This is a genomic window from Paeniglutamicibacter quisquiliarum, from assembly GCF_019084045.1.
GTDB lineage: Bacteria > Actinomycetota > Actinomycetes > Actinomycetales > Micrococcaceae > Paeniglutamicibacter > Paeniglutamicibacter quisquiliarum.
On record NZ_JAHRED010000010.1, the window covers coordinates 1 to 57,671 of the forward strand.

General features: G+C 55.2%; 40 protein-coding genes and 2 pseudogenes (1 of these 42 running past the window's edge). 28 read left to right on the forward strand and 14 right to left on the reverse strand.

What is annotated here, in order from left to right:
- The coding region (locus tag KRR55_RS16415) for an SH3 domain-containing protein (protein ID WP_217390370.1) at window positions 1-1,226 on the forward strand (1,226 nt) is incomplete at its 5' end.
- A gap of 41 nt (window positions 1,227-1,267) precedes the next feature.
- Here KRR55_RS16415 and KRR55_RS16420 read toward each other — a convergent pair.
- Window positions 1,268-1,504 carry a hypothetical protein gene (locus tag KRR55_RS16420; RefSeq protein ID WP_217390373.1) on the reverse strand — a complete coding sequence of 79 codons (237 nt, stop codon included), beginning with the start codon at window positions 1,502-1,504 and terminating at the stop codon, window positions 1,268-1,270.
- Window positions 1,505-1,719: 215 nt separating this feature from the next.
- On the opposite strand from KRR55_RS16420, the gene KRR55_RS16425 reads away from it, so the two are divergent.
- From KRR55_RS16425 to KRR55_RS16480, 13 genes and pseudogenes are all read left to right on the forward strand, one after another.
- Complete coding sequence (locus tag KRR55_RS16425) at window positions 1,720-3,312, forward strand: ABC-F family ATP-binding cassette domain-containing protein (RefSeq protein ID WP_217390375.1); 1,593 nt, start codon at window positions 1,720-1,722, stop codon at window positions 3,310-3,312.
- 376 nt (window positions 3,313-3,688) lie between these two features.
- Window positions 3,689-5,284, forward strand: a complete 1,596-nt coding sequence (serA, locus tag KRR55_RS16430) for a phosphoglycerate dehydrogenase (RefSeq protein ID WP_217390377.1) — start codon at window positions 3,689-3,691, stop codon at window positions 5,282-5,284.
- A gap of 288 nt (window positions 5,285-5,572) precedes the next feature.
- Window positions 5,573-6,619: an NYN domain-containing protein gene (locus KRR55_RS16435; RefSeq protein WP_217390380.1), complete on the forward strand. Its 1,047-nt coding sequence runs from the start codon at window positions 5,573-5,575 to the stop codon at window positions 6,617-6,619.
- 44 nt (window positions 6,620-6,663) lie between these two features.
- The gene (gene metG, locus KRR55_RS16440) at window positions 6,664-8,220 is read left to right on the forward strand and encodes a methionine--tRNA ligase (RefSeq protein ID WP_217390382.1); all 1,557 of its coding nucleotides are present in this window, start codon (window positions 6,664-6,666) and stop codon (window positions 8,218-8,220) included.
- Between the two features lie 231 nt (window positions 8,221-8,451).
- Window positions 8,452-8,880, forward strand: a complete 429-nt coding sequence (locus tag KRR55_RS16445; protein ID WP_217390385.1) for a hypothetical protein — start codon at window positions 8,452-8,454, stop codon at window positions 8,878-8,880.
- Window positions 8,881-8,895: 15 nt separating this feature from the next.
- Window positions 8,896-10,266, forward strand: coding sequence for a glycosyltransferase family 2 protein (locus tag KRR55_RS16450; protein ID WP_217390386.1), 1,371 nt, complete (start codon window positions 8,896-8,898; stop codon window positions 10,264-10,266).
- Between the two features lie 14 nt (window positions 10,267-10,280).
- Window positions 10,281-10,919 (forward strand): hypothetical protein, encoded by a 639-nt coding sequence (locus KRR55_RS16455; protein WP_217390389.1) that lies wholly within the window; start codon window positions 10,281-10,283, stop codon window positions 10,917-10,919.
- A complete protein-coding gene (locus tag KRR55_RS16460) occupies window positions 10,916-12,733 on the forward strand; it encodes a glycosyltransferase family protein (protein WP_217390392.1) in 1,818 nt (605 codons plus the stop codon). Before KRR55_RS16455 ends, KRR55_RS16460 begins: the two co-directional genes overlap by 4 nt.
- Window positions 12,734-12,779: 46 nt before the next feature.
- The gene (locus KRR55_RS20410) at window positions 12,780-13,397 is read left to right on the forward strand and encodes an acyltransferase (protein ID WP_254456324.1); all 618 of its coding nucleotides are present in this window, start codon (window positions 12,780-12,782) and stop codon (window positions 13,395-13,397) included.
- A 420-nt stretch (window positions 13,398-13,817) separates the two neighbouring features.
- Window positions 13,818-14,168 (forward strand): annotated as a pseudogene (locus KRR55_RS20755) (glycosyltransferase family 2 protein); the annotation flags it as partial.
- A gap of 123 nt (window positions 14,169-14,291) precedes the next feature.
- Complete coding sequence (locus KRR55_RS16470) at window positions 14,292-15,719, forward strand: galactosyltransferase-related protein (protein ID WP_418888848.1); 1,428 nt, start codon at window positions 14,292-14,294, stop codon at window positions 15,717-15,719.
- Window positions 15,716-16,336: a hypothetical protein gene (locus KRR55_RS16475; RefSeq protein ID WP_217390396.1), complete on the forward strand. Its 621-nt coding sequence runs from the start codon at window positions 15,716-15,718 to the stop codon at window positions 16,334-16,336. Before KRR55_RS16470 ends, KRR55_RS16475 begins: the two co-directional genes overlap by 4 nt.
- Window positions 16,337-16,437: 101 nt before the next feature.
- Window positions 16,438-17,751 carry a UDP-glucose dehydrogenase family protein gene (locus KRR55_RS16480; RefSeq protein ID WP_217390502.1) on the forward strand — a complete coding sequence of 438 codons (1,314 nt, stop codon included), beginning with the start codon at window positions 16,438-16,440 and terminating at the stop codon, window positions 17,749-17,751.
- A gap of 908 nt (window positions 17,752-18,659) precedes the next feature.
- Here the strand turns inward: KRR55_RS16480 and KRR55_RS16485 are convergent.
- Window positions 18,660-19,364 (reverse strand): hypothetical protein, encoded by a 705-nt coding sequence (locus KRR55_RS16485; protein WP_217390399.1) that lies wholly within the window; start codon window positions 19,362-19,364, stop codon window positions 18,660-18,662.
- 1,341 nt (window positions 19,365-20,705) lie between these two features.
- On the opposite strand from KRR55_RS16485, the gene KRR55_RS16490 reads away from it, so the two are divergent.
- Together KRR55_RS16490 and KRR55_RS16495 are read left to right on the forward strand one after the other, a co-directional pair.
- A complete protein-coding gene (locus KRR55_RS16490; protein ID WP_217390401.1) occupies window positions 20,706-21,269 on the forward strand; it encodes a CatB-related O-acetyltransferase in 564 nt (187 codons plus the stop codon).
- 530 nt (window positions 21,270-21,799) lie between these two features.
- Window positions 21,800-21,955, forward strand: a complete 156-nt coding sequence (locus KRR55_RS16495; protein ID WP_217390403.1) for a hypothetical protein — start codon at window positions 21,800-21,802, stop codon at window positions 21,953-21,955.
- Between the two features lie 789 nt (window positions 21,956-22,744).
- On the opposite strand, the gene KRR55_RS16500 is transcribed toward KRR55_RS16495, so the two are convergent.
- The 3 genes from KRR55_RS16500 to rfbB form a co-directional block, all read right to left on the reverse strand.
- Window positions 22,745-23,710, reverse strand: a complete 966-nt coding sequence (locus tag KRR55_RS16500; RefSeq protein ID WP_217390405.1) for a glycosyltransferase family 61 protein — start codon at window positions 23,708-23,710, stop codon at window positions 22,745-22,747.
- A gap of 99 nt (window positions 23,711-23,809) precedes the next feature.
- A complete protein-coding gene (locus KRR55_RS16505; protein ID WP_217390407.1) occupies window positions 23,810-25,264 on the reverse strand; it encodes a sugar nucleotide-binding protein in 1,455 nt (484 codons plus the stop codon).
- A 2-nt stretch (window positions 25,265-25,266) separates the two neighbouring features.
- Complete coding sequence (rfbB, locus tag KRR55_RS16510) at window positions 25,267-26,265, reverse strand: dTDP-glucose 4,6-dehydratase (RefSeq protein ID WP_217390409.1); 999 nt, start codon at window positions 26,263-26,265, stop codon at window positions 25,267-25,269.
- A 542-nt stretch (window positions 26,266-26,807) separates the two neighbouring features.
- Between rfbB and rfbA the strand changes: the two genes are divergently transcribed.
- The 4 genes from rfbA to KRR55_RS16530 all read left to right on the forward strand — a co-directional run bounded on the left by rfbA (window position 26,808) and on the right by KRR55_RS16530 (window position 33,646).
- Window positions 26,808-27,683, forward strand: coding sequence for a glucose-1-phosphate thymidylyltransferase RfbA (gene rfbA, locus KRR55_RS16515; protein ID WP_217390410.1), 876 nt, complete (start codon window positions 26,808-26,810; stop codon window positions 27,681-27,683).
- 2 nt (window positions 27,684-27,685) lie between these two features.
- Window positions 27,686-28,999: a BNR repeat-containing protein gene (locus KRR55_RS16520; RefSeq protein ID WP_217390411.1), complete on the forward strand. Its 1,314-nt coding sequence runs from the start codon at window positions 27,686-27,688 to the stop codon at window positions 28,997-28,999.
- Window positions 29,000-29,065: 66 nt separating this feature from the next.
- Window positions 29,066-32,146 carry a glycosyltransferase gene (locus KRR55_RS16525; protein WP_217390412.1) on the forward strand — a complete coding sequence of 1,027 codons (3,081 nt, stop codon included), beginning with the start codon at window positions 29,066-29,068 and terminating at the stop codon, window positions 32,144-32,146.
- Window positions 32,147-32,287: 141 nt separating this feature from the next.
- Entirely contained in the window at window positions 32,288-33,646 is a 1,359-nt protein-coding gene (locus tag KRR55_RS16530) for an alginate O-acetyltransferase AlgX-related protein (RefSeq protein ID WP_217390413.1), read from the forward strand.
- A gap of 101 nt (window positions 33,647-33,747) precedes the next feature.
- Here the strand turns inward: KRR55_RS16530 and KRR55_RS20415 are convergent.
- A pseudogene (locus KRR55_RS20415) lies at window positions 33,748-34,685 on the reverse strand (IS110 family transposase); the annotation flags it as partial.
- A gap of 496 nt (window positions 34,686-35,181) precedes the next feature.
- Window positions 35,182-39,594 carry a glycosyltransferase gene (locus KRR55_RS16540; protein ID WP_217390415.1) on the reverse strand — a complete coding sequence of 1,471 codons (4,413 nt, stop codon included), beginning with the start codon at window positions 39,592-39,594 and terminating at the stop codon, window positions 35,182-35,184.
- A 717-nt stretch (window positions 39,595-40,311) separates the two neighbouring features.
- On the opposite strand from KRR55_RS16540, the gene KRR55_RS16545 reads away from it, so the two are divergent.
- The 4 genes from KRR55_RS16545 (at window position 40,312) to KRR55_RS16560 (ending at window position 43,861) form a co-directional block, all read left to right on the forward strand.
- Window positions 40,312-40,560, forward strand: a complete 249-nt coding sequence (locus KRR55_RS16545) for a hypothetical protein (protein WP_217390416.1) — start codon at window positions 40,312-40,314, stop codon at window positions 40,558-40,560.
- Between the two features lie 142 nt (window positions 40,561-40,702).
- On the forward strand, window positions 40,703-42,286 hold the full coding sequence (gene istA, locus KRR55_RS16550) for an IS21 family transposase (protein ID WP_217390417.1): 1,584 nt from the start codon (window positions 40,703-40,705) through the stop codon (window positions 42,284-42,286).
- Window positions 42,279-43,046, forward strand: a complete 768-nt coding sequence (locus KRR55_RS16555) for an ATP-binding protein (protein WP_217390418.1) — start codon at window positions 42,279-42,281, stop codon at window positions 43,044-43,046. The genes istA and KRR55_RS16555 overlap by 8 nt, the downstream gene beginning before the upstream one ends.
- A 77-nt stretch (window positions 43,047-43,123) precedes the next feature.
- Entirely contained in the window at window positions 43,124-43,861 is a 738-nt protein-coding gene (locus KRR55_RS16560) for a hypothetical protein (protein WP_217390419.1), read from the forward strand.
- Between the two features lie 559 nt (window positions 43,862-44,420).
- On the opposite strand, the gene KRR55_RS16565 is transcribed toward KRR55_RS16560, so the two are convergent.
- Window positions 44,421-46,241 (reverse strand): hypothetical protein, encoded by a 1,821-nt coding sequence (locus KRR55_RS16565; protein WP_217390420.1) that lies wholly within the window; start codon window positions 46,239-46,241, stop codon window positions 44,421-44,423.
- A 692-nt stretch (window positions 46,242-46,933) separates the two neighbouring features.
- The gene (locus tag KRR55_RS16570) at window positions 46,934-47,095 is read right to left on the reverse strand and encodes a hypothetical protein (protein WP_217390421.1); all 162 of its coding nucleotides are present in this window, start codon (window positions 47,093-47,095) and stop codon (window positions 46,934-46,936) included.
- Between the two features lie 934 nt (window positions 47,096-48,029).
- On the opposite strand from KRR55_RS16570, the gene KRR55_RS16575 reads away from it, so the two are divergent.
- Window positions 48,030-48,752, forward strand: coding sequence for a DUF6270 domain-containing protein (locus tag KRR55_RS16575; protein ID WP_254456325.1), 723 nt, complete (start codon window positions 48,030-48,032; stop codon window positions 48,750-48,752).
- Window positions 48,753-49,549: 797 nt separating this feature from the next.
- Here KRR55_RS16575 and KRR55_RS16580 read toward each other — a convergent pair.
- The 5 genes from KRR55_RS16580 to KRR55_RS16600 form a co-directional block, all read right to left on the reverse strand.
- Window positions 49,550-49,753, reverse strand: a complete 204-nt coding sequence (locus KRR55_RS16580; RefSeq protein WP_217390423.1) for a hypothetical protein — start codon at window positions 49,751-49,753, stop codon at window positions 49,550-49,552.
- Window positions 49,754-49,758: 5 nt separating this feature from the next.
- The gene (locus tag KRR55_RS16585) at window positions 49,759-50,031 is read right to left on the reverse strand and encodes a hypothetical protein (protein WP_217390424.1); all 273 of its coding nucleotides are present in this window, start codon (window positions 50,029-50,031) and stop codon (window positions 49,759-49,761) included.
- 382 nt (window positions 50,032-50,413) lie between these two features.
- The gene (locus KRR55_RS16590) at window positions 50,414-51,403 is read right to left on the reverse strand and encodes a tyrosine-type recombinase/integrase (protein WP_217390425.1); all 990 of its coding nucleotides are present in this window, start codon (window positions 51,401-51,403) and stop codon (window positions 50,414-50,416) included.
- Window positions 51,400-52,356 carry a tyrosine-type recombinase/integrase gene (locus tag KRR55_RS16595; protein WP_217390426.1) on the reverse strand — a complete coding sequence of 319 codons (957 nt, stop codon included), beginning with the start codon at window positions 52,354-52,356 and terminating at the stop codon, window positions 51,400-51,402. The genes KRR55_RS16590 and KRR55_RS16595 overlap by 4 nt, the downstream gene beginning before the upstream one ends.
- Window positions 52,335-53,432 (reverse strand): tyrosine-type recombinase/integrase, encoded by a 1,098-nt coding sequence (locus tag KRR55_RS16600; RefSeq protein ID WP_254456326.1) that lies wholly within the window; start codon window positions 53,430-53,432, stop codon window positions 52,335-52,337. Before KRR55_RS16600 ends, KRR55_RS16595 begins: the two co-directional genes overlap by 22 nt.
- Window positions 53,433-54,150: 718 nt before the next feature.
- Between KRR55_RS16600 and KRR55_RS16605 the strand changes: the two genes are divergently transcribed.
- From KRR55_RS16605 to KRR55_RS16615, 3 genes are all read left to right on the forward strand, one after another.
- The gene (locus KRR55_RS16605; protein WP_336245148.1) at window positions 54,151-55,848 is read left to right on the forward strand and encodes a glycosyltransferase family protein; all 1,698 of its coding nucleotides are present in this window, start codon (window positions 54,151-54,153) and stop codon (window positions 55,846-55,848) included.
- A 130-nt stretch (window positions 55,849-55,978) separates the two neighbouring features.
- Window positions 55,979-57,193 carry a glycosyltransferase family 4 protein gene (locus tag KRR55_RS16610; RefSeq protein WP_217390428.1) on the forward strand — a complete coding sequence of 405 codons (1,215 nt, stop codon included), beginning with the start codon at window positions 55,979-55,981 and terminating at the stop codon, window positions 57,191-57,193.
- Window positions 57,180-57,671 carry the 5' end (the start) of a glycosyltransferase family 4 protein gene (locus KRR55_RS16615; protein ID WP_217390429.1) on the forward strand. Its footprint extends 1,299 nt past the window's final position, so only the first 492 of its 1,791 coding nucleotides appear in the window; it begins with the start codon at window positions 57,180-57,182; its stop codon lies beyond the right edge, outside the window. The genes KRR55_RS16610 and KRR55_RS16615 overlap by 14 nt, the downstream gene beginning before the upstream one ends.

The window sequence follows — 57,671 nt, forward strand, 5'->3', positions numbered from 1 at the left end:
TCGTCTTCCAGAGCACAAGAACCACCAGCAAGAGGATTGCCACCCTTTCGAACAACACGAGGATCCAGTGGTTGCGGACCTCGGGTTCGTGGCAGCAGGTGCGCACGAGCGCAGGCATCGGCTGGATCCAGTCCAGCAAGCTTTCCACCAAGATGGTGCAGTCTTTACCGCCCAAGCCCACTGTGACATTCAGCGCCCCGCGCTGGACCACGGCGAATCTGAACCTCCGCTCGGGTCCCGGCACCAGCAACGGCTCCATTGGTGTCGTTCCGGAGGGCGAGCGGGTCCTGCTCGGACGATCCTCCGGTGGCTGGGCCAACGTCAAGACCAGCAAGGGCACGGGCTGGGTGAGCGACGACTATCTTTCTACCGTGGCTCCAAAGCCGCCGGTTGTGAAGCCGACCCCATCGAAGCCCAATGAAATCGTGTTCAGTGCCCCGCGCTGGACGACGGCGCATCTAAACCTCCGCTCGGGTCCCGGAACCAGCCATGGCTCAATTGGCGTTGTTCCGCAGGGCGAGCGAATCCTGCTCGGGCGTACCTCGGGTGGCTGGGCCAACGTCAAGACCAGCAAGGGGACCGGCTGGGTGAGCGTTGTTTACCTCTCCACCGTGGCGCCACCGCCGCCGGTAACCACCCAGTACCGTTGGGCAAAGGGCAACGTAAACCTCCGCACGGGAAATTCGATTGTGCACCCGATCTTGGGCGTGGTCCAGGCCGGCGACCGAGTCACTTACCTGCAATCAAGCAACGGATGGGCCCGCGTGGTCACCAGCCTTGGCATCGGATGGATGAGCGAGGACTACCTCTCCAAGGATGTCGTTGCCACGCTCCAACCCGACACCGTGGCAGTCAATAATGCAGTGAGAGCAAGGTATGCGGGCTACGTTTCAGCCTATGGCGGCGTTCGGCCGGGCTCGGTGGGACACAGTAGCGGCCGGGCGACGGACCTCATGATCAAGAACTACAAGAGCGCCCAGGGAATCAGCAATGGCAACGAAATTGCACGGTTCCTGATTGCCAACCGCAAGTCGCTGGGGGTCAACTACTTGATTTGGGATGACAAAATCTGGTTGGGACCTACAAAGGGATGGGAAGAGTATTCTAAATCCGGCAAGTATGGCCAACAGTTCGTCAACATGTGGAACGATACGACGCTGCACCTGGACCATATCCATGTGGAGACGTACGGAGATTCAGGGACCGGCGCGCCGCTGGTCAAGTAGGCCCCATGTTGGGTTCCCCGAAGCAGGGGAATCCACTGGTGTCAACCTGCGCGGATGTTCAGTTCACGCTGGATCGCAGACTGGATCAGCCGTTTACGGATCTTAAGGTCAAGGGGCCGTCCGGCCATCAGCATGCCGTAGGCGATTTTCTCCACCTTGCGCTCGGCGCGACCGATGATGTTGTCGATCTCACTCGTTGGCAGTGATTCGATGTAGTCCCAGACAAGTTGTTCGTGGGCAGAACTGTCGCGTGAACCGGTGAATTCATTTGCAGACACGGCACGCCTCCTCCCACCAGTCTGGCATTCGAACAGGAATCGCGCCACCATGCTCGGCCGTGCTGGCCGATCCGGCGGGAGGGTTTGTACCCGGCCTTGTAGAATCAGTGATGGTGCTTCGCGGTATTGGCTCGTGTCCATTTCACCGAGCGGACCCCTTAGGCGGAACGTGCCCGACTTTCCACCACCAACACTCTTGATAGGACCACACCACCATGAGCTTGATCCGGCTAAACGACGTCAGCGTGCGATTCGAAAACAACCAGATCCTGCGCGAGGCATTCTTCAAGCTTGAAGCGGGGGACCGGGTCGGTCTTATTGGAAGGAACGGTTCGGGCAAGTCAACCTTGCTGAAACTGATCCTCGATCAAGTTGAACCGGACGCCGGCACGGTCGCGGTTGAGCTGGGAACCAAGATTGGCTACTTCTCCCAGTTCTCAGAACTCAACGGGGCCTCCACCATCACCGAGGTGCTTGATGCACTTTTTGTGGAGGTCAAGACCATCGAAGCGGAGTTAGCCGAGATTGATTCGGCCATCGCCGCTGATCCCCAGGCCGATGAAATGGATCGGTTGATTCACCGCCAGTCCGAGCTCTTTGAATCCATGGATCGGCTGGATGGCTGGGATTACCCCCGTTCCATTGACACTGTTCTCACTAAATTGGGCTTTGACGAAGCCCATAGGATTTGCCCCATTGATTCTCTCTCCGGTGGCTGGCGCAACCGTGCAGCGCTGGCGAAGATCCTGCTCGAGGACCCGGATGTGCTCTTGCTGGATGAGCCGACCAACTTCCTTGATATTGCAGGTGTTGAATGGCTGGAAAACTGGTTCAAGTCATTCAAGGGTGCGGCGATCATTGTTTCGCACGACCGCAAGTTCCTGGACTCGGTGGTTACACGAATCATCGAGGTGGAGAATTTCCACCTTCACGAATACCCGGGAAACTTCGCCGAGTACGTGGTGGCGAAGCAGTTCAAGCTCAAGTCCCTCGAATCGCAGTTCCTCCACGAGTCCGAACTCCTGGCCTTTGAAGCCGAAGGAATCTCTGACCGAAGAGAAGCAGCCAAGGCCGCTAGCAAGGGCCTGGATAACAAGCTTTCCAAGATCAAGAAGTCGCGTGCCCCTCGCCCCGTGGACAAGATCATCACGGAAATCTACGGCGGCCTGCACATCAAGGACACCCTCTGCCGGGTCGAGGGCCTGTCGAAGGCCTATGGCGAGAAAACACTCTTCACCGAGCTCAGCTTCGAGGTGCGCCGCGGGAACCGCATGGTGATTCTCGGTGCCAACGGCAGCGGCAAGTCCACACTGCTTCGTGTTCTGACCGAACAGGAAAAGCAGGATTCGGGATACGTGACCTGGACCAAGGGCGCGGCGGTGGTCTCCTACAACGAGATCCTTGAGGAGCTGGATCCGGACGACACCGTGACCCACGCGGTCAATGCCATGCCGAATTCATTGGCCTTTAATGCAACGAAGAAGTCGGTAAATCGGTTCCTGGCCATGTTCCAGTTCTCCGAGGCCGACTTGAAGAACCGCATTGGAAACCTATCCGGCGGCCAGCGTGCCAGGGTGGCAATGGCCATGTGCCTTCTCTCGGGTGCCTCGGTACTGATCCTGGATGAGCCCACGAATCACTTGGACATGTCCAGTACGCAGGTGATGGAGCGCGCGCTTCTTCACTTCCCCGGGGCCGTGGTGGTGGTCAGCCACGACCGGTTCTTCACCGAGAAGATCGCCAACCGCTACCTGGTGTTCGGGACGGAGCACGCCAAGGTGGGCGAGGTTGTTGTCCGCGGGGCCTGAACACAATCCGAAGGTCATTGGGAGCAAGATAGGTGGGCGGTTTTCTGGCGGCAGCCGAAAAATACGTTCCACCCTTTCACCCCACATTCCGGTTATGGATCTTGCCGCTCATGGACAATGCACCCGGTTGGTCTGCCACCTGCGATTCCACAATCGGCAGCTAAGTGGGCGGCCCGACACCCACACTCGGCGATGCGCCATACTTTTTTGGCGAATCCAACCGCATGTGAAGATGCTCACAATATGGCGGCGTGATCCCGTAACATCCCGCCGTGGAACCGGGCATATGACGGGGCGGGCGATATTCTGGCCTTTCTGGTCCGGACGATCCCGAACCATGCATCCAGCCCACTGAAATAGCAAAGGTGCCACCCCCGTGTCTGTAAACAAGCCAGTCGTCCTATTGGCCGAAGAACTCTCGCCCGCAACCATTGCGGCCTTGGGTCCCGATTTCGAGATTCGCCAGACCGACGGTGCGGACCGCTCCCAGCTGCTGGCTGCCATTGCCGACGTTGATGCCATCCTCGTGCGTTCCGCCACCCAGGTCGATGCCGAAGCCATCGCCGCAGCCAAGAACCTGAAGGTTATTGCCCGCGCGGGCGTTGGCCTGGACAACGTGGACATCAAGGCCGCCACCCAGGCCGGCGTCATGGTCGTGAACGCCCCGACCTCCAACATCATTTCGGCCGCCGAATTGACCGTGGGCCACATTGTTTCCCTGGCCCGCCGTATCCCGGCCGCCAACGCCTCGCTCAAGGGCGGCGCCTGGAAGCGCAGCTCCTACACCGGAGTTGAGCTGTTCGAAAAGAAGGCAGGCATCATCGGCCTGGGACGTATCGGTGCGCTCGTGGCAGCGCGCCTGCAGGGCTTCGGCATGGAAATCCTTGCCTACGACCCGTACATCACCCCGGCCCGCGCACAGCAGCTCGGCGTCAACCTCGTGGACCTGGACGAATTGTTGGCACAGTCCGACTTCGTCACCATCCACATGCCCAAGACCCCGGAGACCGTGGGCATGCTTGGCAAGGACGCCTTTGCCAAGATGAAAAACTCCGCATACGTCATCAACGTGGCCCGCGGCGGTCTGGTTGACCAGGACGCTCTCTACACGGCGCTGAAGAACGAGGAAATCGCCGGGGCCGGCATCGACGTCTTCGTCCAGGAACCGAGCACCGACCTGCCCTTCTTTGAATTCGAAAACGTCACTGTCACCCCGCACCTGGGTGCCTCAACCGACGAAGCCCAGGAAAAGGCCGGCGTCTCCGTGGCAAAATCCGTTCGCCTAGCACTGGCCGGGGAACTTGTCCCGGACGCGGTCAATGTTGCCGGCGGTGTCATCGATGAAAACGTTCGCCCGGGTATCCCGCTGATCGAGAAGTTGGGGCGCATCTTCAACGCTTTGACCGTTGGTTCCTTGACGAGCATCGACGTGGTCGTTGCCGGCGAGATCGCTTCCCTGGACGTGAAGGCGCTGGAGCTTTCCGCCCTCAAGGGTGTCTTCATGGACGTTGTCTCCGACCAGGTTTCCTACGTCAACGCCCCGGTGCTCGCCGAACAGCGTGGCGTGGCCACTCGTTTGGTCACCACCCCGGATTCGCCGGAATACCGCAACCTGCTCACGGTCAAGGGCGCTTCCACCGAGGGCACGCAGCTTTCGGTTGCCGGCACACTGACCGGTCCGAAGCAGATCGAAAAGCTCGTTGGCATCAACGGTTACGAAATCGAAATCCCGATCACCGATCACATGATCGTTCTTCGCTATGCCGACCGCCCGGGCGTCATTGGCACCTTGGGCAACGTGCTGGGAGAGCAAGGCGTGAACATTGGCGGCATGCAGGTGGCCCGCAAGGAAGAGCGCGGCGAGGCAGTTGCTGTGCTGGCCATTGACTCTGCCCTGCCGGCCGGAGTGCTGGACATCGTTCGTGCCGCCATTGGCGCCACCGTCGCCCGAGAGATCAACCTCGAGGACTAAATACCCGCCAGATCGGAATAGTTAGCGTGCTCCGCACGCCTCCGGTGTACTTCTTAGATCTTTGCTGAAGAGGACACGGGATGGCGTGCGGGCACGCTTCAATATTTTTAGACCCGCTATGCCTGACGTTCTGGGATATTGAATGCCACAGCGGGTGTTGGGCACTCATCCAGTGATCTTGCCTTCTGTAACTTCTCCGGGCCGTGCCGGTCTGGGAAGTCACTAGAAATAGCTCAGGTGCTCAGCGCGTTTCTCAAACGCTTGCTTTGAACGGCATAGGATTGAGTGATGATGTCTCAGAGCGCTATTTTCGTGGATGCCAGTTTTTTGCTAGCCGTTGGAGGACATCGTGCCTCCGGAACTACGTTGCGTGCAGCCTTTACCGTCAACTATGAAGCTCTGATCGAAGGGATCCTCAATACTGCCAAGGACTTCAGCGGCTTGGAAAACCTAAGGATCTACTGGTACGACGCAGCCAAGGATGCAATCTTTACAGATCAGCATAAGCGCATTGGCCTAATTCCCGGTGTGAAGGTAAGACTGGGTCGAATTTCCTTCAACGGTGAGCAAAAGGGCGTTGACCTGAAGCTAGGCCTTGACCTAGTCGGCATCGCCCGTAACCGCGCTGCCTCGGTTGCCTTCCTCGTTTCTGGTGATGATGATCTCGCCGAGGCCGTCGAAGAGGCACAGGATCTGGGCATGAAAGTCGTTCTTATCGGTGTGGAGAAGGCTGACCACCGACTTGGTGTAGCCTCCGTTGCCGAGCACCTTGCCTTGCGCGTGGATAGCATCATTACATTGCCTGAGGAGCTCATAAAGTCGTCCTTTGTGAAGGCGGTATCGTGGGATGCCGAACATGCGACTCAAACTGCCAATATCGCTAGCGCGGGCGCCACAGCCAAGGAAGTAGTGGCGCTGTCGGTGCCGGATCCGACGATACCGAAGCCCGGTGCACCGAAGCCTCCTACTCCCGCGTTGCTGAACCAGCGCACCAAGTTTCAATCGCCTGTGCAAGCGCCGGCACCTGCTGACTACCAACTGGTCTATAGCTCGACCCACCACTCATCCGGATTTACGGGAGGAGCAACCAAGGACCCAAGCGCCATGGAAGTGGCCACGGAAGTGGGTAGCAGCGTGGCAACAAATTGGTACGCAAGCACGACTGAAACCGAACTGAAAGAACTACTCGCCGACCGCCCACTTCTACCGCCGGAGATCGATCGGGTGCTACTTAAAGATTGCGCCCAACGACTTGGTGAATGGAAGACCGATCTGCAAGATATTCGCCGCGCACTTCGCGTTGCTTTTTGGGACGAGCTCGATCAGCTCACATAACTGTCTCCGATGGGCATATTGGAGCCAATCTACGATAGATTTCTATGGTGACTTCTGAGCAGACTCCGTTTTACATCACCACGGCCATCTCCTACCCGAACGGCGTTCCCCACATTGGGCACGCCTATGAGGTGATCGCTACCGACGCCATGGCGCGCTTCAAACGCCTAGATGGCTACGACGTATTCTTCATGACCGGTACGGATGAACACGGGCAGAAAATGCTGCAGACGGCAGAAAGCGAGGGCATCACCCCGCGCCAGCTCGCGCAACGAAATTCGGATGCCTTCCAGGCCATGAACGACGAGCTGGGCATTAGCTATGACCGATTCATCCGCACCACGGATTCGGACCACTATGCAGCCGCCCAGGCCATCTGGAAGCGCATGGAGGCCAACGGTGACATCTACCTCGATAAGTATGCCGGTTGGTATTCGGTCCGTGATGAGGCCTTCCACGCCGAGGTAGACACGGAGGTCCGAGCAGACGGTCTTCGCTATTCCAAGGAAACTGACACCGAAGTTACCTGGACCGAAGAAGAGTCTTACTTCTTCCGCCTCTCGGCGTATCAGGACAGGCTGCTCGAGCTTTATAAGTCCGTGCCTGACTTTGGCGCACCCCATACCCGGTTCAACGAGGTGATTCGCTTCGTTGAGCGAGGGCTGGAGGACCTGTCAATTTCACGCACCACCTTCGACTGGGGGGTTCCGGTACCGGGCAACAAGGACCACGTCATGTACGTGTGGGTCGATGCGTTGACCAACTACCTGACGGGCACTGGCTTCCCTGATGTTGAATCAGAGTCTTTCAAGAGGTATTGGCCGGCTGACGTCCACGTCATTGGCAAGGATATCTCGCGCTTCCACGCGATCTACTGGCCGGCCTTCCTGATGTCTGCGAAATTGCCGTTGCCAAAGCGCGTCATGATCCATGGTTTCCTTCACAATAACGGCGTGAAGATGTCCAAGTCCTTGGGCAACGTTGTAGCTCCTACAGATTTCGTGTCACAGTACGGTCTGGACCAGGTCCGCTACTTCTTCCTGCGAGAGGTACCTTTTGGTGCCGATGGCAGTTACAGCCACGACACCATCGTCGGCCGTATGAACTCGGACCTTGCTAACAACCTAGGCAACCTTGCGCAACGTTCTCTATCCATGGTGGCCAATAACTGTGGGGGTTTGGTTCCCACTCCTGGAGAATTCACCGTAGCTGATCAAGAAATCTTGGCCTATGCGAGCAAGTTGCTCGAGATCTGTCGCGACGCATTCTCGCGTCAAGAATTCAGCAAGGCTTTGGAAGCGATCTGGACGGTCTTGGGAGATACCAACGCCTACTTCGCAGATCAGGCGCCGTGGGTGCTGCGGAAAACCGACGTTGCAAGGATGGAAACCGTTCTTTACGTAACCCTTGAGGTACTTCGCCGTGTCGCGCTCTTGATTCAGCCTGTCATGCCAACTGCCGCCGCTCAGCTTCTTACCCTTTTGGGACAGGCCGACGGCTCGGCACGCGAACTGACAGAGTTCGATGTCTCATTGGCGCCTACCGCCGTTCTTCCGGCGCCTTTCCCCATCTTTCCGAAATATTACGAAAATGTAAACTAACAAAAATATTAGTTATTTAATTCTGATAGCAAAGAATTGAGGCGAAGATGTGTTCATTTGGGCGCAAACAATATTAAGTGCAGTGCAGTGCACTTCACTGATCTCGAGGCGCCGACGGATGCCACGATCAAGATAACTTATTCGCCATGGAGTTCTTACGATTCATTGTCAAGATTTGATGAACATATTAAATGTTGATAAAAACTAATGCAATAGGACTAGGAGATTAAAATGGTGTCTGATTTTGGAGCAATTTCCGGTTATGAAGCCAGAAAATATTCATTTAAGGTTCCTTCCGGCGCCTCGCCGCAGCGACTAATTGTCGCTGCTCCGGGAAGTGGAGAGAGGGATTTCGTTCTGCTCCCTGCGAAGGGATTGGTCCCCCTCTATCCGAGCCTGGCGACGATGAGTTTCTCTGCGGGCCTCGATGCCAGATTTTCCTATGTCGGTGGCGACTTAGCCTACGTTGAACTGAATCAAGAATTCAACAATCGAGGTATCGCATCGACGATGGATTTCGTCATCGTTCGCTGGGCGCGTAAGAGTGTTGTTAACTTTCCTAATAATATTAAATGTCTCGCAAAAGTCCGTGCTTCAACTCACGGTCCTGCTAGGCATTTTAATGAAATTCTAACGGCCTCAGCCGTGTCGACGCACTAAGGACGCCACTTGCCAATGGATCAGGAACAACTACCGCTAATCAGTGTTGTCATGGCCACTCGAAATCGAGCCGGCTTACTTAAACAAAGCATGCATTCAGTTCTCAACCAGACATTTCGGAATCTCGAACTCGTTGTCGTCGATGACGGATCAACCGATGACACCCGTGACGTGGTTGAGTCGGTGATCGACTCTCGCGTCAAGTACGTTCGGGGGCATGGCCGCGGAATTTCCGCGGCACGTAATACGGGAGCGGACCACTCCAGGGGACTATGGACGGCAGTTCACGACGACGACGACATTATGTTGCCAACGCGCCTTGAAGAACAATTGAAGTACGCCGATGACTCAGTCGATTTCATTTACGGCGCCTTCATCAATTTTGACGACGCATCAGGCAAGCTTCAGTTACACCATGGGCGAAACTACGGTTTTGGCCCTGCGCTGATGACTGGCTTCGCCCCTGGACACTCAACCTGGTTAGTTCGTACCGATTTGATCAGGAAGTTCCGTTATGACGAGGGCATCGAGAGCGCGGTCGATAACAACTTGACATTCAGGATGTTGCGATCAGGGGTTCGATTCAAGCATAGTGGGGTTATATGCCTTCTGCGGAGAGTTCATAGCGGCCGTATCACTGACCAAGGCGGAAAAGGGCAGAAATACGTCGCTCAGATGAACCTTGCCTTTATCAAACGCGGATTCAGCGAAGATGAAATCGATACTTTGAGTAAAGAAGCTCGTCGTGATTGGGGTGCCGTGGACAAAAAGAAGTGGGAAACTAAATTCTTAGGATTCATTCCGGATCATCTTGTAAAGCGATCGGGCTTCCTATTATCAACGAACTATGTTGAGGATCAACTCGGCACCCTTCAAAGGCTGGCCCTTGACGATGCAAGCGCGATGGATTGGTTTGACTTCGTTCAGCGATGTGGCAGTGGTGCATCTCAGGACAACGTTACTGTCCGGGTCCGCGAGCGTCCAGAAATCGAATCCTTGCTTCAAGGTATCGAGCTTGAACCGAAGATCAGAAGGAAGGACAACCGGACACTGCTCACCGAATTTGCTCTTGGTTGGCTCGACAGTAATCCGGAAGATAATTTTGGCACCTCGCCATATATTGCGTTGGTAATCGGTGAATCACGTATGTGGACGGATCAGCAGAAAAAGCTAGCGGTGAACCGTTTTGTTACAGGTCGTGGCAGAGATGAGTTTATGGCCGGAATAATCGAGTTTAACTCTCTTGAAGCTGCAGTGAGGCTCAATGCCGTTATCTTCACAGCTTCTGATTTCGATTATCGGATCCTTGCAAGCGGTGGAATCGACGCAGTGCAAGACAGGGTCTCGATGGAATTGGTGCCTGGCACCGACAGCAAGTCTGTCTGAAAGGTAGCGTAAGAATGCATATCATTTTCCAGCAGGCAGATGGTGCCGCACGAACAGCACTGTCTGTTGAAGTTGAGACGGGTGAAGTAAACCCGGAACTTGCAAGTTTGTTGTTTGACGTTTCACCCTCAAGCGTGAGCGCGACACAAACGGCCGTGGCCGGTGCCTTACTTTATGGCTCGGGGTCTCTGAAGCGTCTTAAAGTTAATGGTGAGATGCCTGATACGGCAGTAGCGGAAATTTCTCAGGTAATCGGATTTCCTGTTGAATCTGATTCCGTCGAGTTAATTGAAAACTCATCTGTGGGCCAGCTGGATTCGCTCTTAAAGGTAACGTCGTTACGGGTGTCGTTGGGGCTGGATTTGGCTCGTGAAACTCCTGGGCGCGACGAGACTCGCCTTACACTATTTCCTAGTGAACGTTATTACGGCGGTCTACTTGGCATAAAAGAAGCGGTAGTTGCCTCTAACGCGTGGCTGCATGCGACTTACGTTGATCCAGCACGAGTATTGGCCGCTGCTGGAGTCTTGTTTGCAAATGATTTTTTGGCCGAAGGTCTAACCTTACCTGACGTTTCGGGCGAGGAGAGAGATATCATCTCTCGTCTCTGTCGTATTGCTGGGCTTGAAACAACATTCGAGGCCATTGGATGATTGAAAATGACCAATTGCCAACGGCCGTTATTGTTAGCGACGTTAAGCAGGGTCAGCGATCTGGCCTGCTCGGGATGAGATATGCCCTTGTACGAGCGCTCAGCGATAATAGTGTTCCAACTGTGTTGACACACACCCATGCTCTGCAAAACATCACTGAATCTCTAAAAGACAACACTCGCATTGTTGTTTTTTGCGAGAGCATCAGGGCACTAAAATCTGGGAGAAAGATATTTGATGGGCAAATGGGTTGCTCATTCGTGCTTATCGTAATTCCGACTTCCTACGCTGGATGGCGTGAAAAGACGTTGGCTTGGTCCGACGGTCTAAGCGAGGAATGCGATAGAGATACTGTTATCTTCACGGATAGTTCGCTGTCGCAAAGAATAATTGAGCAGGAACTCGCAAGCTATCGAGCTGATGTCAGGATCTTAGTTCCAGAGTGGCACATCATCGATCCTGATCAGCTTGATTTGACCGACGAGTGGGATAACGATCTATTCAATGCCCAAAAGGGTGTCAGCGGCGGCCTCGAAACCAATCATTGGAGTTTTGGTTCTGCTAAGACAGTCGAAAGAGACAAAGGCCTGCACTTTTCTGGTACGGATTGGGGTTTTGAGCCACGAAGGGAGCCAAGCCCAGCATCTACAGTTGTAACAACGCCAGATCACTGTCTCGATGATCCGGCCCGAACAAGCCAAGTTGCTAACGCGGGACTTGTAGGCCAAATTATGCAGGGGACTTCACTCGTTGGTAAGGCGCTAAATATCCTTGTCCAAGGTACCAAACTAACTTTCATCGATGAGTTGGGTCGGGATCTGGCGCGTCATTCTGGATCGAATGTAACCTTTGACGAGTGGATACACCTCGGCGCACCATCTGACTCGAACCGATCTCAAGCACTGCTTGATAGATCGGAAGTCGTCATTGGAGAGTGGGCGCGACCAAATAACGTGTGGATACAAGAGCGTGCCAGGAAGAACCAAAAGCTGATTGTTAGGGCTCATCGATACGAAGTTACAACTGATTTTCCACACAAAATCGATATGCAACGATACTATGCTGGTGTGGTGATTGTTCCTTGGGTAGGTAGGGCCCTAGTTCAACAATTTGACTGGCCCGCTGACAAGATGGTCTATATCCCGAACTACGTTAACTCGCGATACTTTCACAGGGAAAAACTCGTCGGCGCGGAGTTCACATTGGGCATTGTTGGGATCACACCGGATCTGAAACGACTGGATTTGGCTTTAGATTTGTTGGAAGAATTGCGATCTGAGGACCTGCGCTACACTCTACGGGTCCGTGGAGACCTGCCCCCCGCGCATATCAACTGGGAAAAGCAGCCTCTACAGGCCGAACAATGGGGCAGTGTACTTCGCCGCTTGGAGTTGAATCCGCTCCTTCGCAATTCAGTTCACTTCGATGCGCCGGGCCGCGACATGGCTACGTGGTATCAGCAAATCGGTGTAATTCTTTCGACGTCCGACATTGAAGGGTCTCATGTGGCGTTGGCGGAAGGCATTGCTTCAGGCGCTCTGCCAGTTGCGCGAAATTGGCCTGGCATAGGGACCCTTTGGCCAGACGACTTTGTTTTTCAGGATCTTGAACGAGCAGCGCAGTGGGTATTGCAATCGAGGGATGCGCACTGGCGACGTATTCAAATGGAACGCTTTCGTGCCCTGAATTGCTTGGACCAAGATCGCGTTTTGGGCGCATGGTGGGATCTAGTTAATGGTCGATTCGAGTTGGCGCAGAATGCTTTTGGCCCCATCGACTGGACAGCTCCACTGTTCGAGACCGTCGAAGCATGAATAAGGCGAACATGAATGCCAACACAGAATAGCAAGGATGGGAAAAATGAACGAGCAATTAGAAAGCGTCTCGTTTGATGCTTACGCGGAAATCGACTACTTGAAAAGTAGGCTCATAGAGCTTGAGCGCACAGTTCGATATTTGTCGGACTCCCGAGCGAAACAGGATCCAGCAGGCCGACCAGCTTTTAAACGTCCCCCGTACGTAACTGTTGGTGAAGGATGCAATATAGGTAACGGGGTGACTTTTTCGGCCACTGAAAGAACGCCGATCCTTGTGGGTGACCGAACTAAGATCCTTCGAGGAGGTGAATTGCTGGGTCCCTTGACCATCGGTTCACGAGTCTTCATCAACCGTGACGCGTATATACGTTCTGGCGTGACGATTGAGGACGGCGTTTCCCTTGGCCCATTCGTGCGACTCATCACCGACTCGCACCACATTGGACAGGCAAGTCACCGGGCTGGACCGGGTAAAACTGAGGCTATCCTGATAGGTGAAGGTGCTTGGCTCGGAGCCGGAGTGACGGTCCTGGGTGGCGTAACTATTGGGGCGGGATCAATCGTGGCTGCAGGTGCACTAGTTAGGGACAACGTTCCCCCGAATTCGGTCGCAGCTGGAGTGCCAGCGAGAGTTATTCGCCAGCTGGAGGAACCGCAGTAGTGTTAGGCAATCTTCCTTGCGCCACAACAATGAATTTCGAACTGCCAGCTGACTGTGATAGTGCTGTGATCGTAGCTTCCTTTGACCGCACCCTTGCGGACCAAGAATACATAATCACATTGGGTTTTGCAACTAAAGAAACTTACTCGTCGATCCAGATATCTGAGCTCTCATGGTCTGCGAGCCTTGAATCGGCATTTGTTTATGTTTCTGCATTGCCTTTAAAGACACCTTATAGAAGCCCGCGTTTTGAGATTCCTGCCGGTGCGCGGAGAATGCAAGTGCACTGTCGGAATTGGAAGCCTCAGGGCTCCGGCCCGGAGCAATCTCTTAGGGGACTTGCGGTTGAGGCATTTGTGATAGGGCCTGCCCTATCCACTAGTCTGAGCCGGGTCATTCTTCCTGGAAAGAAGATCTGACATGGATGTATGCGAAGTATCCGTTGTTATTGGCTTTCGAAACTGGGGCCAAGAGCGATTACGTCTAGCGCTTGGTTCGCTTCAAGCAGCCTTTGGTACGTGTAATGGCGAGGTAATTTTAGTTGACTATGGTTCGACGGATCCCGAGCCGGCACGTGCGGCCGCGGAAATCACTGGTTCCAGGCTCGTGAGGATTGACAATGTGACTGTTTGGTCGCGTTCAGAAGCCTTAAACGCTGGGTTTGCCCAAGCCCGAGGGAGGCTGTTCATTTCAACGGACGCGGACATGTTGTTTGCCCCGGGCACTTTGGAGACAATTCATACTTGGTGGCAGGCTTCAGGATCTAGCGCTCTCTACCTACAATGTCGTGATCTTCCGCCGTCACTTACAGTCCAAAGTCTATCCACTGGTCACGTTAATTGGAAAGAACTTGAGGCGGTGTCACGACTAAGGCCCAGGTGGGGCGTCGGAGGCATGATGGCAATTGATCGCCATTCATACGGTGTTCTTCGAGGTTTCGACGAGAGAATGCACACCTATGGCCGGGAAGATATGGACTTTGCCGCACGTGCACGCCGTGCCGGCCTGCGAATGGTTTGGGTAGAGGATCAAAAGGCGCGCATGTATCACATGTGGCATCCATCCTCGGCTGATGCACTACAAGATTCTCCAGCGGCTATCGCCGCACTAAAGCAAAACCGGAGTATTTTCGATAATGATGGAACAGTGGCCCGAAATCGAACAATTTGGAACAATTCGTTACCTGAAGCGCCGCCTCTAATCAGCATCTGTCTCCTCAGTGGCTATGAATCAATTAAGGATGGCAGGCTAGCAGACACCATAGCTTTGCAAAACATCCGTGACGTTGAGGTATTGGTTTCGGCAACGGGAGGACAGGTTCAGGCGGCAACGATTGAGTCGTTGGTGCGAGAAGTGGACTGCCAAGTTGGCGATCTAGATTCCATGTTGGAGGTTGCCGCGGGGAAATACACTATTGTTCTGGACTCTAGCTACTGCCTCCCCGAAACGTTTTTAGAGGAGCTATTGGTCGATGCGCAGGGTTCAGTGCGAGCGGTCGTACCACGTCAGCTAGCCTTCGACCCTGAAACGAACGGGTTCGGATTCATGCCAATCGGGGATGAAAATCGAACAAATACACTTCTCGGTGTTCTCGCACAAACGGACATACTCCGTTCCTTGTCTCGCGAACAGAATATCTCAACCATTAATCCAGGATTCTTGGAAATATTGAATAGTCTCGGTGCTGAAGTTTTATTCAGCGAGAATGCCATTTGTTTGGTCGAGGCAAAGGAGTCAGTTCAATCTTCGATTCGCCGATACGAAATTCCTTCGGAAATAAGACGGATACTATGGCCCTTGTTCTCCGATAGCGATACCAGCAGAATTGCTAAAATCACCGGGGGACCCGTCGAAACACTTGCGAGCGAGAAATTTGACGGTTCTTTAGAATTTTCTGTGGTCAAGCGAGACGATGAAATCACTTCCAGGCTAGGCGTCCTCGGAAACGCTTCGCTGACTGATCTTGCCAGATTGCGAAACTTGGGATGTGATTTTACCGTTGATCTGGAACCGATCGATCAGGCGGAAAACTCGGGACGTGGAATCCGGTGGATAATTTCTGAGGCAATGTTCGCTATTGGGCAATCGGATGTGATTCCGCACGCAGTAATTGTCGTTGAAGGTGAACATGATGGGCGTGGGTTCGCAACTCCTGATGCACGTCCTTTGTGCATCAAAGTTGAGCGATTGGGATTAGATGACCATGAAAAGGCGACGCTTTTCTTTTCCAATAATGCACTGGAAACCAGTAATATTTTGGAGTTCGCAGACGGAAGAGTCCGATTTATATTAAGTCAACCGGATTGGGAAATTGGATCATGAGGATAATTTCAGAAACAGAATCTTCTGGTCGATTTTCATTGCTTACTGAAGTCGAAGCATATGATGCAGTCACGCCGATTAGTCGATTCTTTGTCGACTACGTTCCGTCAGAGTTGAATCCGGAGCGGGTTGCACTTGCTGGATATCTGGCCTTTGGTTCTTGGATCAGCGGTGGCGTAAAATTTCCTGAAGCGATTTGTCCCGAGCTCGCTTCCGCTATTGAGGACGACGCTTTCCCGGCGCGTGTACGCCCGGAGAAAATTGACTACACGCCAAAGCGTTTGGCTGGCGGAGAGTATGAAGCGCAGGTTCTTGTTGGCCCTGCGGCTACTGAATCCGAGACGAGTCGATCCTTGAGAATTCTTCCCCACGGAAAGTATGTAGGAGCACTTCGGCAGGAGGGTCATTTCCAAGTGTCTTCGAACGCATATGTATTGGCCGGTTGCGTCCCTAAAGAAGCAGAGCATCGACCAATGCTCGCAGTTGCTGTTTTGGCAGCGGAGGAATTTGGGATAGACAAATTGCGATTTCAGGCAATTATTAGCGAGAATGAACGAAGGCACTTGCAGTCACTCTTGGGTGCCGTTGGACTCGGTCTTACGATTTCGTTGACTTGAGTGCCTCACGCTTGGCCTAATTCAAATAGTTTTTTGAGGACTTCAAGAAACCAAAAATGATCATTTTTTCGATCAGTCCAAACAGTAAGAAAAGAGATTTGATGAAAATTTCAGTAGTCGGATGCGGCTATCTTGGCGCCGTTCATGCAGCTGCCATGGCGAAACTTGGCCACGATGTAATCGGCATTGATGTGGACGCTAGTAAGATTGCAGACCTTCAAGCCTCGAAGGCGCCTTTCTTTGAGCCCGGCCTGCCGGAATTACTCAGTGAAGCGCAGAAATCTGGATCACTTTCATTCTCCACGAACATGGCTGATGCAGCTGATGCGGATGTTCATTTTCTGTGTGTAGGGACGCCGCAGCGGAAAGGTGAAAACGCAGCTGATCTTAAGTACGTAGATGCGGGATTTGCATCAATCACGCAGCATATCAAGCCTGGGGCGCTCATTGCGGGAAAATCCACTGTTCCCGTTGGAACGGCCGAGCGTCTTGCCGATAAGTTGAGGGATATTCAGCCTGAAGCAATCCTTGCATGGAATCCTGAGTTCCTCCGCGAGGGTCACGCTGTAAAAGACACTCTGGCGCCGGACAGACTGATATATGGTGTTTCCGATGATTCACAGGGAGCTCGTGCGATCGAACTATTGGACGAGGTGTATCGGCAGATTTTGGATGCCGACACGCCACGGCTGACAATGGGATATGCGACCGCCGAACTCGTGAAAACGTCAGCGAATTCATTCCTGGCAACGAAGATTAGTTTCATAAATGCAATGGCGGAGATTTGTGAAGCCACAGGAGCTGATGTCAAAGTTCTGGCCGACTCCATAGGTCTCGACGACCGAATTGGAAGAAAGTTCTTGAATGCGGGTGTTGGATTTGGCGGTGGGTGCCTGCCGAAGGATATTCGTGCCTTTATGGCCCGTGCAGGGGAACTTGGCGCTGATCAAGCTTTAACTTTTCTAAGGGAAGTCGATGCAATTAACATGCGTCGACGAGAACGAGTCGTCGAGCTCGTGCGAGAAGAACTTGGCGGCTCACTATTAGGCCAGCGCATTACGGTGCTGGGAGCGGCATTCAAACCCAATTCTGACGATGTAAGAGACTCGCCAGCACTGTCGGTTAGCGCCCAGCTGCAGTTGCTCGGTGCAATCGTAACTGTGACAGATCCAGAAGCGCTGTCCAATGCACGTAAACGTTTCCCAGAATTACAGTATGAGCAAGATCTAACGGAGGCAATCAAGGGTGCGGAAGCACTAATTTTGTTGACCGAGTGGGAGGATTACACGGAAGCTGATCCTGTTGCTTGGTCTCAAATCGTCAGTCGACCTTTGATTTTGGACGGTCGAAATGTACTTGATATTGATAAATGGCGAGCGGCCGGTTGGCATGTGAAGGCAATGGGCCGACCGTAGAGGAGTTCGCTTAGCCTGTATGAACAGATCCGCCTCCGACCACCTTTTCGTAATTGGAGGTCGGAGGCGGTTTCGTTCTGCCGCGCAAATGTTGCTGGCCATGCTAACGGAGAGTCTTTTCTGGTATTTCCCGACTGGCAAGTATGCATGTGCTGAACCGTGGTCCACGAATCCGGCTTGAAGGTAATCGCCACAAGTATCCAGATGGAGCCGCCTGCCAAATAGCCTTTGCTGGTACCGGTGTTCTGGCGATCTGGTGTGTAACCTCGCAACATGGACACCAAATCGCGTCACTTCGTAGACACCTTTTCATGGCCCTTGACAGACAACCGATCTCATGACTTCGTGTTGCCGGAACGGGAGTACCAATAAGCCGGAACAGGAGTGCCCTCTGGCGCTATGTAGCAGCCGCCGGCATCTGATGACAGAGGACCCGCTGGCAAATATGCCTAGTGCTGAATAGCGTCTGTTGGTACCTATGTTCTGACGACTTGGTGTGTAATCTCGCAGCATCGTGGACACCGGATCTTGTTACTTCGTAGACAACCGATCTCATGGCTTTGTGTTCCCAGAACAGCAGTACCAACAAGCCAGAACAGACGTACCTTCTGACGCTATTCAGCACCCTGGCCGGCAACATGGCCATCAGTGGCATGCAGCAAACGCGGTCGGGCCCCCGATTCCGGAAAATTCACGGAATCAGCGGCCCGTCTGCACACGATGAAAAATCGGTGTTAGTGGAGTAAGGTTTAAGGGTAAATCAGAATAGGACATGTCAGCACAGGACTTATGGCACTTAAATCGTGTTGATGGACTTCAATGTGTGGCCCCATGCGGACGCAAGAACACGGATGCCCAACCCGACAAATCATGTGAGTGACCTGCGTGCGAAGCAAAACATCTATGTGTTAGGTGATCGACTCGAGCCTAACAGCCTCAATCCTAGTCAATTCGGCGCGCTCGCTCCACTGCTCTATTAGCGCGAGTGCCTCCAGCTGTGCCAAAGCGGCATGGCCGGATACATGGTTGGTCAGCAGCATTCTCTGCTGACCAACCCTAGGCAAAGCAGCCATAGCAACATCCGCCATGAAATCCTGCTGAATGGCGATACTCATATCGGTCTCGTTCGAAACCAGCAAGAACGGCGGAATGAGATTCGACTTCTTAAACCGGTCACGCACATCTACCATTTCGGGGTGGTCGATCCTATGTTCAGAAAACGTCTTTCCTAGCACCCTATTCTCCATCGCCTTGATAGATCCCGGTGAAGGCCATTGGGAGACATCAATTTGTGGAATTTCGGCGATGGCACTCGATCCAGGAAGCAAAGAAGCCATCCCGAGCGCCCCAAACCCACCTAGGGACGAGCCATAGAACAAGATTTGATCATTCGAAAGCCCCAGACGAATAACTTGCTCTTGTACCATGACAGCCATCTCTTCGAGCAGATCGTCGGTCGGGTGCAAGTACCACGCCCCGCGAATTTCGTCGTCAAGGCCCAAAGCAGGATCAGAGAGCGCGAGGACGTGTTGATTCGGCATGACTGTGTGCCAGTTCCACCGAGAAAGCAGTTTCCAACGACGGATGCCAGTACCAGTTTGTGCGGCCGGCATGAAACACACTAGTCTTTCGGCAGAATCCCGGCGAGCGAGAGCACCATGAATGGATAAACCAGTATTGGATTTCTTTTCGAGTGTCTCTACGACGGTCCCCAATGCATGCATTCGTAAATCCTATCAGCAGCAACTAAACCTCTCGAAAGGTCACCATGCCCCATCCAGATGTACCGGAATTCGCCGCCCAAGAGTAAATGGCGAGTCACACTTGGATCGTTGGTCACTTCGAAAAGCAAGGCGAACCGAGCAATGGCAAGTGGTAGGGATCTTGATGATGAGACTCGCGCCCGTGCGATGCGGTATTCCATTAGCGGCGTGATGACGCACCCGGGGTGTTTGCGTCCAGTCCGCACGTGGTCGATTTGATTGCGGTTTCCCCGGATATCATGCACACGTGGTTCAGAATGTGTTTCGTCAGCAGAATGTAGGCCATCTCAGCGCTAAGAAGCAGGACATTTCAGCAGATTGTCAAGCCATTTCGGCAGTCGCGGGTGCATGCGCTGGCATTCTTCGCCTGACTCACCGAAATCTCCGCTTCGTGTTGGCCGCCCCGAGGTGTGCGACTCTGTCCGCGATGGCGGTAAGTGTTCTACCAGCAATGATCTCTAATAATGATCTGACTTGATATTTTATACCTTTGTAGCGATGACGGGTATCGTCGTTTCCCAGGCTCATTCACGAGATTCGCCCGCGGATGGCCCGTAAAGTGCAACGCCAAGTCTTCTATGCGCCACGGCGATTAAACGGGCGAAGGTGGGGTTCACGTGTCGCTTCCGGAGCACCGGATGAGGCGCGAAGCCTATGTTTCGCCCCCACCGATCCCACCCGGCGGCCTATTCCGGCGAGTTCGGTGGCCAGCCCCGCTGTGGCGAGAGGGGCGTCCGGGACAGAGAGCGATTCGGAGTCCCATCGGCGGATGGGTTCCACCAGTGCCTGGACCAATCCGGGGCCCTTCTCGGTCAGGGCTTTGCTGTCCGCCCCGTGCTTGCGAATGCCCCGAAACGGTGCGGCGCCAGCCGCCAGCTCGTTGACGCCTAGCTGGGTCCTGGAGCGGGGCGGCGCCCGAGGCCCGGGCCGCGGGCGTTGATCCCGCCATGGCCCCAGAAATCGGGTCCTGGCCACCAGTAGCAGGCTCGTGCCCGTTCATCGAAAGTGGGGTAGGATCGTTGCGAACTTCGCACGCAACGAGTGAACAACTACAGCGGAATCTAGCCTACATCATTGTCCAACCCAAAAGTCGATTGGTCGTGCTTATCTATGAGCGTTTCCTAATTGGCTGCTGAAAGGCAAAGAGCGAACATTTACGTTTCTCGCACCCTTCATGGTTACTATGTTTTCATGGACATAACAGCGGGCCGATACACCTACGGTCAAGAAAAGATTCGCCTTCACGCCACATGGCCGAACTCCAAAGGCGTGAAGATCGGTTCATTTTGCAGCATCGCCGGCGGTGTGCAGATCATAGCGGGCGGAAACCACAGGACAGATTGGGTTACCACTTGGCCGTTCGGGAAGCTCAGCACGGACAAGTTCCCGTTTGACGACAAGGGTCAGCAGCCGACCTCCAAGGGTGACGTGATCATCCAAAATGACGTTTGGCTTGGGCAAAGCTGCACAATCCTTTCTGGCGTTACAATCGGACACGGTGCCGTCGTTGCCACACAGGCCGTCGTTACGAAGGACGTCCCGCCCTACGCGATCGTAGGCGGCAACCCCGCCAAAGTCCTCAAATACCGATTTGATGGAGAAGCAATCGCAAAGTTGCTCGAACTGAAGTGGTGGGATCTGACGGACGAACAGATATCGCCGCTCGTCCCTTTTCTCTGCCAACCGGACGTGAACCTTCTCATCGAGAAGCTGCAGGCAACCCGGTCTGATGAGGTAATTACCGCAACGAAATAGCCCACCGCGCCCTTCTGGCGTGCGATACGGGCGGAATTGCAAAATCTGTAAGCGACGGTGGGTCGCCGTAGAATGGGGCATCCCCAATAAATGACGGCCGCCCACTGATCATCCTGATGAAGGCCGACGACGTGTCCGGAGAGACCTGCACGGCATCGTCGACACCGTTCGTGCCGCATGGGGTTATGCCCGCTGGCCACGACCTCATAATTAGGGAAGTCGAAGCCACCTTAGCCGCATGGGAAGCCGCCGCTGGCACAACCCTAGGATCAGCTTGAGAGTAAGCTCCCACCTGGGTGCGGTTTGACTCTCTGGGCATCACCTTCAACGGCTGATAAGCGTCTCCCCTGCGGGTGGGAGAGGCCGTGTGATCTACTTAGAGTAGTTACGATAGGGATTTGCCTCGGAACCGCATCGTTCCGGGGCTTTTCCGTGTCCAAAAGATTGTTCGCATTAAAAATGTCACAGAAAGTATTCCATTGCACGCTCCACAGGCGTAATCCGGGGACACGAAACGGGGTGTATCGGCTATGCATGTCGCCATCAGCACCTTTCGCCGGGTGAACTGGTCCGGCGTCGAGGTCATCGATGAGTCGGCGCTGGTGCGTCGTGCCTACGGCGAGGACGGGAAGGTCAAGCTCGAGACCCTGGCAACGTATCGTTCCTGCCGCGGCACTCGATCATAGACCTGAAGGCCGACCTGAATGACAGGACCATGGTGGACGCCAACGCCCGGATGCAGAATCTGCGCAGCCTGCCCAAGGGCACCCCGACGCGATCTACACCGTAGCTGGCGGCCTGTGCTTCAAAGGCTTATACTTGCCGGAACCGCGACGTGGTCATGGGCCTCTTGGCCGCACGGATCTGCAGGCTCACCTCCAAGATCGCCACCCTGAATTAGTTCGCCGGCACCACCCTGGGTACCGACCTGCAACCCGTCACCACGGATGAGTTCGGCGGCGCCATTGATGAGCTCCTCAAACAACAACCCATCACCAGCTACAAAGACCTCCTGGCCTATCGCGCGCGGGACTCCACCAAACTCGTCACGCCACGGACCTCGGAGCAGGACAGCGACATTGGCCCGCAGGAGCCCGCCGGCGACCTGATCTTCGAACTGCTCACGGTCCCCACGATCTGCCAATGCGGGCCATGGACCTCATCCACCAACACCTCCGAAACCGCGGATAGTAGTCAGAAGCCCCGGATCCGAAACTCAGATACCCCGATAAACCGGGGTTCCTTGTGTTCTGCCCAGAGTAACTTCTCTGGCTACTTACGACCTATCCAGGTCCTGCCTGGCCACTGCGGAAATCTGCGGCGTCACGCACAACACCGTGCGCGCCTTCGTCAAGACCGAACAGCTCATGACACAGATCGAGTAGTTAGTGAAAACCGGCAGGGGTAAGATCCGCGGGGAAAATGGGAAGTGCCGATCCCAGCCTCACATTCGTCAGGACAACCAATCAGGGCTTCTAGCCGATCAGCTCACCAAGCATACGTTCCGTCTCAGAAATGCTTCTTCTGTCGCCATCAGCGATGAAGGGGACGTATCCAGATTGCCTTCCTATGGCGTCGTCAATGACTCTCTGGTTAGGGAGGGCGCGGTAGGATGACCTCGGATCACCAATCTCCAAGACCTTGGCATGGGGATGTGCGAACGCAGACAAGTGCAGGGCTGAGCCGGAAACTCCGGACAGGATTCCCGCATCGGCAACCGTAGCCAGTTGCTCGTTTAGGGACAACTCTTGAGGGTGAACGATGTCGAACCCCTTCGACGCCATAAGGTCGTCCAAACGGTTGTCACCATCGACGCGTCGGGGGTCCTTCAATAGCTTGGACCTTGAGAGGAAAACATTGCGCGAATGGTTTCCCTGCGACGCTACTCGATTCCAGACGCCTACCGCTTGAGGGGAAACAGAATCGTTAAGTATAAATGGGCGTTGAGCCACCACGAGCTCGTCAACAACGCATCCTTGCCTCGCGACCATGATCGGGACATCGAATCCGAGCCTCCGGACCAATTCAACCTGCCAGGGTTCGATGGCGCTTCCGAAAATGAACGGATGGCAGATGATGCCGTCAAACGGTAGACGTGGCCACATAGTGGTCAGAGTCTCCGTGATGAAGTGCCCGAACTGCCCCATCCAGTTGCCAGCATACAGCCACCGTCCGGAAAGCCTGTTGAATCCGGCGGTTCCGGCGATGGTCTCTGGATCGGCAGAAGTAACTAGGTCTCCGCCACGGCCTCCGACGCGCTGAGAGCTCGGAATCAGTTTTCCTTCGACGTACACAGCACCGGAAACGGTGCTATGTCGCGCATCGAGCTTGTTTACTTGGAAGGTCGTGAGCACAGCGTGATCTACAGTCACCGCCGACGACGCTGGAGCAAGGGACGGCACCGCAGGACGGCTCCATGGAAGGGAAGTTGCTGGGATCATGCGCCCAGCCTAACCGAGGTCAGCCATCAAAGGGTAAACGGCGATGAGACTCACGAGACGTGCTCGCAGTATGGGGAATACGGCACCCAACGTGGTTGTTTAGTCCTTACCCGCATTTTTTGTGTTGCGGTCGGCGAGGTAGGAACGTAGGGCCTCATGCATGTCCTGGGGGGTGAAACCCGTCGCGCTGATCTTGGCTAGGTCTAGCACCGAGTTCAGCGGGCGTGGTGCTGCTTGTTTTCCGGCGAAGTACTCTGCGGTACTAATCCCGGTGACTGCCCGACGCTCTCTACCGGCAGCGGCGAAAGTTTCCTCTGCGATGTCGGCCCAGCTGGCAGGTTCCCCGGCGTTGGTCAGGTTGTAGGTACCTGCCGGTGCATCCGTGGCCAACAGGTGGTCGATGCCTGCCGCGATCGTGTCAGTGAATGACAGCCGGCCAAACTGGTCGTTGACGACGTTGGGCTCGATGCCCCTAGTGGCCAGATTAAGCATGGTGGCCACGAAGTTCCCACCATCGCCGATAACCCAGCTGGTGCGGATCAAGTAGTGGTTCGGAACGGTGGCCGCGGCCAAGTCTCCGGCTGCCTTGGACTGACCATAGACCCCCAGAGGGGATAGCGCAGCCTGCTCGGTGTACGGGAGAGTGGAAGTTCCGTCAAACACGTAATCGCTGGAGACATGGACCAAGGTTAGGCCGTGCCCGATGCATACACGAGCCAGTGCCGCCACGCCCGTGGCGTTGGCCGCCCAGGCGGCGGCCCGCCCGTCCGAGGTCTCGGCCGCGTCGACCTGGGTGTAGGCGCCAGCATTGATGACGGCGCTGTACCCGGACCAGTCGTAGGCGACTAGGTCGGAGGTGTTGGTGAGATCCAGATCGGCGCGCGTGGCGAAGTCGACGTCTTCGCGTCCGGCGAAGCGGCGCCGCAGTGCAGTACCGAGCTGACCGCCAGCGCCTAGCACCAATGTGCGCAGCGGTGGCACGGGTGCCACGTCGGCTAGGCGTGGATGCTGGCGGTCCTTGTCCGAGAGCTCGGCCTCTTCCAAAGGAATAGGCCAGTCGATGGCCGCGGTCTCGTCGGCAAGGTTCAGGAAGGCGTATTGGCCAGTAGCCTCAGCGGACCAGTGGTCATTCACTAAATAGCTATACGCGGTATTAGGTTCCAGCGTTTGGAATGCGTTGCCAACCCCGCGGGGGACATACACTGCTGTTCCCGGATCCAGTTCGGTGGTGAAGACCGCCCCGAAGGTTTCCCCGGCGCGCAGGTCGACCCAGGCACCGAAAATCCGGCCGGTGGCCACCGAAACAAATTTGTCCCACGGTTCGGCATGGATGCCACGGGTGGTGCCCACAGCGGCGTTGAAGGAAATGTTGTTCTGCACCGGACCGAAGTCGGGCAGGCCCAGCGCAGTCATCTTCGCGCGTTGCCAGTTCTCCTTGAACCAGCCACGGTTGTCGCCATGGACGGGCATGTGGATTACGAGCATCCCCGGTATGCCGGGAACCGGTGTGGCCTGCAGAGCTGCCGGCGGGAGGGAAGGATTCACGTCAGCCATTCTCAGTGGCCGGCCTTCTGGTACAAAGCTTCGGTGGCTGCCTTCTGCGGGCGCCACCAATGCTCGTGCTGTTGATACCACGCGACGGTTTCGGCCAGACCGGCACTAAAATCGGAACGGGACGGGGTCCATCCAAGCTCGGTCCGCAACTTGGTCGAGTCGATCGCGTAGCGCAGGTCGTGCCCCGCCCTGTCGGTGACGTGGTCGAATGCGTCGTGCTGCTGGCCAAAGATGTCCAGGAGGGACTTCACGACGGCGAGGTTGTTATGTTCCCCGTCGGCACCAATCAAGTATGTTTCACCGATCAGTCCGCGGTTCAGGATCGTCCAGACGGCACTGGAATGGTCGTCTGCGTGGATCCAGTCGCGTACATTCTCACCGCTGCCATAGAGCCGGGGCCGCACGCCATCGATGAGATTGGTGATCTGGCGGGGGATGAACTTCTCAACGTGCTGGTAAGGCCCGTAGTTGTTCGAGCAGTTGCTGATCGTCCCCGCAACACCGAACGAGCGCATCCAAGCCCGCACCAGCAGGTCGGAACCGGCTTTGGTAGCTGAATATGGGCTGGACGGGTTGTATGGGGTGTCTTCGGTAAACCGCTGCGGGTCATCGAGCTCAAGGTCGCCATAGACCTCATCGGTGGAGATATGGTGGTAACGGACCTCGTGCTTGCGCGCAGCCTCGAGTAGCGTGAAGGTACCGATGATGTTCGTGTCCAGGAATGGGCGCGGATCGGAAAGAGAATTGTCGTTGTGGGACTCTGCTGCGTAATGCACGATGGCGTCGGCCTCGGTCACGAGGGCATCGACCAACCCTGCATCGCAGATATCGCCTTCAACGAGGCGGAATCGCCGCGGATCCAAGCCGTCCAAGGACGCGCGATTTCCAGCGTAGGTCATCTTGTCCAAGACGGTGACACTCGCAGCTGTGTGTTCAAGTACGTAGTGCACGAAGTTTGAACCGATGAAACCGGCGCCACCGGTGACTAGGATGTTGTTCATGGGCATCAGATTACCCTCTTGACCTAGTTAACGGGGTTAAGGCTCAGAATCAGTGCATGTGTTTGTAGTCATAATATGTTTTCGGGGCCATCCCTAGCCTCTTTGGAATACGGTGACGATTCGATGAGCTGAAATGATTATCACAGAGATACGGATTACGGGTTGATTTTGGCGGGATCGAACCCCGCCCACCGCCCTTCGCTGCTAGGCGTTGTATGGCACGGACCACCGCACCTACCGAGAAAAAGCCAGCATGTACAGCCGCTACATCATCTGGCGGAAACACCGCACTGTGGCTGCGAGAGGTCATCATTTGCAACCAAATAATCAATCGGACAACGTTTACCTGACGCGGTAATAGTTTCGATACGAATGCACCGACCGTGGCTGATTCTCACCGCAGAAATGCAGAATTTACTGATTGCGCACATGAATCCCTATGATTCCAATGTGATTCGGAGTACGTCTACGCGATTAGTTTGTTTCGACCTCGCGTGTTCCTAGTTTCGATATCAGTGTCTCAGCCACGTACTGTTGTGCTCATGAGGGGAATTATTCTCGCCGGTGGTACGGGCTCGCGGCTGCACCCAATCACCCAAGGCATCAGCAAGCAGCTCGTTCCGGTCTACGACAAGCCGATGATCTACTATCCACTAGCCACGCTTATGCTCGCTGGTATTCGAGAGATCCTGTTAGTCACAACTCCGCACGACGCCGACCAGTTCCGTAGGCTGCTTGGCGACGGCTCACAGTGGGGGTTAGAACTGACCTATGCTGTCCAGGAATCTCCGGACGGCCTGGCGCAGGCGTTTCTGATTGGCGAGGAACACATCGGTGACGGCAAGGTTGCTCTTGTGCTGGGCGACAACATTTTTTACGGTTCGGGGCTTGGGACGCAACTTCAGAACCTGAACGACCTCGAAGGAGCAGCGGTATTTGGCTACCACGTGGCTGATCCTCACGCCTATGGAGTCGTGGAATTTGACGGCGAAGGAAACGCGATTTCCTTGGAAGAAAAGCCGGAGCACCCGCGGAGTAACTACGCGGTGCCAGGTCTGTATTTCTATGATAATCGGGTAGTCGAGATAGCTCGTGGTCTCAAGCCTTCGCCGCGGGGGGAGCTGGAGATTACCGATGTTAACCGCAGCTACCTTGAGATGGGCGAGCTGAAGGTCTCGATCCTGCCACGTGGGACGGCGTGGCTGGACACCGGTACGTTTGATTCGCTGAACGATGCGTCTAACTACATTCGCACCATCGAGGCTCGTCAGGGACAGAAGCTGAGCGCCCCCGAGGAGATCGCTTGGCGACAAGGATTTATCACCACGAATGAGTTTAGAACACTGTCCGAAAGTCTCGTGAAAAGTGGATACGGGAGTTACCTCTTGAGCCTTATAGAACATGGTCAGGGCGACTAGCAATGACTGTACCGAGGATCAGCTATGGCGTTGGCCAACCTTGGGGCAATGCTGTGATCTCCTCGATCGATGTGGTGGGTGCTGCAGTTTCAGATGTGGCGATTCCACCGACGTTGCTTCAGTATAGGAATTCTCAGGTGGTCGCTTATTACGATGCCGAGCGGACGCTGACTATTGCCGACAGGAATATTGGCGGGCTAGTTTGGAATTATAGGAAGCTCGACTCCAGTGCAAAAAGGGACAGTCACAACTACGTAGACCTTGGGTTCGATAGATCTGGCCAGTTGCATGTAGCGGGAAACATGCATGCTTCGCCCCTGCAATACTGGATAATCGACCTCTCAAGCGAGGAATTTCGACCGGCGAAAGTGAATGCTCTGCTTGATCCCCAGGCCGAGCTGAAAATTACTTATCCTAGATTCATCCGTTCGTCCGATGGCTCCATAGTCTTCACATATAGAAACGGGTCAAGTGGCGACGGCGACTTCGTGGCAGTAATTTGGGATGACTCTGAACAGCGACACAAGCTGGTTAGTGATGGTCCATTGATAGACGGAGGCGGCAAACGCAACGCTTACCCTGACTCAAACGCCCCGATCTTGGGGCCCGATGGTCTCTGGCATTTGCTGTGGGTATGGCGGGACTCACCTGACGCTGAGTCGACCCACTCCATCAACTACGCGTGCAGTCAAGACCTGGTTGCGTGGAGAAGTGGGGACGGCCGTCCGCTGAATCGACCGATTGCTCTAAATGAACAGAGCATAGTGGATCCGGTGCCACCGCGCCATGGGCTTATTAACATTAACGTTCGGCTTGGCTTCATGCCGGATCACCGCCCTATCGCGCTCTACCATAAGCGGGATGCGAGCGGCTCGCAACAACTATGGTCAGCCGTATTTGAAGATTCGAGCTGGGTCATACGACAACTCACGAATTGGAACTTCGCCTGGAACTTCCAAGGGCAAGGTTCGCTGGACTTCAAAATTGAAATTGGGGTTCCATATACGACGACCCGTGGTCTGTCAGTCGACGTACGCCTCAACGAAGAAGTTCAGACCTACTCGTTCGACACGGACTTGACCCTCGTTTCTACAGAAGTGGCCGCACCTGGGGGACCATTGAGTAGAAGTACGCGTTCCGATGGGTTGATTGAACGGTGTGAAGCAGCCCGTGGATGGCGGCCGGAGGATGACAGCCGCGAGTGGTTCATTTCGTACGCAACGGTGCCCGACCAGAGGGATCATCGTCCGAAGAGCAACGTTCCGACTTATCACCCGTTATCCATCATCGGCACTTCGGTTGCTCAAGGCACTTAAAGCCCATCTCATGCGCCGTAAATTAAAATATTGTTCTATATCAACTCTTATGGGGGACGAAAACAAATGGCTAAAACATTCGATCAATATTCTGATCTAGATCTCTTGCTTGGTTCAGGAATCTTTGATCGCCATTGGTACGCAGCCCAGAGCGACAGATACTTTTCTAGCTGGCATGCAGCCGCGGAGGATTTTCTCGCGTTCGGCATGTCGAAGGAAATGTCCCCCCACCCACTCATGGACGTCCGGTCTTGGCCTGGACATTTGCGCGCGGCCTGGAAGGATGGAAAGCTCGGCCCAGTCTTAAACTGGTTCCGACGTCCACTTGAAGGCCAGCCGTCTCTTGGACCGCTTCTTGTCCCCCGCATGCTCAATACTAGTGGCCATGTTATTTCCTCTCGGGATGTGGCCTCTCACGCGGGAGGCACTTTAGGATGGCTTTTAGAACATGCTCCCGGCGACTATGTCGTTGACTTTCCTGAAGGACATTGGGTCTGGGAAAATGTCCTGAGTTCGAAATCGAAAATCGTCGCTACAATCAAAACCCAAACCTACAAGTCACGACCTCGTATGAAAGACCAGTGGAACAAACCCGCAGAAGACGTATGGCGGGGAAAAGTTAAGTCTATTAGTCTGCCCTCGTCGGATAACGGCGAGCCGCTCGTTAGTATCATCATGCCGGCCTGGAATCGTGCAGACGTCATAGCAAAGGCTATCCGGTCTGTGCAGCGTCAAACTGCTGATTTTTGGGAGTTGATCGTTGTTGATGACGGATCTACGGACGCGACACGTGAAGTCGTTCGTCTCTTAGCTTCCTCCGATTCTCGCATTTCATTGCTTTCCGCGGAGCACGGCGGGGTGTGCGCTGCCCGAAACCTTGGACTCAACCATGCAACTGGTCGTTGGGTTTCTTTCCTCGACACCGATAACGAATGGCCTGAGGAATACCTTGAACTGTCGATCAAGGGTGCAATCGAATCTAACGCGCAAGCGGTCTATGCTGGCTTGGAACTTCATAATGGAGGAAAAGTTTCTTATAGGGCCTACCAAGGGGCACTAGACGAACTGATGATCGTGAACCATATCGATCTCAATGTTTTAACGGTCGAACGAACCCTGGCCGTTGAGGCCGGGGGTTTTGACGAAGGGCTTAAACGCTGGGTAGATCACGACTTCGCTATTCGCATCGCAAAGCTCTCGGTCCCTCGTCTTTTGCCGTTCATAGGTTGCAAGTACTGGGACGATCGTGAAGCTGAAACCCGGATTACCACGTCCGAATCGGATTCGTGGCAATGGGTTGTGCTGGGGAAGAACTTAGTCGATTGGCCTGCTATGGAAGAACGCGCATCGGTCCCGGGACGCGTGACGATTTCGATGCCCGTGTATCAGGATTGGTTGATGACCGTCCGAGCGGTACGAAGCGTTCTTGATCGCTCAGGTTCAGTTGATATTGAGGTGGTGGTAGTGGACAACGGATCCGCCTACCACTACAGTGTGGTCCTTGGCCTGCTACTTGAATCTGATCCACGAGTAAAATACGTACGCCTACCGCGCAATATGAACTTCGCCGTTGGCTCGAATTATGGCGCCTACCTTGGAACTGGCGAATTCACATGTTTCCTGAACAACGACACCATTGTCCGTGATGGCTGGTTGGAACCGTTGCTGGAGAGATTGCAGAATCCAGAGGTGCTCGCAGTGCAGCCACTCCTGCAGTATCCGGATGACTCCATCCAGACAGCTGGCACAGTCTTCATGGCCGAGAACCGGCTGCCGGGTCACTTCCTTGCCAATCACCCTCCAGAAGATGCAGCAACTGTCGCGGACAGCGAATTTTCGGCCATTACTGGTGCTTGCATGCTGTGGCGAACTAAGGACGTGGCAAGCCTGAGAGGTTTTGATCCATTCTTCGTCAACGGAATGGAGGATATCGACCTATGTCTACGAGCAATCGAACAGAATGGCGGCTACTTTGCTGTTGACCCCCGTTCTAAGGTTACGCACCATGAAAGCAAAACGCCCGGGCGTGGGCGAAATATCGTCTCTAACCGAAGTGCGTTTATGAAGCGGTGGGCAGGTCGGCTTCCCTCACCGGAAACGGACAAGTACGTTCGCGCAGGGTTCGAATTGGCGCACGTGGGTGGCGACAACAACTTCATCCCGTCTCCACGGCCGATCGTTACGCGTGCTAAGCAGCCTGAAAATCAGCGCTGGGGCATTCGTCTGGCATCGACGGGCGGCGCAAATGGCGATAAGTGGGGCGATACCCACTACGTCAATTCCCTGGCCGATGCTCTGCGAGGAGTCGATTGTGAAGTCGTGACATACCGTCACGGTCATAATGTCGACCGAGATCAGGTATATGACGACGTTAACCTTGTTATTCGAGGACTGGACAAAATATCGCCAATTCCGGGAACGGTAAATGTCCTTTGGGTGATCAGCCATCCTGAAGACGTTTCTGTTGAAGAGGTTCAAGCCTTCGATCTCGTCTACGCGTCTTCATTGTCTTGGTCTGCGGAAATGACTGAACTCAGTGGGCGTGAAGTTAAGCCTCTTCTTCAGGCTACAGATTCTAGTCGCTTCCATTTGCCAGCTCCCGGAACAGATGACAGATCACGGCCAACGACCTTCGTAGGGGCTAATACGCACAACCGTGACCGAAAGGTGGTGTCGGACGCGTTAGTCTCCGGAATTGATCTCCGCATCATTGGCCACGGCTGGGCTGATGTTTTGGAGCCACGGATGCACGAGGCCGAGGGAATCAAGAATGAACTGCTGGGGGATTTTTACAGGTCTTCGAAGCGCGTCCTGGCGGACCACTGGACGGACATGGCAGAACAAGGCTTTATCCAGAACCGCATCTTTGATGCAATCGCTTGTGGAACACCGGTAGTCTCTGACCAAGTTTCTGGACTCACAGACGTTTTCGGCAGCATGGTGCAGGTCTATGAGTCGCTCGATGAGCTCCGCTGGTTGTGCAGCCCGGAAGGGCTCACTGCTTTTGGTACGGGAGAAGAACGGGCCGCCCAAGCTCGTCAAGTATTAGAACAGCATTCTTTCGAAGCCAGAGCAAAAACGTTGACTCAAGATGTTCGCGAGTGGTTATTGCGGAGGAATTTGAAGTCAGCCGTGTACAAGGTCTGACGAATGCCTTGAGGATCGATAAAGAGGTCTGGTCGGACGTTACGTGGGGCAGCAGAGTAGTCCCGTTTCAGCGAGGCCGTGGAATTGCGAGCCCACAATCAGAGTGGGATCGAATTGGCAATGACTTAGGAGTAGAGCCGGATGAGTATCGCAATCAGGGTCGGCTTCGTCGATCAAATTACAACTGACCGCATAAACGTGCTCGGTTGGGTTCGGACCATTGACGGGATCACGCCAGACCTTCATGCGACTGTTGGCGGCAAGGTACTCGGTTCGGCGCAGTTTGGTCGCGAGCGCGAGGACGTGTTGAAGGCAACAGGTCTTAGGAATCGTGCATTCGCTATCAAGCTTGCCTGCCCTATTAGTGCGGTAGAAGTTCTGGGCGGCGGACTACGGGTGGTTACAGTTGTCGATGGAGAGGAACATCTTCTGCCGTTGTCCGGCGGCGGTGAGCTAGTTGAAACCAGGCTCGCCCTTATTGACCTGTCGAGCAAAGTCTCAGGTTCTGCTTCCGCCACCATCATTCCCAGTAATGATTACGGCGAGGCGCTGGCCTACGCCGCAGAAGTGAAGCAGGCTGGGCAATCCGGGCGTCTGACACCAGTGCAGTTCCCCATCGGATTGCGATCGCGAGACAATGCGGCCCAGCTTGGTCATGACGGACACATCTTCCTCACCGAAGGGTCAAACAACCTGCTGGCCCGATATAAGGAGCCAGAAGACCTCGAAGAACAAAAGCAGTTGGCGCAGGAAACCCAAGCCTGGGTGAACTTGATCCGCGAACGTAACGAAAAGATCACCGGAAACGGTATGGGGTTCGTTCAGATCGTTATTCCCGAGAAGCTGACGGCCATGAAGGAACTGGCCCCGGTGCACATAGCCGGACCGACCCCACTGTTTGCGAAGCTCGAGGAAGCGCTAGTATCCGAGCAGTACTGGATCAGTGGCCTCGGCATCTTCGAAAACTGGGAGGGACCGATCCCGCCGTGGCAGCGAAACGACTCGCATAACTCGGCGGCCGGGTCTCTCGCGATCACCCGAGCGTTGATTGCAGGACTCCCCGGATGCGTAACAGACGTTCTGGACGACGTGCCCCTGGTGAACCGTAGCTACCGTGACGGAGACCTCGCCGAGAGGTTCTTCGGCCTCCCGCTCTGGGACGAGCACCTCGACCCAGAACCAGAATTTCTGGCCGAATCCGGTAAAGGGATTGACAACGTAACTGCCTACAACCCGGCCAAGGGCCATCTGGGAACTCACATGGTCTGGCGGAACAGCAAGGCACCGATTCAAAAATCTGTGGTCGTTTTCGGAAATTCATTCTTCGGGCAAAGCGCGAACTCACCGGCAAAACTAGGTTGGTGGTTTGCACGACTATTCGCCGAATATCACCTTGTGTGGAAGCCCGAGATCGACTACGACTACATCGACACGGCGAAGCCCGACTATGTGATCGCCCAAACAATCGAAAGGTTCCTCGGTCGATTCCCGTCCACCTAACAGCAACGCAGAGAAGGGCCCCAGCAACCATCCGGGGACCCATCGTATTCCCGGCGTTGACCGGCACGACCCTTCTATGTTTGGCAAGCGGTGTTCGGCGCCTCGTCATAGCTCATCCGAGAAATCGAGACCATGTGCAGTGCCCAGTTCAGGCTCCTGTCGGCGCCGCGATTGAGCCGATAACGGACGGTGTGGCCCGATGCAGCCGGGATCGGATTCAGCCCGGTGAGGGACGCGTATACGGTTTCCGAATGCACTCCTCTCGGGTGGGACCACACTGTCAGGCTCATGGGGACCGTGACGGCACCGAAGCCCTTTACCTCCAGGAACGGCGCGGCTTCGCTGACCTTGACCAGCTCGGTGATCTGCTTATTGTTGACGGACAATTCCTGCTCGAGCTCACCGCTTCGCTTCGCCAGCCGGACAGTTTCGGCACGAGCGATGGGAGCGCGAACTCCTCGTCCCGGGCATGGCGCCGGGACACCTCGGCAATCTGCAACGCACTCAGAGCCTTGCGGGCGTCCAGGCCAAGCTCGTTGATGCGCACAAGGGCGGTCAGCGCGTTCGCGGCCCGGGTCCGCTCACCGGTCATGGCGTCGCGGGCTGAAACCAAGACCTTCAGGGAGCACGGATGACTTCATCCAGGCGGGGTCGGCAGAATCGCCCTTCCTCCAAGGGCAGCACGGCCGGGGGGATCCGATGAGCATCGAGTTCGTCGGATTTGCCGACCCCGAGGTGGGCCCGAGCGTGCATCCAGGCCGCCTCGACCATCGGGCACCCTTCGGCGGCCACTGTTACGGCGAGGATGTCGCCGTAGGAAGCCGCGCCCTCGACCACTCAGAGCGGCAAGGTTGGCGCCGATGCGGCGGGCCACCCCGGCGATGGCGCGGCTCATGCCGGCACTTTAGGAGGGAAAATCCTTGGTTTCGACCAGTTCACCGGTCTTGGCGGCGATGATGGCGTAAACGTGGTTGCGGGCCTGAGTGTCGACACCGTCGGCAAACGTGTGTGAATGCGTGACGATAAACATGGCGGTCATGCGTACCTTCCTCTTCACGGAAATGGTCAAGGCCGCTGCCGGCCGGCACCAGTCCGGGTAGAGGTCACTTCGGAACAATGTGACAAGCCACGCCCATAGGCGGACAACCTTCTGATCAAGTCACCGAGGTGGGCCGGGCAGGTGCCGGCCGACCCGCCTCGATGGATGGACAAGTCGCCGGCAAGACACTTTGAGGTCAGCGTTTTTTGAGTCACATCCAGGCGGAGCGGAGCGGCCAGGACCGATCCTGCCAGGGGGACTTGGTGCTGATTTTGGCTAGCCGCCTTCGTGATATTCCCCGTAATCATTCAGATGGTTGATCGCAAGCATTCCACACAAAACAGCCTCTGGTAACCTCATGAGAATCACAGCTAGATGCGGCTTCAAGGGACGGGACTCGCCCACAACGGGTGAACCGAGATTTGTACTTGGGAATGATGCGCAGTTGGACGTGGTCAACGAATGTGAACCACTTCGAAGACCGCGTCGCAGACAGCTATGGAAGCAAGGTAGTGGTGATTACGCTGGCCAAGGCACCAAGTGTATTTTCATTGCGGTACTCGCTCTGAGCAAATTCTTGAGCCTCAGTTCCTTCGCTCGCAAACGTCGCTTCGGTCGCGGCCGCTTTCAAAATGCGGTCCGACATCCCACCTATGGATCTTGAAATCCACGCATCTGGGTAGATCATTTCCGCACCTGGCCAAGACAAGATGACGGGAACGGCTCCGGATGCAGCACCATCGGCCAGGGTGAAGTGGAAGGACTCAAAATCGCTAACGGACAAAGCAACCCCGATCTTCCGGAACCACTCAGGCATGTCATTGCCATGTTCATCAAATGTAACTGCGCCGCGCAGGGCTGGATCGTTCTCGATGCGTTCGTACTGTGCCTCGTAGTACGCCATTTCCTGGGGACGTGCCGCCATCCAAGGATAGCCTTCCGGACGGCGGCCCTTAATGAACAACTTGTATCGATCGTCGGTGGCCCTTAGCAGCGACAGCAGGTCTAGTGCGACGTCAAGGCGCTTCTGTTCTGGCACGATTCCCACCAGCCCAAGGTTGAAGCGCGCATCGGCAGTCTTGGGCAGATCTAGTGAAGCAAGGTCCACGGCATTAGGGATCACTGACGTCAGCGACTCCGGGATGCCAAACTTGCGAATGGCGACGCGTCTTATGAACTCCCCAACAAAAATGATCTGATCGACGTTCTCAAAATCGACCTGAGTCGGGTAATTGGTGAAGAGCTCCTGTGAGTGGAAACGAGATACCAGTCGTTGTCCCGGTAATTTGTTTTGCGAATACCAGGCAAGGTTGCCCAACGACCATTCGCAGAAGATGACATCCGCGTCCTCAAGAAGTACTAGGCTTTGCTCGGGGTCGTGTTGAGAATGTCCGGCCCACTTGTCGACCGCTATCTTGTGTCCTGCAGCCGCCAGCTCGTCCATGATTCCAGTGGCAAATTTTAAGTCGTGGCCGGCCACCAAGATGTTCAATGGTTCATCGACGCCTGCGTAGAGTGAGTCGACGTTGCCGGCAGTTGTCTCTTGGTTGACCGGCACCCTGCGAACAGTTACGTTGTCGGCTGAATCAACGTCGTTGCCCACCATCGTCGCAGGCCCATGGTTTGCCGGACGAACCTGCCACAGAGAATGACTTTCTTCAGATGCTTCACCTGCGTCGATCGACGCGGTTCGGCAGCCACTGTAGTGCATAGCTGTCACCAAGTCTTCGGCCAAGTGCGCGTCTTTCAGGAAATTTCCGAGGCTGCCGATGGCAACCTTGGCGTCTTTTGGTACTGCGCCCAGGACATCGATTCCGTGCTGTGCCAAGATTTTCGAGGCTTCGGGGTACGAAACAATCCTCGCCACCACGGCGATTGGTCGTTGGCTCTGTTCCAAAACGTCTAAGGCAGAGGCTTCGGTGAGTTCGTCCAGTTCCAAAATGAATCGTGGCAGCTCCGGTACGTTGACGGACAACCCCGCAATACGCATCACGTAGGCAAGTCGATGCGTGGACAGATGTGAGCGGTAAACAACTCGTAGGGCTGCCCAGGCAGCGTTAATGCGTGAAGGCTCATCCGTCATCCACTGCGAAGCCAGTTCCTCTGTCTCGTCCTGAGACAGGGCGGATGGAATGGCAGTTCCAAAGAGGCCGCCAATCTCAAGCCCCGGTCCCGAAAGAACTGGTGTTCCAGATCCGGCCAGTTCGAATACACGCCTGGAAAACATGGTGGGGGAGTTGGAAACGGAGTTCACGTTGATGTGTACCGGGTGGTTCTTATAGGCCTTCAGCATCTCAGAGTAGGGCAGGCCGCCCTGTACATATTGCTGAAGATGTTCCGGGAACACATAGGGGGATTCGGGATTATTAAACTGGCGATCATAGATCGTCAGCCCTTGGGGGATCGCTGCGTCCAAAAGGTCTACAAGTTCCTTGGACCTCTTCTCAAAGCGTTCGCCGTAGTACGAACCGCCGTACGCTACTGTGTGGTTTTTACCTTCGCCCGATGGAAGCGGGTTGTGGATTTTAGGCTGGGCCCAAAAGGGGAGCGAAGCCAAGGTTTTGAGGTGGCCGCCGCGGTGCCCCCAATAGTCCTTGAGGCAGTTGGCATCAGTCGTGAAAACGTGGTCGAAGAACTTTGCAGTTTTCCTGAACCGGTTGAAGTGAACCGGATCTTCCTTGTTCCAGAAGACTGTTGGAATACCGACTGAACGACAGTGCGAAATGAGAGCCCTCAATTCACGACACTCTTCGTCATCGTAGTAGCCGACCTTGCGAGACCAGGCGCCATCGTTGCCCTCCCACGCGGATTCAACGAAGAGCAGGTCAACGTCCGAGCCCTCGAAGACGGCCTTCCAATTCGTGGGCGTGGGAAGCACGAGGTTAACGTCCCCTTGCATACTGGTTCTGGTGAACTCGTCCGAGATAAGCGCGATGGTCATGTCGCCCAACGGCTTGCTTCCCGGAACGTCTGCACTGGTAGTGGCTCGTGATAGCCCTTCCAGTTGCTGCCGGGCAATCGTGGCCCATGAACGGTTCTTGGTAATCCACATGCGGGCTTCGCGGCCCATTTCATTGCGTTTCGCCCTATCGCCCGCAAGTTCCCGGATTACACGGGCCAGATCCGAGGCGTCCCCGGCTTTGAACAAGGCACCCCGCGTTCCATGAGTGCCGAGTAAATCCGCCAGCGGGGCTACGTCGGACGCGATGACTGGTTTTCCGGCAGACATGGCTTCCAGTGGCTTCAGGGGAGAAACCATCTCCGTAACGATTGAGCTGACACGGGGGCAGACAACGGCATCGAACAACTCGATGAAACGTGGAACTTCAGATGCGGGCACACGTCCCAGGAACTGAACCGAATCACCAAGTTCAAGTTCGGATGCCATTGTTTTCAAGTCCGCCAAGGCAGGCCCGTCGCCGACAACGACTAGCTTGATTGGCTCGCCAGCGTTGACGATTTCTGCTACGGAGCGGATGGCAAGGTCTAGGCCTTCATATTCCAGGACACTGCCGGCATAACCGAGAGTGAAGCCACCTTCCAATTTGTAGTCTGCAGCAAATGCCGCTTCGGGGCGGAGTGGTGCAAACTCATAGATGTCGGCAGCATTGGGCAATAAACTTATCTTGCTAGCATCGACTCCACGCCTTACCAGTTCGTCCTTGACCTGTGTTGTAATCGCAAAAACGTGGTCGGCGTTCGTAGCCACGAGAGTCTCGAGTTTGACGGCCAGGGCGAAGCGTTCGCTGTCTTCATATCCGTCCTTGCCGGAGGCCTCGGTGATTTCCCAAAGACCGCGAACCTCGTAGGCAAAGGGAACGCCGAGTCGCCGGGCCGCGATAAGAGCGGGCAAGGCGGTCACGTGGTTTGATGCTGCGACGATCTTCGAAGGCCGATTGATCATCGCCTCTCGAGCATAGATGTCTGCGGCCTCGTGGACGTACTGGTCAAGTGCCCGTTGTGACCAAGAAGTTCCTGGGTTGTATACGGTACGTACGCCGTTGGAAACAGTCTCAAACCGGGCTTTGCTTTTCGCCTTTTCGTTTGTCTTTGCATCCCAGGGATAACCTGGACGGGCCGCGACAAAGATGTCCGTTCCCAGTTCCGCAAGGGCCTGTGTAATGCCTGCCGTGCGGGTCGAATATCCGTTGCTGTTGAAACCGCCAGTGCTGTGGGCGCAGTACATGACGCGGTCTGGTTGAGGAACGTATCCGATTCCGTGCTGTGCGTCTGGAATCCTGGGTGTTCGATCCAGCAGCCTCACAACGCCATCAATTTGGTCGAGGAGAATGCGGTCTGACTTAGTGACGTCATAGCCGGGAGGCAGCTTGCGTGCGAGTTTCTGGGCAACTGAAGCATTGCCGGCCACTCTATAATTATGAGCGACCTCGGCTAATATGACGTTCGGTCGGTTTTCATTTGTTTCCGGACCAAGTGAAGCCGAGATGGAACCTACCGAGGTAGCTGCGCGCACGACGGGCTTTCCTTGACTGCGTCCCAGCAGACTCTTGGCTGGTGCGGTAACTGCACGGGAGAGCCGTAGGAATGGATGTGACTTCAGTCGGTCGTAAGCAGACTTGTATTTGGTGGCGCGATCCTTTTCGGCTGCCAGATACTTTTCGAGCCTGACGCGAGTTTGGGCCTCATTGCCCCGACTTGCACTTTCTTGACTGAGCTCCCGTTTCAGCTTTGCATTTTGTTTGACAAGCTCGTTTCGTCGTTTCTGCAGAGCAACGGTTTCAGCTTTGAGCTTCATAATTTCTGCTTGTGCACCAGCAAGTTGGCGATCCTTCTTGCGAAGGAGTCGAAGATTTTCAGCGGGCGATACGCTTGAACTGATGTTAGATTCGGAACTGAATTGAACATTTTTGAGTGGGATCTGCTTACTTGATTTCGAATCATCAACCATAAGTGTTACCAAGTCTCCACAGTCTACGTCGTCAGTATGTTCGTTACACGTCTATCTTAACAGGCTGTAGGCGCTTGCCTAATATCGTAACTGGAGTCAATACGAGGGATATCTGGCATATAGGTTCGGTTCTGGTGTCATTAACCGTCAATGCAGGATTCCTACGGCTGGATGTGTTGAACCAACATTTTCGGTGCCCATGAACCAGATGAAGTTCTTGGCTAGGCAGCTTTGGATTAAGTTGCCTTTGGTCAACATGCGTCGGGTCTCGGGCCCTCCGCCGGCGCAGGGTAAGGAATCAAGATTTTTTCCTTGAGGAAAGATCTTCATTTGATAGTGGCTCCAAGGTTGTTGTAACTCCCGAATATCGGGGGAGTTGCAACTGTGAGCTAGAACTCAAGAAACTCGCAGCAGAGGACATCAAATGGATCGACCACGTTTACGTTAACCAAAACATCTATCGATGACGGATATTGTTGTAGACGGTACGCCTCGGGCCGTGCTGAACACCCAATTGCGGCGCCTAAAGTCAGAGAGCCTGCATATAATCCAGATACCACACTAGGTCCAGCTTCGGGGATTGTTAGAACTGCCGCGCCACTACCTTGCCTCATCAAAAGGCAGTCGTTAGAGCGTTGGGCCCCAAGCAATGTATTAGTGTTTATGTTGTCGATTATTAGATATTCTTGATTTGACCAAAATTATTTAGGAGATTCAATGAAGAAGATAAATCGCTCATTAATTAATTTCAAGCCTTCCGAACTCTATAACTATATTGATAATGAGAAATTTTCTTCGAGTGTTATGAAAAACGGCATTCACTCATTAAAGATTAATAATCGATGGTTTGATGCAGGGTATGAAACACGTGGCTCTGATTCACTATTGATATGTTTTCATGCTGCTGTCGGAGGGCACCTCAAGTCTAGCCCGGTGCTTTCTGGTCGTGCAGTCGCCTCCTGCTGAATAGCCTCGGGAGGTAGTGCCGTTCCGGCTTGTTGGTAGATTCGTTCCGGATACATGGTAGTGCTCTAGGGCTTTTCGTGATCGTCTGTTTTGGTCTCCGCGCAACACGGCGCGGCGACCAGATCAGAGGAGAAAAACCTTGGTGGATTATCAAGCCATCATGTCCCTGGTATTCAAGGGCCGAACCTACATGGAGATCACCGCGTCGGTCGGGTGCTCGCATCGTGACGTTTCGGCCGTGAAGAGGGCCATCGCCACCGCCGGCATCACCGCCGACCGCTTTGCGTCGATGACCGCGACGGACATCGAGCAGCTCTTCCCGGACGGGCGCAAGGCCGTCTCCCAGGACTACGCGGACCCGCATTTCGCGCAGGTCGTCGAGGAGATGAAGCACAACCGGTTCTTCACGTTGCAGCAGGGCTGGGTCAAATACCTCGGCTCACCCAGCGAGAAGAAGAAGTACGGCTACTCGCAATACTGCGAACTGTTCAACCGGTTCGCCGCCGCCACCGACGTCGTGGCCACGCTGCAGCACGAACCGGGCAAGGCCATGTTCGTGGACTGGGTCGGCCCGACCCTGCCGGTGGTGGACACCGTGACCGGGGACGTCGGCAAGGCTTATTTTTTCGTCGCTTCGCTGCCGTACTCCGGGCTGGTGTTCTGCCAGGCGTTCGGCAACATGAAGCAGGAGGCCTGGAACCAGGCGCACGTGAACGCGCTGGCGTTCATCGGCGGGGTGCCGCAGCTGATCGTCCCGGACAACGCCCGCACCGCCACGCACAAGCGCACCCGGGCGGACAACGAGGTGGTGGTGACCAAGTCCTACCGCCAGCTCGCCGAGCATTACCAGACGGCAATCGTGCCGGCCAGATCGAATCGCCCGACCGACAAGGCGCACGTCGAGCGAATGGTGCAGGCCGTGGAAAGCCGCGTCATCGGCTATCTTGCCTCCGAAACCTGGACCTCGTTCGAAGAGCTCAACGACGCGGTGCGGGAGCGGCTGCTGGATCTCAACGAACGGTTGCGCCGGGTCAACGGGACCACCCGGCGGGAAGTCTTCGACGCGGAGGAGGCGGCATTGCTCCAGCCCCTGCCGGACCAGCCGTTTGAGTCGGTGGAATACAAGCAGTTGAAGGTCGGGCGGAACTATCACGTCACCAGCGACTACCAGCACTACTCGGTGCCGTACGCGTTGGCAGGGAAGATCCTGTCGGTCCGGATCACCGCAACCACCGTGAGCATCTTCGACGGGCAGGCCAAGGTTTGCGAGCACCCGCGCAAGCTCGGGCGCCGGGGCCAATACTCCACCGAGTTGTCCCATGCGCCCAAGCACCACCAGCAGGTCCAGGGATTGTGGTCCAGGGAGTGGTTCCTGAACCGCGCCCGGAATTACGGGCCGGCCACCGTGCAAGTCATCACCCAAATCCTGGACCGCAACCAGGTCGAGGCCCAGGCCTACCTGCCGTGCCGCAACATCCTCTCGGAGCTCGGCGGAAAGAAGGCCTCGCTGGAGGAAGCCTGCCAGGAACTGCTGAACATCAACGGGCATGCCACCTACACCTCGCTCAAGCGGGTGATGGCGACGCTGGCCGCCGCCAAGGACCAACCTGGCGCGGCCGTCCCGGCGGCGCAGAACGTGAAGAACCTGAAGGAAATCCAGAACCTTCCCGGAGTGTTCGTCCGCGATGCCGACCACTACAAGGGGCGGGGTGGCACCGATGCTTAACAGCGAGGATCACCAAAAGATCAAGGACCTCCGGCTCACCGTGTTTGCCGAGAAGTTCCTGGAACTGGCCGGCGACGAAGCCAACGACAAGCTACTGCCGGAGGAGGTGTTCATGCAGGCGGTGAACCATTCCCTGGATGCCCGCCGGTCGAACAAGGTCGACCGGCTCATCAAGCAGGCACGCTTTCCCCTGCCCGGAGCGTCGATTGCCGAGCTGCACTACCTTCCGGGGCGGAAGATCGACGAGGCGCGGATGAAACGCTACGCCACGCACCAGTGGCGGGAGGATCCGACGAACCTGTTGATCATCTCCCCGTCCGGCGGGGGCAAGACCTACATTGCCTGCGCGATAGGCATTGCCGCCTGCCACAGCGAGCATTCGGTGTTTTACACGCGGATGGACGTGCTGGCCCGAAAGCTGCTCATCGCCCGGGCGGACAGCAAGGTCCACGATGCCCTGCTGGAAAAGCTGCGGGAAGCGGACCTGCTGATCATCGACGACTTCCTGACCGTCGGCATCGACCAGAACATCGCCAGCGACCTGTTCGGGGTGCTGGCCGACCGGGAACACCGGCTGCCCACCGTGATCGTCAGCCAGACCGATCCCACCTACTGGGTGCAGGTGTTGCCCGACCGCGTGGCCGGGGATTCGATCGTGAACCGGCTGGCGAACAACACCAGGTGGCTCGTGCTGGGAGACACCGACATGCGCAAGCTCAAGCATGAGAAGGCCCGGGACTCCGCCGGTTTCTGGGAATAGGTTGCAGTCCGTTCCTGAACCACTGGTTCCCGAGCCTTCACCCTAAATGGTATTGGCCAAGAGCCCCTCGACGGCTCTTGGCCAATACGACAAAAGCCGGACGCACTACCACTTCGCCGGAAATCCACTACCGCCTGCCCGGAGTGGACACTACCAGGTCGTCGGAACAGCACTACCAAGAGGCGCTATTTCGCACCTCCGAAATTGGAAGTGATTGGGTCGCTTTCGCAGATCCCTCGGTTTCTCATCCCGATGCTCTTGAAACCGGGTGGCACCTATCCACCAAGCGAGTTCCTGCCCAGGAACTAGTAAGGTCGACGATCAATGAACTACGTGAGAGTGGGAAGTATAAGAACCTGATCTTTTTTGGTTCATCCGCCGGAGGGTTCGGGGCTCTGAACCACAGCTACCAGGTTCCAGGATCCATCGCTGTCGTCATGAATCCTGTGATCGAGATTCGCCAGGAGGCTAAGCGCTATTGGGATGAGTTTTGCGCGTCAGCCTACGTCGGGTGGTCCTCGGAAAAGATCGAAAAAAAACTAACTATATCGATGAGTGAAGTTTACGCCGGGAAAATGAAAAATAGGATTGTTTATATTCAAAATCTTCAAGATGAGCATTATTTCAACAAACACTATTCAAGCTTCGTAAATGAAGTTAGTGACAAAAGCCGTGTGTTAACATACTGCGGGAATTGGGGCCGAGGCCACGTGGTACCGCCTCGGTGGGTCTATACGCAGGCATTGAGGCAAGTTGTGGAATCAGCAGGCGAATGGAATCGCCTCTTTACCCTGAAGGTGACGAATCTAGAGTGAGGTGGTCAAGCTCTTGAGACGGTTGGTTCGATTTCCTTTGGTGATTTCAGGCAGCGAGGATCGGATTCCGAGTTTTCTGGTAGAGCTCGAGCTTGGCCAGCGGGCTGACGCCTTGGTTGTGCGTTGCGGGTCCGCGCCGGTTGCCCAGGTCTTGGGGTATTCATTACGCCGGCGATAGCCTCAATGCGATGGTTGAAGGCCTGGCGCTGGTCCACCGTGTTCTTCAGCGACCAAAACGCCGACTCAGAGACGGCGTGGTCCTACCAAGGCTTCTGATATCGACGGTTTGAGCCGAGATTGTTTGGGGCACCTCAGAGCCGATTCTTAATGGCCTATCACAGGACAAGGCCTGGGCCCGGGTACCGGGTGAGAGTTTCGGTGAGAATCGAGCTGAGTTCCCTAGCGGCGGGTGTTTCCCGTTTGGTCGCCATCGGGTCCAAGTAGACGGAAGCCACCGCTGCGAATCGCGCGGTGGCACACTGCTTCTGAAGTAACTGAAGTGAGAGTCAGCTCAAAAATCAACTACGCAACGGCCTTCCTTGGCAGGTAAGTAGGTGAGTCATCCGAAGCTCAGCCAAGCGATTATGCCTCCGAGGTTGTAGAGTTCTCTCAACTCTGAACGGTTGAGATTTGTCTTTCTAAATAATTCCACAACATATTTGGAATCAATGTAATCAAAGAATGTGCTATCACTTGATTGTTCGTAAGCTTTTCGAAGTAGGTCCTGCCCTGCAGCCTGATAGGCAACCTGCCAATAATTTGCACCCATAGTGTTAGCCTTCGAAACTAGCGATTGTCGCTCCGTACGTGTTGGTTGATGTTCTTCAACGTTTAATTGATCTAGAATTTTCAAGAAAGGGCTCGTTTGAGAAGCGCTTGGAGTGAGGGAATCCTTCATGAGTAGTTTGGTACTAGATTTTGGCCAATTCGTAGATTTTTTAGGTTTTCGAATCAGCGATAATTGTTCATTGTGTCGATTGTAATCAAATGGAAATGAGAGTAGTTCAGGAGCAAAGGACTCCATTAAATCAAATCCAATTGCGTTTGAGCTTCGAACGTGCTGTGTTGCATTTGACGCTAGGCAGTAGCCGGCAACGGAATATAATGGATCAAATCTCGAGCCCACTCGACTCCATAACAATGAGGATTGACCAATATGATATCGATTTCTTACGTGCGTATAGAAAGCATCTCCCAGGAAGGCGACATCGTCGTACTTGGAACTTAGCTGACCAAATTTTTCGTTTAGTTTTTCTTCGATATCCACGAGTGCATGTTTTGCAATATACGGATGAGTGGATCCATGGTTTGGTAGATAGCTCTGCCGTAATAATTTCGCATCTATTGTCACTGAGTCTGAAGATATTAGTCGATTGCCGTAGAATGTGCGTAAAATTTCGCCGTAGCCGCCACCCATGGCACTAACGGGGACGTGAATTTCCCTCCCTTGGGGACCGGTGTTGGTCATGCCGGAGCTATCGAAAAGCGCGCCCATAAGGCGCTCGGACATAACGCTTGTTTGCGCGTTTGTTAGGCCAGCGCCAGTGCTTCTAACTAATCCGAACTGACGACTCAGTCCATCGGCAATCGTTCGATCGGTGGAACCGTCTGGACCTGAGCAAAAGAATAGGAATTGTTGTTCTAAATTCAAATGAAGAGTTGCCGACAAGATTAACCGCGAATCGAACCCTCCTGTTAAATGAGATATCTTCTGCGCTGTATCAGAGTTTGCGATGGCCGTAATTGAACTAATGATATCTTCGCGAAGTATATTAATAAGTTCATGACGCGAGGCGCCCTTCATGGTGTCAAATATTTTATAGTGGGATATTTGTATTTGGTTGTTTTTAATTATTAAATATTCGAACGGTTCAATGCTTGCGATGTCGTCATAGCTGGCCGGAATTAATCCACCATTGCCAAACATGAGTCTTTCGAGTTGAAACTGAGCAGATTTCTTAGGCCCTTTGTTATCTTTTTTGAGCTCTAAAATAATTTCACTCAATTGAGTAGATATAAGTATCTCTTTGTTGTTCTTGTGGTAGAAAGCCAATGCACCGCCGAGCGCGTCTGGAAGGCATGCTGCCCATCCCTCCGACTCATCGGAAACATAAAGTGCACAAGGATTTTTGGCATTCCAAGACCACCACTCTGCGATTCTCTCTATTGCCCAGGTCTCTGCGTTAGCTGGGATTACTGATCCCAGACTACGTCCGTCGTGGATTACAACGCCTGATACGATCGCGCTTCCGTCAATCCAAAATTTCCTCTTCCCTAACTGGAAAGCAACCGCGCCGTCCGTCTTGAACTGCAGGCTAGGTTTACCGTCAGGAAAACGGCCGCAAATGAGAAGCGGGGCTTTCAGTCTTTTTTCATGCATAGGGAAACTCTACTAGTTGGGCGGGTTGGTGGTAATTTGCCTGCCGCACGTGTGTCGTTGGGAATTTGGGCCAATTCTGGCTTGGGTATGGCATTCGCGAGCAAAATCCGGCATGGACCGAAACTGCATGTTTGGTAGGCCCTGTTCGGGGCCGGGTAGCAGTGTTCATTCAAAGTCTTGTTTGACTGCCGACGCACAATCGTGCCGATACGGCCCGTCGGCGCTTATGGTGACGAAATGCTCCTGTTAAATTTGGCGATTGTCTAGATCTTCAGGCAACACCAGAAGCGATTCTATGCCATTTCCCCCATTATCCTCCTCAATGGCCAGCTGGACCCCGGACGCAATATTTCAGACTTTGGCGTCGTTCGCGGACCACCGCAAGTCCGAAGGCGTCCGCCAATAGTTGGGAGGGGTCCTGGCCGTGGCACTCTGCGCAGTGATGATCGGCTCGTACATCATTTGCCGCTGTTGCCGAATGCTCCACGTACGCAGCCTCAACTTCGCTACGGGCCGCAAGTTTTGTGACTCGTAGCTTACCAAATTCCAACGCATACTGGCCCGGTGGTCCCTCGAAAGATTCGAACATTCCTCTGGGTGCTTGGGCGTAAACCCATGTCGATGCGCTGGTTATCGCCATTGACGGCAAGGAAGTGCGAGGAGCCAAAATTGTGGCGGGGGCCGCGTACAACTCATGCCAGCACGGGCCTGTGAAACAGACACCATAAGGTGGGCAGGCTGAGGTCGGCATCGAGACGAACGAGATCACCCATCTCGACTCCCTGCTCGAAACCCTTGGTGACTTGGCGAGAAAGTGCATCTCCTTCGATGCCCTGCACCGCTTGGGACGTCATGCGGAGTGTTTGCATGCACATGGCGCCCACTTTGTGATGCAAGTGAGAGGCAACCGGCCCAAGCTGCTCGAACAGCTCAGAGCCCTACCGTGGGCGGAAGCTCCGGGGGGAACACGCAACGAAATACCGGGCACGGGCGAAAGAGCATCGCCCGGATCTAGGTCGCCACTCTCACAGTTGGCATCAACGTCCCCATGACATGCAGTCTGCCCAACTGACACTGAAAACACGGACACCGAAGGGAACGCGACGATCAATCGAGACCGCTTAACTCATAACCGCGATTCCGGCTCACGGGGCAAGCCCCAGCCGCGCAACACTTGAGTCCGACGACATTGGTGCATTGAAAATTCCCTCCATTGGTGTCGGGATGTGACATGCGCGGAGGACGCTAGCCATATCAGAACTGGGGTACCACAGCGGGTGTTGGCCAGGCTACACAATCTGGCCATCAGCCTGCGCCGGCTCAACCGCAGCCCCAACATCAACCTAACCAATGGCCATGTGTCCAAACGCCCGCAGCGATCACTGGAACGCATCGGAATTCACGACCAAACAATAACTTTGCATTAGCGTTGCCATAGCTCGGCGCACGTGGCTTGCGAGGCGCCGGGGTAGATGACTCAATACGTTTGATCGCGATGCCTAGCTGACAGCGGATGTTGGCCGGCGACGACTCGATTTCGGCCACGAGGCGATCCACAACTACCTTCTTCATACGACTTTGCATACGCTTGGGCTTCCATCGTCGTGATCTCTTCGCGGGCGGCCAGCGTCCACCCATATCTCATTATTCAAGAACACCGAAGTGCCCTGCTGCCGGAAAGGGATTCGTGAGCATCTGCTCATGAGGTACTGACCCTATTTCGCGAGCACTTTTCATGAGTCACACCGAATATGTGCCTACCGCCGGTAAAGCATCTATGCTGGACCAATGCAGGGAGTATTTCTATACGGCGGATGCGTCATACGTGACGCCTACGAAAAGATTCGAGACATAGCCAGCTTGACTGGGTACGTATCGAGGCAGTCGCTCATAAGCGCAACGACCCCTGCTACATCACTGCTACCCGAAGTAAAACTGGCATCCCCATTCCAGAATCGTGCAGCCAACGGCGACATAAAATCGAGCCTGATTCCGCTCATGCGCAAAGCTGCACCGCACACAGACTTGTTCGTCTTGGACTTCCATGTCGAGCGCCTTGGCGTACTCAAACTCCCCGATGGATCGTTCATTACTTCATCGAATGAAATTGCGGATTCAGGGGTCCTGAACCACCTGAATCGACCACCAGGAAAGGTTTTTCTGGGGACTAATCGGCATTCAGACTTCTGGACCCACGCAGCTAGGCGATTCTACGCACGGCTGGAATTTATGGGCATCCAGGACAAGGTGCTGATCGTCGATGCGCCATGGGCCACACACACAACTGACGGAACAGAACTCGGGCCCTTCGCTGGACGCCCCCTTCGTGAAGTAAGCGACAATATATCTTCCCTTACTCAAAAGCTCGCAGACTACGGACTCAAAGTAGTCACCATGCCACGCGAATTTTCAGTCGCGCCGACAAATCACAAGTGGGGGCTGAGCCCCTTCCACTTTGGCGAACCAGCGATGGAATGGGTATCCAACCAAATGATTCGCGCCCTCAAATAGATTCATTCGATCGAGGTTCTTACCGTTTGGCGGGGGCCTCGCCGAACCCATGCGGCATCTGAGTCGCCCTTCCCATGTCTCAGAGTGTCACAATGAACCAACCCATATGTGGTGACCTGTGCAGCTGCGGCTGCCTGACGCGATGTATCCCGAGCCGTTGCTAACCGTCGTTTTCGATCTGTGGCGGATCGGCAAGAGTCTGTCCAAAGCATTCCGGTTCATGGGCCTCGTGCAAATGGGCTCTCGGATCTAATGCGTGGTGACGCAAATATGAGTAGGGCCCGTAGCCCTGCAGTTCCCCCGGCGGGGCGCACCTGTGTTGTCGAATTGGTTTCCATCGAGATTGGATGCCCATCCTATGGGGTGGTTTCCTCCCGCATCCCAGCCAGACCCGTGCGCTAGGTCAAGGAAGTTTCGTTAGGCGTCAAAGACCTAGAAGTCTTGACGCGCAAGCGCCGACTGATAAGCCTAGAAGAGCAGTGTGAGAGTGGGTCCTTCGTACAGTCCGCTGGGCAGCTTCCCTGCAATCGCGTCTAGCAACGAGATTTGCGGGCTCGATAAAAGAGGCCGCGAGCACCGAAATGCGGGCGATGACAGGAATCGCCGCTGCCCGCGGGGTTTCCTGCCCCATCTGTGAAGAGGAAACTGACTGATATTGGTGAAGTGGTCGGCAACGTGAACTACGGATTCAGGCGGCACCTGGGCATTGACAAGCACCGTCTTGGGCGAGCGGTGTTTCGTGCGCAATCCTTGGGGAAAGTTGATGCGGATCGAACCATGGTGGATCGCGATGCCGACTAGGACACCGGCATGATCCTGTAAGTTGGGGATGGAGAGCTCGGGGCCGCATGCTTCATCCGACCGGTGGCAATGAAGAACTCGGTGACATGCTCAGCCTCCAGCTCCCGGGGCTGTTCGAGGTTCGCTTTCAAGCTATGGCCGGTATCCGCCAGCCATTTCTGGGGAATCTGCCCCAGGTTTTCCAAGGCCTTTTCGACCATGGGAATCAGTTCCCGTGGTCGTTGGTCGCCTGGTTCATCTCTGCGGCACCGATGACCCGCAGGTGTTCATCCACGAGGGCCTGGCCGTTGTAACAATACGAGAATGAGCGGTCTGCCCGCTTCCTGACCCTCGCATCGGGATCCGAGAATTTCCGCTGTGGTTTGGGCTTCGGCACCGCATCTTGTGCGGTCGAGCGCAGGGATGACGTTAATGACATCACCGCCTCCGGGTCAAAGCCCTTGAACAGCTTCTTTGCCTGACGTTTAGATTGATCCACTCATCGACCGGGACTTCGACCTGCTCGATGATCTCGGCGGCGAAGAGGGCCATCCTGCGGCAGGCAGAAGGGGTATCCATACTCCCAAAATTCCAGTGCTGGCGCGAAGTCTGTGATAGTCCACCGGCGTTTTATGGATTCCTAGAATCACTGTTTCCGGATATTGACCCACGCAAGGTCGTGCCTTTCTGTCTTAGAACAGCGGGAAGAACAGCAGGTTATATCTACAGAGGCCGCGGAATGAGTTGCGCAGACGAAGATCGTATGTTGGATCTAATGCAGAATTCTGCATTACATCCATTATGTAGAGGCCGCGGTTATGCAGAAAACGGATGCCGCGTGGCGTCCTGATAAACCTTATGGATGGGTCAACTCTGCATAATTACAGCCCTTCCAGAAACGCCAAGAGAGTATCGGGCGCACGGTACCGGCCGGCCTTGGTATCCGGTGGTCTGATCCGGTCCAAGGCCCGCTGTTTGAGGGCGAGGTCGGCGTGCAGATAGATTCCCGATGTGCGGATATTCTCGTGGCCAAGCCAAAGTGCGATCGTGGCTATGTCCACGCCGGATTGAAGAAGCCTCATGGCGCAGGTGTGCCGCAGGGTGTGGGGTGAAATGTTCTTCACCGCCAGGGACGGGCATGTTGTCGAGGCCTCGACAACATGCCGTGCAAGGATTTTTGCAACCCCGTCACGTGTCAGTCGATTGCCTTTGGTCCCGGGAAACACCGGGTCAGGTTGGGAAGGGTTTTGTTCCTTGAACCAAGCTGTCAGGTGCCTGCGGGCTTGGGCAGACAAAGGTGTGATGCGGTCCTTGCGGCCTTTGCCATGAACGAGCAGATGCGAGGAAGGCCCCAGCTCAACGTCGGCAACAGTGAGGTTCACCAATTCACTGACGCGCAGCCCCGTGACCACGGCCACCAGCAACAAGACCTTGTCTCGACGTCCCCTCCAGGTTGCCGTGGTGGGGGCATTGATCAGTGCGTTCGTTTCGGTCTCTGTCAGGTAGGCGACGATGGCCTTCTCCGTGCGCTTGGCCGGAACCGCCAAGACTCGCTGGATGAGTTCGGCGTGCTCTGGATATTCGAAGGACGCGTAGCGGAACAGGGCCCGGATGGCGGCCAGGCGCGCATTCCGTGTTTGGATGCTGCATCCGCGACTGTTCTCCAACCACGCCAGAAAACCGCCAATAATTCTCGCATCGAGATCTTCCAAGTCCAGTTCCTGCGGTGCCTTCCCAAGTGTCTCGGGTGCGTATCGCAAGAACAACCGGAAGGCGTCGCGGTACGAGGCAACAGTGTTTGCGCTGGCCCGTTGCTGGCCCATGAGTCGCTTGGCAAAGAATGCTTCCAGGATGGGCGCCAACGCGGTCATGATTCCTCCTGCAAATAGGTGCGTACTCGTTCAGAAACCAAGGTCATCAATTCCGGTGTTCCGCTCAGATACCAATAGGTGGCATACGGATTCTGGTGACCGAGATACGTTGATAGCAGGGGCAGCAGTGGGCCGACGTCAGCACCGGATTGGTACCAGCCCTGGAGTGTCCTGACCGCAAAGGTGTGCCTTAGATCGTGCAAACTTTGTTGGTGACGCGTCTCCAGCCGTGGCAGCCCAGCCGTTTGGACCAGGCCGGCGAAAACTTGGCCGACAGAGCTGGAAGAGAGCCTGGTTCCCCGGGTAGAGAGGAAAAATGCGGGCTGTTCTGTCGTACCGAATTCCCGGTCCCGTTGATGTGCATAGTCGTCCAACGCCGTAATCGTGCTCGGGTGCAGCGGCAGCCGGCGCGTCTTGTGGAATTTTGCTTCCCGGATGGTCAGGGCAGCGTTCTCCCAATCAAGATCACTACGATCAAGGTTCGTTGCTTCGCTGCGCCGCATCCCGGTCACCGCCACCAACGAGATGTAGGTCCGGTAGGTGAGTGCCCGGAATGCGGGCTGGAGTTTGTCCGCAGCCGCGAGCAGCCGGGCAAGTTCCGGCTCGGAAAAGATGAAGGGTCGGACCCTGTGGTCCCCGTCTTGGATCGCGGAGGCCTCCGGTACCTGGGTCTGCGCGTCGAAGGCCTGGAGGAACTGGGCGAAAGGCCGGACAGCGCCCAGACGCGCGTACCACCAGGTCCGATCCGCGTTCGAGGGCAGGGTTGCCCAGTCCAGGATAATGGCCGTGGAGACATGCTCGGCCCCTGTGTTTTGGAAGAACCTTGCGAAGTCCAGGAGCCGCTGGCCTTGGCCATGCAGCGTGTATCCCATGCCTCGGCGCATGCGCAGGTATTGATCGACCATCAGTGCGATATCAAGGCCGGTGGAGCTCATGGTGCGGTCTGCGGCCATGGCAACGCCAAACCCCGTAGGGAAGCGTCGTCGACCTTTGCATAAAGGGCGGTGCTGGCGGGACTGCGATGACGCAGGACCTGCCCGACCTCGGCCAGCGACGAGCCGGCACGTAGGAGCTGCGTCCCGGCGGTATGCCGGAGTCGGTGCGCGCAAGCTCCCGGAATTCCCGCGCGCTGCGCAGCGACCAGCACGACGTTTACGACATCGCCCGAAGTGATGCCCTTCAATGGTGCGTAGAGCTTCAAGAACATGGCGTTTCCCCAGCCAGGGGGACGCCCATGGCGCAGGTAGTCAACCAAGACGGACCCTACGTCGTGCGGCAACGGCAGTTTCTCCTGGCAGGACCCCTTGCCACGGACCAGGATTTCCCCGGCCCGCCAGTCCACGTCCTTCAGCAGCAAGGCCGATACTTCGCCGGCTCGCAATCCCAGCCGGCTCATGAGGACCAACATTGCGTAGTTCCGCAGGCCCGTCACGGTCCCGCGGTCGCACGTGGCCAGCAAGGCGTCGACTTCCTTCTGCGTCAACCCCTTTGGCAGGTTTGTGCCATGGCCCGCGGCGGAGGGAACTACATCCGCCCAAGATCGCTCCGTCAGGTCCTCCAGGTAGGCCCACCGCAGGAATGACCGCAGCCCCGTCAGCTCTTTTTTCGCGTGAAGACTTTTTTGGGCACTGTAGACGTCCATCGCAAAGGTAATGACATCCGACGCATCCATGGATTGGAGTGTCTTGGCAGATCCGTCCAGCCAGGCCACGAAGGAACCGGCCGTCTTCTCGTAGCTGGCAATGGACCGGGCACCCAGCCCCCGTTCAACAATGAGATAGTGCCCAAAACCATCAATCACGGCTTGCTCGGGATTCGCCGGTTCCGTCGAGGCCGCGGGCCACGGGGTTGCGCCGGCTGTGCGCAAATACTCCAGCAGGAATGTGAACGAAGCCGCCGTTGGGGTCCGCTTCGAGGTCTCTGCGCTCAGGGCGTCAAGGAACACGTGCAATTCGCAATCATCCAGCGACGCGACATCCAGGCCCTTGTGCTGCAGCCATCGGTCCAATCGCCTTGCCAAGACCGTCAATTGGCGGATTCTCGATTCGGCATACCCTCGATCGTTCAGGGCCTCGCGAAATCCCTCTATGTAGGTTGAAAGGGGACCTCCCATGGGCCCCGGTGAGTGGTTCACCATCTTGCTCGCCTTCCCTCGTTCGTTGGGAAGACAAGCATGCGCCCCACGTTCTTATGTAGAAACTGAAAGCGAAACCACGCCGGGAAAGCGCAGGACTTCACTCCACGCGGCATCCGTTGTCTGCATAACCGCGGCCTCTACATAATGTTCCCAGCTGTCTACAAATTGGGAATTCGAGTCTCGCTAATACGTTGATGGAAGGCGCGATTGGTTGGGTCATCATGAAATGCAGGCTCAAACAGGATGCAGGGGGCGTGCCTTTCTACGAAATATCTCATGGGGGGGGAGGAATAATTCGTAAGGTTGGGAGCGGATTGAATCTACTACACTTGAATGGTCCGTCAAGGTCGGCCGGACGCGATACTAAGCAACACACACAGCATAGGAACCCATCATTAAGAATCTTCGGATTGCTCTTTGGCATTTTAGGCAAGGCGGGCTGAAACAGCTGCTCCGTTGGAGACGTCGGCAAACCGTTTTGGAGCAGAACGGAGCCAATAATATTGTGGGGCGGAAAATACGTTCATCGTCCCATGGTCGAATGGTCTTGGACTTTCCGCCCCTGCGACCAACGAAGAAATCTGGCTTGGGGCCCAGACCGCGTGTGGCAGTGATTCTGGATGAATTTTCGGCTCAGGCTTGGGGTTTTGAGTGGGACTGTGTTGCAATCAAACCCGACAATTGGCTCGAGAAATTGACTGCCCGAACTGTTGATCTTCTATTCGTAGAATCGGCGTGGGCGGGAAATAGCAAGGCTTGGTCTTATCACTTGACTGGAACGTCTGCCCCACGGCCAGCCATCGTTGAACTGGTTACCTGGTGCAAGTCCCAAAATATTCCCACGGTCTTTTGGAACAAGGAAGATCCTCCACACTACGACGACTTCTTGGCTACTGCCCGGCTGTTCGACACGGTGTTTACATCCGACTCAACGCAAATTGACCGGTACAAGTTGGATCTTGGACACGACCGCATTGAAGCGTTGAGCTTTGCTGCCCAACCGGCGGTTCATAATCCCATCCGCCCGGAACGAGGTTTTCAGGCGCGAGACGTTGCCTTCGCGGGAATGTATTTTGCACATAAGTTTCCGGAACGCCGTGAACAAATGGAAATGCTTCTCACTGGTGCGCTAGACGTATCAGGGGCAATGGAGCACGGTCTTGAAATCTTCTCCCGACAACTGGGCGGGGACACGAACTATCAGTTCCCGGCGCCATTCAACGACCGTGTCGTGGGGAGCCTCCCTTATGAGAAGATGCTAACCGCATACAAGGCCTACAAGGTGTTCCTCAACGTGAACTCCGTTGTCGATTCACCGAGCATGTGTGCGCGGAGAATCTTTGAAATTACTGCATCCGGAACGCCCGTCGTGACAGCACCCAGCAGGGCGATCGCGGAGTTTTTTGAAAAGTCTGAAGTGGTCGAAGTCGGTAACCGCGCGGAGTCGGCGGGCATGATCCGTTCCTTGGTTCGCAGCAAAGAACTTCGTGATCGGATCGTGCATTTGGGGCAACGCAAGATTTGGCAGCAACATACGTATGCGCATCGCGCAGAACAAGTTCTCCAGGCCTCTGGAATCAGCTTCGAATGTCCCCAGCCGTTCTCAATGACACGGCGGCCCACTGTTTCTGCGCTGGTGTCCACCATCAGGCCGCAACAGATTCCACACATCCTCGCCACGATCGGGAAGCAGGCGAACGTTGATACCGAGCTGGTGTTATTGACGCACGGTTTCGAGCTGGACGAAGCGTCTCTGCGTGCAGAAGCACTTGATGCCGGAATAGACAATCTAGTTTTACTTCACCAGCCACGTACCACCTCGCTAGGGGCATGCCTGAATCTTGCGGCTGGCGCCGCGTCGGGGTTCTATGTCACCAAAATGGACGACGACGACCTGTACGGGGCCAACTATCTACAGGACCAAGCGGCAGCCCACCGCTACAGCGGTGCCAATGTGGTCGGCAAGCAGGCGCACTACATGTATCTGGGAGACCGCAACGCAACGCTGCTGCGGTTCGAAGAACGCGAACATCGATTTACTGATTTGGTCATGGGGCCAACGATCTTCACCACACGCGAAATGATGCAAGAAGTTCCGTTCCTAGAATTGGGCAGGGGAGAAGACACCAACTTTCTCAGGGGAGTTCTCGATGCTGGCGGTTCGATATATTCAGCTGACCGCTTCAATTTCGTCCAGATGCGCTCCGCGCAAGGCGACGGTCACACGTGGTCAGTGGAAGAGACCGACTTACTCGCCACTGGAGTGGTGTCGTCGTTTGGATTGAACGAACAACACATCATGTTTTAATCGGTCCCCCTGCGCTTGGTTTACGTCTGCGAAGTTGTTTTTGGGTGCAAGTCGATGCATATTCGATGTGGCGTAGAATCGATAAATCAAAAAGTGAGCTTTTGCTCGTGGAGTTAGGTGGAATATGTCAGTGGGGGCAGTGCGCGTTCTATTGCTGACGCATTCCTATTCTCCGGAGGTTTCGCCGCCGCAACGCCGTTGGGATTCATTCGTCTATGTCATGCGCAATGCTGGCTGGAATGTGCAGGTGGTAACACCGAGAACAGTCGCCGGTCCGGGAGCGTCTGATGCGGGCCAACGGATTGATTCGGTCGAAGTTGGTGCCCACGGAGAGTACATCCGAAGTTACGCATCCATGAAGAAGTCGACTGGCATCGCGGGCAAAATCATCAAGAATGCACTTGATGGCGCGCTGATGCTTCCCAGGGCGTTACTCCAGGCCCGACCGAGTGTAGTGATAGCAACTGTTCCAGCCCTGCCGACAATGTTCATCGGGTTTATTGTTTCAAGAATATTCAACCGGCCACTGCTACTGGAAATGCGTGATGCATGGCCGGATTTGATCTCGGATTCTCGAATCCTGAGATGGAAATGGTTGACGAAGCTGGCGCACTGGGGAGTCCGGGGCGTTCAACGCCGGGCCACAATGGTCGTGACGGTAACGGACGGATTTGCGGACATTTTGATACGCGACGGCGTTCACTCCGTGCATGCGATTCACAACGGGATCAGCACCCGAAACTTTGAACCCCTGTCGGCAGCTTCGCAACGCACGGATGCCAAGCTTCACGTACTTTACCTGGGAAATCTGGGGGAGAGTCAAGGACTGGAATCAATGATTCTGGCGTCCACCATGGTTTCCGAGAATGTCAATGTGCGAATGGTGGGCGGCGGCACGGCGAGTGATCGCTTAAAACGCTACGCCGAAAGCATCGATGCCAAGGTGGATTTCCGGGCCCCGGCCCGGGGAGAAGCACTTCGGTCCCACTATGATTGGGCAGACACGTGTGTGGTGAGCCTAAGAGATGATTGGGCCAGCTTCAATCACACTGTCCCGTCAAAAATCTATGAACTCCTATCACTCGGTCAACACATTACTGGAATCGTCAAAGGTGAAGCAGCACAAATCATCAGCGCGGCAGCCGCAGGCGATATCGTCGACCACGATCCGCGCAACATTGCTAAATTGTGGCAGGAACTACACATAAACAGGCAGAAACTTGATGTTGGAAATACTGGTCGTGACTGGGTCTTCGAGAAGGCTTCGCTAGAAAAATTGGGCGAAAAATACGTGGAATTGATTAGCGCCATTACCACGCGAGGGACAAAACATGGCAGGAACTGAACAGATGGCATTTTCCAACGAGCCGGCTAGTTTTTTCAGCAATTTTCGTACCATTTCCAGGATTGTCTGCGATAACTTACTTGACGACCCCATTTACTTCTTCCTGCAAGCAGCACGTCGCGTGGACTCCAGGTTTCTGTCGAGCTTCGCTTTGGCCTGCGTCCGTTTTCTGCCCAAACGTGCGATTGAGTTCAGGGCCGTTGGCCTATTACTAGCAGGGAACACGTCAGAGCTCAGTTTGTTCCTTCGGCAATTGGACTCCGCGACGTTGTCTGAGCGTTCCAAAGCTCGTCTGGGAAACATTGCGATCGCCATCCAAGACGCGCAGAGCGCCGCACACTTGTTGCAGAAGTGCCCATCGTCAAATACTGCATTGTGCCGAACCAGTGCCCGGCACGCATGGTATCTGGGGGACATGCAGGGGGCCATCGACATCCTGGCGTCAGTAGTACGTCCATCCAACAAGCAGCTTCGCCAC

Bases quoted from the DNA above. Each gene is read 5' to 3' on its own strand.
- KRR55_RS16425 (WP_217390375.1), top strand. From the start codon at position 1,720: ATGAGCTTGATCCGGCTAAACGACGTCAGCGTGCGATTCGAAAACAAC.
- KRR55_RS16435 (WP_217390380.1), top strand. From the start codon at position 5,573: ATGATGTCTCAGAGCGCTATTTTCGTGGATGCCAGTTTTTTGCTAGCC.
- metG (WP_217390382.1), top strand. From the start codon at position 6,664: ATGGTGACTTCTGAGCAGACTCCGTTTTACATCACCACGGCCATCTCC.
- KRR55_RS16445 (WP_217390385.1), top strand. From the start codon at position 8,452: ATGGTGTCTGATTTTGGAGCAATTTCCGGTTATGAAGCCAGAAAATAT.
- KRR55_RS16450 (WP_217390386.1), top strand. From the start codon at position 8,896: ATGGATCAGGAACAACTACCGCTAATCAGTGTTGTCATGGCCACTCGA.
- KRR55_RS16455 (WP_217390389.1), top strand. From the start codon at position 10,281: ATGCATATCATTTTCCAGCAGGCAGATGGTGCCGCACGAACAGCACTG.
- KRR55_RS16460 (WP_217390392.1), top strand. From the start codon at position 10,916: ATGATTGAAAATGACCAATTGCCAACGGCCGTTATTGTTAGCGACGTT.
- KRR55_RS20410 (WP_254456324.1), top strand. From the start codon at position 12,780: ATGAACGAGCAATTAGAAAGCGTCTCGTTTGATGCTTACGCGGAAATC.
- KRR55_RS16470 (WP_418888848.1), top strand. From the start codon at position 14,292: ATGATGGCAATTGATCGCCATTCATACGGTGTTCTTCGAGGTTTCGAC.
- KRR55_RS16475 (WP_217390396.1), top strand. From the start codon at position 15,716: ATGAGGATAATTTCAGAAACAGAATCTTCTGGTCGATTTTCATTGCTT.
- KRR55_RS16480 (WP_217390502.1), top strand. From the start codon at position 16,438: ATGAAAATTTCAGTAGTCGGATGCGGCTATCTTGGCGCCGTTCATGCA.
- KRR55_RS16485 (WP_217390399.1), bottom strand. From the start codon at position 19,364: ATGCCGGCCGCACAAACTGGTACTGGCATCCGTCGTTGGAAACTGCTT.
- KRR55_RS16490 (WP_217390401.1), top strand. From the start codon at position 20,706: ATGGACATAACAGCGGGCCGATACACCTACGGTCAAGAAAAGATTCGC.
- KRR55_RS16495 (WP_217390403.1), top strand. From the start codon at position 21,800: ATGCATGTCGCCATCAGCACCTTTCGCCGGGTGAACTGGTCCGGCGTC.
- KRR55_RS16500 (WP_217390405.1), bottom strand. From the start codon at position 23,710: ATGATCCCAGCAACTTCCCTTCCATGGAGCCGTCCTGCGGTGCCGTCC.
- KRR55_RS16505 (WP_217390407.1), bottom strand. From the start codon at position 25,264: ATGGCTGACGTGAATCCTTCCCTCCCGCCGGCAGCTCTGCAGGCCACA.
- rfbB (WP_217390409.1), bottom strand. From the start codon at position 26,265: ATGAACAACATCCTAGTCACCGGTGGCGCCGGTTTCATCGGTTCAAAC.
- rfbA (WP_217390410.1), top strand. From the start codon at position 26,808: ATGAGGGGAATTATTCTCGCCGGTGGTACGGGCTCGCGGCTGCACCCA.
- KRR55_RS16520 (WP_217390411.1), top strand. From the start codon at position 27,686: ATGACTGTACCGAGGATCAGCTATGGCGTTGGCCAACCTTGGGGCAAT.
- KRR55_RS16525 (WP_217390412.1), top strand. From the start codon at position 29,066: ATGGCTAAAACATTCGATCAATATTCTGATCTAGATCTCTTGCTTGGT.
- KRR55_RS16530 (WP_217390413.1), top strand. From the start codon at position 32,288: ATGAGTATCGCAATCAGGGTCGGCTTCGTCGATCAAATTACAACTGAC.
- KRR55_RS16540 (WP_217390415.1), bottom strand. From the start codon at position 39,594: ATGGTTGATGATTCGAAATCAAGTAAGCAGATCCCACTCAAAAATGTT.
- KRR55_RS16545 (WP_217390416.1), top strand. From the start codon at position 40,312: ATGAAGAAGATAAATCGCTCATTAATTAATTTCAAGCCTTCCGAACTC.
- KRR55_RS16555 (WP_217390418.1), top strand. From the start codon at position 42,279: ATGCTTAACAGCGAGGATCACCAAAAGATCAAGGACCTCCGGCTCACC.
- KRR55_RS16565 (WP_217390420.1), bottom strand. From the start codon at position 46,241: ATGCATGAAAAAAGACTGAAAGCCCCGCTTCTCATTTGCGGCCGTTTT.
- KRR55_RS16570 (WP_217390421.1), bottom strand. From the start codon at position 47,095: ATGACGTCCCAAGCGGTGCAGGGCATCGAAGGAGATGCACTTTCTCGC.
- KRR55_RS16575 (WP_254456325.1), top strand. From the start codon at position 48,030: ATGCAGGGAGTATTTCTATACGGCGGATGCGTCATACGTGACGCCTAC.
- KRR55_RS16580 (WP_217390423.1), bottom strand. From the start codon at position 49,753: ATGGTCGAAAAGGCCTTGGAAAACCTGGGGCAGATTCCCCAGAAATGG.
- KRR55_RS16590 (WP_217390425.1), bottom strand. From the start codon at position 51,403: ATGACCGCGTTGGCGCCCATCCTGGAAGCATTCTTTGCCAAGCGACTC.
- KRR55_RS16595 (WP_217390426.1), bottom strand. From the start codon at position 52,356: ATGGCCGCAGACCGCACCATGAGCTCCACCGGCCTTGATATCGCACTG.